Below are 48,598 nucleotides of genomic sequence, written 5' to 3'. Positions count from 1 at the left end.
CAGCCTTCCAAGCTGGTAGCGTGGGTTCGATTCCCATCACCCGCTCCAAACTAAAAATCCCCTGAAACCCTTGATACTCAAGGGTTTTTTATTTTGTTCTAGTTCGACATACGGGAAGCGACTTTGCGTCCATGGGGCAGATCATGGGGCAAATTTTTTGGTTTGTGGATTTAAGTTCTCGAACTGGGCAATAACCGTTCGGTTAACTGCCTCTGATTCATGAGTATAACGGTTCGTGGTTTCAAGTTTGGAGTGCCTTAGGAACATCTGAATGCTGCGCTGATCCGCCCCGTATTCACGCAAGAGGGTGCCGGCTGTATGACGGAGTCCGTGCAATTTGACGTGGGGAAACTGGTGCTTCTTAAGAAACTTTGACCATGTGTTAGTTGCTGTACTTGGGTAGTACATGACCCCGTTCCCCCCGTGAAAAACGTACTGTTTCCCTCCTCCGCGCCAATCACGGCAAAGTAGCTTCTCTTTCTTCCACTGCCGCTCGTATTGTCTAAGTTGTTCTGTGTACCATTTTGGCATTGGTACCCAACCTTCGGATTCGACCGTCTTTACATCACTCTCGATCTTATTTCCCTTTGAGTCGACTGTAATCTGTTTCTCTATGAGGACAGCAGACCGTTCATAGTCCAGGGAAGTCCACTCCACGGCTAGAAATTCGCCTCTACGGAAGCCTCCAAGCATAACCCCAGTAAAGTATAGTCGCCAGTGCTCGGGAAGGTCGTACATGGCGAGTAGAAGCTCAGCAACCTCCGTTTCTGTGTAGCTTTGCTTAACGCTCCTCATTTTCTTCTTCTCACTCTTATGCAGACTTGGCCGCTTTAGGCCCTCCGCAGGATTTGACTTGATTACTCCCCATTCGAAAGCTGATTTAAAAATAGAAACGATAACCTTATAAATATTCAGCTTGGTATTTGTCGCAAGAGGTTGGCCATTCTTTAAATTCCGGAGATCGGCAAACCATTCAACAAGCTCGAGAGTGGATATATCGCTGATCCAGGAATCTCCGAATGTCGGAAGCAACCTTGAATCAACGATGTACATAGTGTTCAGAAGCGTTTCGCCGCTCATATTTTCTTCGTTGGCATAACCTTTTTGCCATGTCGAAATGAAATCAGCAAAGGTAACTTTCTTTGATCTACTCCGATTCTTTCCCTTGTCTTCATACTCACCGTTGATAACGGCCTCGCTCCATTTCTCCTCCTCTTTCGCAAGCCAAAGTTCTTTCTTCTTTGCAACACGAGACCTTACGATATCTTCCGGCATCTCAACCACGATGGACCGTTTCGGTCTGGAGGCTTTCGACGGGTCCCGTTCCACAATCTTATACCTATTCCCTCCAAGGTACTCATTCCATGCCACTGAATACCACTCCCTTTCTGGAACGTATGTTCCCTTAAAAGTGTATAGTAAACCGCCTTGCGGCGGGAAAGCGCCGAAAGTCAATAAAAAGAATGAAGTTCCTCGGGAATACAGTTTCTTCTAAGCATTTCTGGCAAGCCTTCTCCTGGAAGAAGTGAATCCTGTGAGGTTAGGAGGCGAACTGCAAACTGGTTTGCTTGCCGTTCATATTTCCCAACAAAGAAATAGGTGTGCTCGTCGATCCAGAACCTACTAACGCCCGGATGAAGAATGGCATGTCCTAACTCGTGTGCGCAGATGACCCTTTGCCATTCCTCGCTTAAGTCCCTATGAATAACGATATACTTGCGACGCAAAGTCTTCCGGTACATTCCGCGCGTGCACGCTCCGAGGTCCTCAAACCAAACTTCTATATTCTGCCCAGATGCGATTTCAAATGGGCAGTTTGATTTATGCTTTCGAATTAACCTGCGGATTGTTTGGTCCATGTCCATAGATGTTAATCATCCTTTTTCTTCCGGCCGTAGGTTTCCTTATTTTTTGCTTTAGCGTCCCAAAACATGGCTTCCATGACGCGCTTGATCTTCTCTTTGTCCTCCTCCTCAATAGGAATGCCATCAAACATAATCGGCTCGTCCTCTTCAAGCATACGCTTAAAGTCGCGTTTATCTTTCGGTGTAGCCCATGAAGGAACCTCGCTGGTATTGGAGCCTAGTAAGAAATCTACGCTTACTCCGAAAATCGTGGCAATTCGCGTTGCCATTTCAGCGCTCAGTGTCCGGGTTTCTTTTTCAAAACCATAGAGGTACTGAGGCGAAATGTTGAGTCGGGCGGCTAATTCCGGGCCGCTAATCCCCTTTGCTGTGCGTATTTCACGGATTCTATTCATATCGCGATCCCTTCAACTATTTGTTTACATTCATACTATCAACTAATAGTTTAAATCGCAACGAACAAATAGTTTAAAATTGGAGAAAATCCGAGTTAATTTAAACAAATAGTGGTAATTGTTTTGACAAATCGCGAAATTGCTGATATTTGAGCTTATTTGCTCAAAAATGCGAGTTGAGAAAAAGCAACTATTTGTTTAATATTGAGCTATCGACTTGAACAAATAGTTAAAGAAGGTGATACGATGAATATTTCCGAGTCGGTGACAAAGGCAATGATAGAGCAGAAATTAAATCCTTCTGACGTTGCACGGAAAACGGGGTACAGCCCGCAATACCTGCACAGTCTTCTGGATGGGCGTCGCAGATGGAATGAGAGCATTCTTGCAAAGACATGCGACGTACTCGGTCTGGAAATCAAATTGGTTCCGAAGCAGAAGGTGGGAGCAAGATGACTTCTCAAGATTTCATCGAAGCCCTCCGGTCCGATATAAAAGCGGAGCTTCGAGAGGAAATTCTTGCGGAGCTCCAACCCGAGATTAATAAGCGTTTAAACGGGAATGTCATGACATTAGCCGAGGCAGCTCGGTATCTCAAAGTGGCTGAGGGGACTCTTCGGAAGATGGTCAAGGCTCTTGAAGTGCCGTTTTTCATCCAGAGAAAACAGTATTTCTTTTCTCAGCTTGAACTGGATGACCATATTCGGAAAATAACCAATCGACCACTGAAATAACCAAAGGAGCTGACACCATGAACCATCACGACCAGGCCCGCAAAGACCACATCGTCAAAGCACTAGCCGACGCCAAGGAGGCCGCGACCACGGCGGAGCTGTATCTGGACCCGACGATGCACCAGCCGGACGAGATCGAGGCGATCCACACGGCGGCCGACCACATCGACCAGGCGCTCGCCGCTCTCGGCGCGCTGGCACCGGCGGAATTTTAGGAGAGGAGGTGAGCGTATTGTCGAAATCGACACTGCTCCTTGAGGCCGCAAGGGAAATGGAATCAGCCATCAGTTGCCTTCGGCGAGCTAAAAGGCTCCTTATGGATGCTCATAATTCTCAGCATTTGCCGGTCGCCATGGACCTTGTTCGCCTGGAGGAATCCCTTCTGATTCTCCGGGATCCGGAATGCACCCCGGAATACTACGACAGGAGGTGAGAGAGATTGAAAACGAACGGATTGACTTGGTTCGCCCTGACGCCTGGAGAACGTATGGCCGTCCTGGCTTACGCAGCCTGGCAAAATGCAAAACGGCCCCATCGGACCGCCATCCGATAGAGCCGCGCTTTGAAAATCTCTGTGGCCCCATTATAGCACGGAGCCGGAAAGAAGGAAACGGTTTGAATATCTGCTATCGAGAAATCAATTTTCGCCCCGACAGTCTTGCGCTGATCGAACGAGTGAACGCCATTATCGACGAATATCAGGCGAAAGGTTATTCCCTAACGCTGCGGCAGGTCTATTATCAGCTCGTCGCCCGGGACATTATCCCGAACAATGAGCGATCTTACAAAAACCTTGGAAATCTCATATCCGATGGCCGCATGGCCGGGCTGATTGACTGGACAGCCATCGAGGATCGCACCCGGAATCTTCGAAAAAACAGTCACTGGAACTCGCCTGGCGACATCCTTTTCTCTGCAGCCTACTCTTTTGCATATGACAAATGGGCGGATCAGGAAAATTACGTCGAGGTTTGGGTAGAAAAGGATGCCCTTGTTGGTATCGTCGGCCAAGTCTGCGGGGATCTGGACGTTCCGTTCTTTAGCTGTCGTGGCTACGTCAGCCAATCCGAAATGTGGGCAGCAGCTCAGCGGCTTGAAGGCTTCTCAGGGTCCAAACACATTCACATTATCCATTTAGGCGACCATGACCCATCCGGCAAGGACATGAGCCGGGATATCGTAGACCGGCTGTCCCTCTTCGGCGTCGACGTCGAGTTTCAGCGGATCGCCCTCAATTACGACCAGATTGAGGAGTTCAGTCCGCCCCCCAACCCGACAAAGCTTACCGATAGCCGGGCAAGTGGTTATATCGAGGAGTTCGGCCACGAGTGCTGGGAATTGGACGCCCTCCGCCCGGAAGTCATCGATTCCTTGATCCGCGAAGCGGTCACCGATCACCTGGACTTTGATCTATTTGAAGAGGCGGGCCGGCGGGAACAAGCTGGAAAAGATGCGCTGCGCGCCGTTGCCCGAGACTGGGAGAATATCGAAAGCAAATATACGAGGGAGGACTAGCCCTATGAAAGCAACTGGAATTGTCCGCCGAGTGGACGAGCTCGGCCGCGTAGTGATCCCGATGGAGCTGCGCCGCACGCTCGGGATCGGTGAGAAGGACCCGCTTGAAATCTTTGTGGATGGCGAGCGGATCGTCCTGCGGAAGTATGCCCCCGGCTGCATCTTCTGCGGCAGCAGCGAACAGCTCCGCTCGGTTAAAGACAAGCTGGTCTGCCTGTCCTGCGCCCAGGCCATCGCCAAAGAGGCCGCCTATGCGTGACCTCGACACCGATCTGGCGATCTGCGAGGCAGCGACGCCGGGGCCGTGGCTTGAAGGGGCTACGGACGCAATCAGAGTGTCCGAAGGTTGGGTGTGCCAGTTTTACGAAGGCGACGACCTTAATGGAACCGCTCGTCATTTCTTGAACTACGAAAGCAATCTTGCTTTTGTGCTTGCTGCCCGCGAAGGCTGGCCGGAAGCAATCCGGCGGGCGCAGGCAGCTGAGGATGAAGTCGACCGCCTGGAGGCCAAGCTGGACCGCCTACAGGACGAGCTGCGCATGCTGCAGGACACAATTAACCAACGGTATCAACCCTAAAGGAGGACTCATACATGTCTGTACAGATTACCATCGCCGGCGAGGACGCCGGACAAGCCCTGCAAGACCTCGCAACCCTTTCCGCCGCGCTGATTAAAGTTCCGGCGGCGGCCGCTGCAGAGCAGCCGGAAGCCCCGAAGGCAACCCGGGGGCGCAAGGCTGTTGAGAAGCCGGCCGAAACCAAGCCGGCAGAGCCTACTGTCGAGCCGGAGCCGGAAACGACGGACGATGACACAGAGGCCGCTCTGGAAGAGGGCGAAGACATCCCGGACGATGTGAAGCTCCGCGCTGCTGCTTCTGCAGCTGCAGATCGGGCAGGCAGGGCTTTAGTGAAGGAGCTGCTGGGCAAGTACGGTGTCCCCAACGTCACCGCGCTGCCTGATGGCAAGCGCTCGCAGTTCCTCCGGGATCTGGAGGGGCTGAAATGACCGCTCCGGCCCATGCCGAAAGAGCTCATGCCCTGCTCGGGGCGTCCAAGGCAAGCCAGTGGATAAACTGCCCGCCGAGCGCTCGTCTGCAGGAGGGCGTTCCGGACAAACGGAGTGAGTATGCGGACGAGGGCACTGCGGCGCATGAGTTGTCCGAGCTCTTTCTTCGGCGAAGGCTGACGCCTTGCAACCGAGCGACGCGCAGCCAGCTCGACATGGCCGTCGCTGACTTCCAAGCGGGAAACTCCTATTACGGTCCCGAGATGGAGGACTCGGTCGGTTACTATGTCGAGGCCGTGGAGGAACGATTCATGGAGGCCAAGGCGCGCAGCTCCGACGCCGTCATCCTGTTCGAGGAGCGTCTGGATTTTTCCGAATGGGTTCCAGACGGTTACGGGACCGGGGACGTTGTTCTGATCTCCGACGGCATTATGGAAGTAATTGACCTGAAATACGGCAAAGGCGTACCGGTCAACGCAGTCGGAAACCCGCAGCTTCGCTTGTATGCGCTGGGCGCCTGGACTGGATTCAGCTTCCTGTACGACATCCGGGAAGTCCGCATGACCATCGTGCAGCCGCGGCTTGACAGCATCTCCACGGACAGCATGACCGTGGAGGAACTGCTGGCTTGGGCGGAGGAGGTTGTCCGGCCGGCGGCGGCGCTGGCCGATGCCGGAGAAGGGGAATTCCAGGCGGGGGGTCATTGCCGCTTCTGCAAGGTCAAGGCAAGCTGCCGGGCTCGTGCAGATGCCAATCTGGCGGCCCTGGCCTATGAGTTCAAGGATCCGGCGCTGCTCACGCTTGAGGAGATCGGATCAATCCTAATCATCGCCGAGCAGCTTCAAGCCTGGGCTAAGGATGTTCAGGATTTCGCTTACGACCAAGCGACATCTGGGCGAAGCATTCCCGGGTGGAAGCTGGTCGAGGGGCGGAGCAACCGGGCAATTACGAACACGGAAGTTGCGTGGAAGGTGCTGGAAGAGAACAAGCTGGAGCCGGACAAGTTCCTGAAGCCCCGGGAGCTGCTGGGGATCAAGGAATTGGAAAAGCGAATCGGCAAGAAGAAACTGGCCGAACTGATCGGCGATCTGATCATCAAGCCGCAGGGCAAGCCGGTGCTCGCTGTCGAGACGGACCAACGACCGGCGCTGAATAGCGTCGAGAACGATTTCGCCAACGAAGAATTCTAATCAAAAAGGAGATATGCAATCATGGCAAATGACAATCAATCCACCAAGCTGATCACGGGAAAGGTACGCCTGAGCTATGCGAAAGTCTGGGAACCGGAAGCTGACGACTTCGGGAACCTGTGGTACAGCACGGCCATTCTGATCCCCAAGGACGACAAGGCCACGCTCTCCAAGTACAAGCAGATCGTCGAGGCGCTCAAAGAGCAGGCAAAGGCCAAATACGGCGGCAAGCTCCCGAAAGACTTCCACACGCCGCTCCGGGATGGGGATGAAGAGGCGGACGAAAAGGGAGAAGCGTACGTGGGTCACTTCTTCTTCAATGCGAAGAGCAAAAACCGTCCGGGGATCTCGAAGCCGGTCGGCAAAGACGGCAGCGGCAAAACGAGGTTTCAGGAAATCACCGACACCACCGAAGTCTACTCCGGCTGCTATGCCCGCGTGTCCGTGAACTTCTATCTTTTTGACACGAAAGGAAATAAGGGGATTGCTGCCGGTCTGAACAACATCGTCAAGGTGCAGGACGGCGACTTCCTGGGCGGCCGCAGCCGTGTTGAAGATGACTTCGGCAGCGAGGATTTTGACGACATTGAAGACATCAGCGACGACGATTTCATGAACTGATCAGGGCATGGGAGGAAAGGGGATTCGAGAGGGTCCCCTTTTTTGTCCCCGGAGGTGATAACTTTTGGCTGTTTTGCAGATCGACATCGAGACTTTTTCCAGTTTTTTTGACCTCACTGACTGCGGCGTTCACCGCTACGTCGAGGCGCCGGACTTCGAGATCCTGCTGTTCGCCTTCGCCTTCGACGACGACCCGGTGGAGGTCATCGACCTGACCGACTTCCAGGACATCCCGAGGGACGTTCTGGCAGCGCTGCGGGGCGACGTCATCAAGACGGCCTGGAACGCCAGCTTCGAGCGGACGGCCATCGCCCGGCAGTTTGGGATCGACTGCGCGCCGCGGCACTGGCGCTGTTCCATGGCGCACGCCTACACGCTGGGTCTCCCGGGATCACTGGACAAGGCAGCGAAGGCCCTGGGGCTCGGAGAGGAGGCCCAGAAGGACGCCAAGGGCAAGGCATTGATCAAATATTTCAGCGTCCCGTGCAAGCCGACGCAGGTCAATGGCGGCCGGCTGCGCAATTACCCGCACCATGACCCGGAACGCTGGCAGCAGTACATCGACTATAACCGGCAGGACGTGGTGGTGGAGCGCGCGGTGCGCCAGAAGCTGGACCGTCATCCGGTCCCCGAACGGGAGTGGCAAGTCTGGGCGCTTGACCAACGGATCAACGACACCGGCATCGGGGTGGACCGGACGCTTGTCGGACATGCCATTACCTGTTCACAGCAGTACACGGAACGGCTGCTGATCGAAGCCCGGGAGTTGACCGGAGTCGATAACCCGAACAGCCTGCCGCAGTTGAAGGAATGGTTCGCGGACCAGGGGCTGCCGGTGGAATCGCTTAACAAAGACGCTATGCCGGCGCTGCTGGATACGGCGCCGAATGAGGAGACGAAGCGGATGTTGGAGATCCGGCAGGAGTTGGGTAAGACGTCGATCGGCAAATATGACGCCATGCAGCTCGGCACCTGCGAGGATGGCCGGGTGCGTGGGATCCTGCAGTATTGTGGTGCGAGCCGGACCTGGCGCTGGGCCGGTCGCCGGGTGCAGATGCACAATCTCCCGCAGAACCATCTGGAGGATCTGGCCGCGGCGCGCAGCGTCCTGGCATCCGGTGATTATGAGCTGCTCGAAATGCTGTACGGCGCTCCGCCGTTCGTGCTGAGCGAGCTGATCCGCACCGCGCTGGTTCCATCCCACGGGAATCGCTTCATTGTAGCCGACTTCAATGCCATCGAGGCCCGCGTCATCGCCTGGCTGGCAGACGAAGGCTGGGTGCTGGATGTCTTCGCGGGTCACGGCAAGATCTACGAGGCGACCGCTTCACGCATGTTCGGCATTCCGATGGAGACGATCGTCAAGGGGCACGACAACTATAAATATCGGGCATCCGGCAAGGTGGCGACGCTCGCCTGCGGGTTCGGTGGCGGAGCGGCTGCCATGGAGAAGATGGACAAGAAAAAGGAGATCGCGGCCGACCAGTACGACCCGCTGGTCCGCCAGTGGCGGGAAGCGAACCCGAAGATCAAGCGGTTGTGGTATCGAGCAGAAGAGGCTGCCATCGAGGCCGTCCAGACGAAGGGGACTGTGAAGCTGGCCCACGGGGTCCATTACCGATACGCGGGAGGCGTGCTGTTTGCCGACCTTCCGAGTGGGCACAGCCTGGCCTACCCTTCGCCGGAGATCAAACCGGATCCCAAGTTCGGGAAAGACGGCCTAACGTTCAAGGCCCCCGACAATTCCGGGCGGATGGTCGCCCAGCGGACTTGGGGCGGGACGCTCGTGGAGAATCTGGTCCAGGCCATCGCACGGGACTGCCTCGCTGAGAGCCTGCTCAGACTGGACGAGGCTGGCTATCAGATCGTGCTGCACGTTCATGACGAGGCCATCCTGGACGTTCCCATGGGTGTCAGCTCGGTGGAGGAAGTTACCGGGATCATGGGGCAGCCGATTCCCTGGGCGCCGGGCTTGCCGCTCAAGGCTGCGGGCTTCGAGTGCGATTTCTATCAAAAGGACTGAGGTGGCAAATGGCTGCCAGAACAAGCGAGGGGCACAAGTACCCCATCCCACGAAGCGACATTGAACAGACATGCCGCGGGAGCGGCGAAGTCATCCCATACCGGCTCAGTGATGAGGAGCTCGCCAAATATCGGGCGCTCCCGCTTCCGCCGGAAGCACAACGAAAGCAAAAGCGTAGGACGTCGCAACAGCCGGCCACAGACCCAGCGACCCAGCGGCGGCGCGCCAATATGAGATACGGAGGAACGGACATGGGAAAGGAAAAGGATGGCCCCGGGAAGGGATTGACGAAGAAAGCAATGCTCGAGGCCATTGCAAGCGGTGAAACGATCTCCAGCACCGAAAAGGCTTATGGCCTTAAATACAACTCTCTCTATTACTGGATCAAACGCTGGGATCTGCAGGGCGTCAATCCGGGAAAGGCGCGGTGGATGCTGGATCAGATGAATGACGAGCAAGAGGAAACTGTAGAGGCCGAGCCTGTTGATTCGGAAGAAGAGGCGCCGCAGACGCCTGCTGATGAGGTAATAGCGCGCCAGAACGCGGAAATTGCTCTGCTTCGGGGAAGGGTTTCCGAGGTGACTGCGTTATATGAAAATGCAATGCGGCGCTATGGCGAAGCCCTTGCTGAGCTCGAACGCAAATATACAGGGACGGAAGGCGCTCTTGTCGATCTCCGCGAGGAGCTGGAAGAAGAGAAAGCCGCCTCCGCAAAGGTGCTCGACATGCTCAACGAAACCAAGCTCCGGCTGAATGTTGCAGGTGACAAGCTCGCCGCGCTCGAGGCCGAGCGGGCCATGCTCCTGCAGACGATCGAGCAGGCGGCCACTCAGGAAGAGCACACGGCTAGCGATCCGAATAACACCTACGCAGCCCTGGTGGAATTGGGGAGGCTGCCGCTGACAGGCGCCAGGCCGGCGAGCGATCCGGTGAACCACCCTGGTCACTACACGGCCGGCAAGGTGGAGTGCATCGACGCGATCGAGGCGGCCACGACAGGGCTGCAGGGCGCGGAGGCATACAGCACCGGCCAGATCATCAAATACACCTGGCGGTGGAAGTGGAAAAACGGCGTCGAGGATCTGCGGAAAGCCCGCTGGTACCTGGATCGCCTGATCGGGGAGGTTGAAGCAGAATGACCTATTTTGCGATAACTCATTGCGATGAATGCGGCCAGGTAATCGTCGCGGAACGCCCGAATCTTCCGGAAGAGGACCCGCTGCTCGATTTTTGTCAGCATTGTGGCGGGGAAGCAAATCGTATCGAAAATATTGAAGCGCTGGAGACACCAGCCATTCGGGCAGTCATCGCCGAGCGCGCCCGCCAGGACGACAAATGGGGCGAGCAGAATCACGACATGCCCTATTGGCTCGGCATCCTGGGCGAGGAGTTCGGCGAGCTCTGCCAGGCGGTCAAACGAGACCGTATTCAACAACGGCCCGAGCGAGCGGGCAAAGGGTGGCTACAAAAACATGCGAGCCGAGGCGGTGCAAGTGGCCGCGGTAGCCGTCGCCTTCGTGGAGTATTTGGACCGGCGATACGGCGGGTCGTTGAAGCTCTCGGAGCTTCGACAGTACCAACGCTTGAACTACAATGGCGAGATCTACACCAAAGAGCAAGTAAGCGCATTGATAGAGCGCGGGGATTACCATCCTTCCCAGCCGCTGATGACCGTTTCCGACGAATACATCCAACGGGCGCTTAAAGATACCTATGAAAAACACTGTCGTGGTGAGGAAGACAGGGATTTTTGCGAGCCTGATCCCGACGCCCGGCTGGTCGAAGTCGATATTCCGATTCAAGTCAAGGAGGCTGAATAGGGTGGAAAAGTTCTTCATCGTAACTGAGGCGGCGGAAATCCATAAAGACTACTTCGCCTGGAAGGAAAACAACGCGCGGGTTAGGGATTTTGTCCGGTCCTTTTTTGAGGAGTTCGGGATCAAGTCCCAGCAGTATGTTGCCCTTACGGACAGTATTTCCATCAAAGCCGAGGAGCCGGACCTGACCACCCACGCTAAAGTCCTTGTCCAAAGTCCGCACTACCATGACTTCCGGAAATTCCGGGCAAACTCAAAGATCGGCAAGGAATGGTTGCGGAGGCTGAAAGAAAGCAGCTTGCCTATCCACTCAAAGCCTCGCCCATCAATGTACGCGAAACTTTGGCAAGGTCGTTTCCGGGAACGGATTTTCGACCACAACGGAAAACTTTACTGCCAATTGATCGCAGACTTCTCCATCACCTCACCGGAGGGATGGGAGGAAATCAAAGGCAGCGAGTTTATGGCGGCCGTGGAGGACGCAACCCGTGAAACTTAACCCCATGAGCAAGGAGCGCATGGTTACGCCGGACAAGCTCCGCGCCTCCATCCAGGAGACCCGGCGCGTGTATGCCAACATGACCGACGAGCAGTTCATCGCTTGGTACCATAAACGCTATCGCGTCGATCTGGACGTCATCCGGTGGGCGATCGGCGGAAGGGAGGGGAGCAGCCATGCGAAGCCTCACGGCTGATGAAAAGGCGCTCAGTCTGGCCGCCAAGAAGCGGGCCAACGCCGAGCTGGCAAAATGGCGGAAAGGCATGCTGTGGAGTCAGCAGGAAAAGGTTCGCGACGTGAAGGGCCTGCCTGTAACCCTCCGTGGCCGGAACGACGTCATCCTCGACTTCGAGCTGCTGAGCCGGCTGATCCGCACGCTTAAGCGTCGGCCGATCACCCTGCGGATCGAGCCGGGGCGGCTGACAATCGACTTCGGCGGGCAGACGGAGGGGCAGATTCGCCTATTCGACCTCCCCGCCTACCAGCGGGAGCGCTTGAGCGATCTGCCGGTGATCGAAATGGAGGAGCTGCTGTGAGCGGATACATCACCATAACGCAGGCCGACATCGAGCTGGCCGCGGCGAACGGGATCACGGCCGCCCAGCTCCGGGGCCGCGTCTACAATAACGGCTGGTCGCCAGCGGAAGCCGCTACGAGACCCGTCCGCCCGAAGCATGACCGGCGGAAGTGGGTCGAGCTCGCCGCGCAGCACGGCATCAAGGCAAACACCCTCTACCATCGTCTCAGCGAAGGTTGGGAGCCGGAGCGGGCGGCCACGCAGCCGCTCGTCCGTCCGGAGGAGATGCAGGTCCTGGCGCGGGCGGCGGCGCAGGCAAATCGAAGGAGGGAATCGCCTTGATCGACTACTACATCACACCGGAGGAGTACGAACGGGCGGCTTCCTATGGCGTCACGGCCAGACGGCTGGAGGTACGCATTCGCGAATACGCATGGGACAAAGAGGATGCAATCACTTCGCCACCGCGACAAAACAGATACGCACAGTGGGCGGCGGCCGCGAGGGCGAATGGAATCAAGTATTCAACGTTTCGCTCCCGGCTCCGATATGGCTGGGATCTAGAAAAGGCCGCCACGGAACCTGTCATTCCGCATGACGTGGCAGCGCGACGTGGCAGTAAAGCGAACCAAGTCTTATCTGCAGAGATGATTAAACAGGCTCGACAGAATGGCATCTACCCGCAGCTCCTCCACTGGCGCATTAAGCACGGCTGGGATCCGGAGCGAGCTGCAACGGAACCGATTATGTCCGGTCGGGACCGCGGCCGGCGGAGCGCCCGGGTATTGAAGGAGCGATACGGCGACATCAACGCGCCGATTTTCAAGAAATGAAGCTTCATGACGAGGTGACACAGATGTACGAATTGGACATATCACTCGGCAAGCACCGTGCGGAAACGAGTTGGAAGCCGGAATACTGGACCTGGGATGAGGTTGTGGAGCGGCTGCGAAAGGTGCGACGGACGGCGGAGACGATGGGGCAGTATGACAAGATGAACGTGCCTGCGCGCGGCAAGGCAAAGGACGGTCCGGCGTTTGTCGGCGGGCTGATCCGCGGCGGCCGACGGAAGAAGGAGAGTGTCGACACCCGCAGCCTGATCACGCTCGACGCCGACTTTGCAGATGACGGGTTCCTGTTCGCGGTTGAGCTCATCCTGGGCGGCCGAGCGTATGCGATCTATTCGACGCACAGTCACCGGCCAAACAAACCCAAATACCGGCTCATTGCTCCGGCCGACAGAGCCATGAGCCCGGATGAATACGCCGCCGTGAGCCGGAAGCTCGCCGAGCAAATCGGGATCACTTATTTCGACAAAACCACGTTCGACGTTCACCGGCTCATGTATTGGCCCAGTTGCTCCAAGGACGGGGAGCCGATGCTAGAGGTCGCCGAGGGGGAAGCGATCGCGGTTGACGAAGTGCTGGCTCAGTACGAAGACTGGCAAGACGTGGCGGCGTGGCCGCGTCACCCAGAGGAGACCCGAGCGCTACGGAACGTCGCTACGAAGGCGCAGGACCCGAGGGATAAGGTCGGCACCATTGGGCTGTTCTGTCGGGCTTTTAGCATGGAGGAGGGTATTGAATCGTTCCTCTCGGACGTCTACACATCAGGCACGATGCCTCACCGTTACACTTACACCCGCGGCAGCTCGGCGAACGGGCTGGAGGTTTACCCCGAACAGGATCTGGCTTACTCGCACCAGGATAGCGATCCGGTCAGCGATGGGCGGACATATAACCTGTTCGATCTTGTGCGGGTCCACAAGTTCGGGCACCTGGACGAGCAGGTCAAGGAGTTCACGCCGGATGCCAAGAAGCCGAGTCATCTGGCAATGGAGCACTGGGCAATCCGCCTGCCGGAGGTCACCCGGACGGCGGGGGCGGAGCTGCAGGCGGATTTCGCGGACGTGGATTTCAACGATGACGGCGAAGACACGGAGGACGACAGTTGGCTCGAAGAGCTGGAGCGGCACCACAAGACCGGCAAGCTGCTGTCGACAGCGGGAAACGTGGAGCTGATCCTATCCCACGGCATCTGGAAAGACATTCTGGCTTACGACGCATTCGGGAATGCGGAGGTCATCCGGCGCCCGCTCCCGTGGCGCGACAAGGAACGGCCTGGGCGTTCTTACGAGCCTTGGCTGGGAGCGGACGATAAGCGGCTTCAGCACTGGTTCAGCAAGGCTCATGGACTTAATGGGGCCAAGACCATTCAGAATGCATTTACGGAGGTCGTACACCGAAATACCTTTCACCCGATCAAGGCATATTTAGAGTCAACGCCGTGGGACGGGGTCCCACGGGCTGAGCGGCTGTTCACCGTTTATCTGGGGGCAGCAGACACGCACTACGTTCGCCAGGTCACTCGGAAGATGCTACTGGCAGCCGTATTCCGGCTCTACAGGCCCGGCTGCAAGTTCGACCAGATGCTGGTGCTGGTCGGCCCGCAGGGGGCCGGCAAGAGTTCCATATTGGCTAAGCTAGGCCGGGAGTGGTTCAGCGACTCCTTGCGCACGTTCGAGAACAAGGAAGCGGGGGAGCACCTGCAGAGCGGTTGGATCTTTGAGATCGGCGAGCTGTCGGCCATGAAGCGGACAGAGGTTGAAGAGGTCAAAGCTTTCTTGTCCAAGACCGAAGATCGCTACCGGGTGGCATACGATCGGCAGGTGACGGAGTTTCCGCGGAAATGCGTCTTCTTCGGGACAACCAATACAAAAGGGTTTTTGCGGGACATGACCGGGAACCGGCGATTTTGGCCGGTGGAGGTATTCCCGGAACGTGCGGAGCGAAGCCATTGGGATGATTTAACGGAATCAGAGGTGAGCCAAATCTGGGCTGAGGTGTTGTGCTGGTTCAAGGCGGGGGAATCTCTGCAGCTTGATGACGACGCCCGCTTGGAGGCGGAGCGCCGGCAGGCCGCGCACATGGAAAGCGACCCGCGGGAGGGGCTTATCCAGGAATGGCTCGAAAGCGAGGAGCCGGACGAACTTGACCGGCCTTCGGGCCAGTTGCGGCAGCGGGTGTGTGCGGCCCAGATATGGGTGGAGTGCCTCGGTAAGAAGAAGGGGGACATGAAGCCATGGGAGGCTAAGGAGATTTGCGACATCATGCGAAATATGCCGCAGTGGACGGAGAGCAAAGCCCGTTTGCGGGTTCCCGGGTACGGACAGCAGACCGTTTTTGAGCGAAGCAGTGAACCCTGAATTTACTGCTTCAGGCACTGCTTCACTGCTTCACCTACTGAAGCAGTTGACGCAGTAAATGAAGCAGTAAAATTCCGCTTACTGCTTCACGATAAATGCAGACGTATCAAGGCTTTCGGGCTTTGTGAAGCAGTTGAAGCAGTAAATTCTCTATTTATTAAATAAATTAAATTAACCTTTACGTAACCCTATGTAATATAGGTTAAACGCGAAAAACACACATACGCGTATGTGAAGGCTTCAACTGCACAGGAGGTCAAAATGCAAAATGAGAGAGAGTCAGCATTGGAACGCCGGCTGGTTCGTGAAGTCAAGGCGATTGGCGGGGTAGCGCCCAAGTGGACGAGCCCCGGGAACCGCGGTGTACCGGATCGGTTGGTGATCCTTCCAGGCGGCAGAACCGTTTACGTGGAGATGAAGGCACCCGGTGAGCCGCTGAAGCCTCTGCAGCGAAAGTGGGCCAAGACTCTGGGTGGCTTGGGGCACCGTCATTTCAAGATTGATTCGGTGGCAGATATAGAGTTATTCATACGGGAGATGAGCAAGGGTGAGATATAAGCCACATCCCTATCAAGCCTACGCCACCCAGCGGATACTGGACACGCTGTTCATTGGCCTGTTCCTGGAGATGGGTTTGGGCAAGACGGTGTCCACACTGACCGCCGTCGACCGGCTGCTGAATGATTATTTTGACGCGGATCGGGTACTAGTCATCGCACCGCTTCGGGTGGCCGAGGACACCTGGGCCCGAGAAATCGATAAATGGGACCACCTGGGGCACCTGCGGATCAGCAAGGTCTTAGGCAGCGCGGACCAGCGCCGCAGGGCACTGAAGGCTGAAGCTGACCTGTGGGTTGTCAACCGCGAAAACGTGGAATGGCTGGTCGGCGAGTACGGCAGCAAATGGCCATTCGACACGGTCGTGATCGACGAGCTATCGAGCTTCAAGAACCACCAGTCCAAGCGCTTCAAGGCGCTGCGTCGAGTCCGGCCGCTTATCAAACGGCTGGTCGGGCTGACCGGTACCCCCGCACCGAACGGCCTGATGGACCTCTGGGCGCCGGTTTATCTACTGGACCAGGGCGAGCGTCTGGGCAAGACCATTACGGGATTCCGTGACCGCTATTTCCTTCCCGGCGAGCGGTCGGGGCATGTGGTGTACAACTGGAAGCAGAAGCAGGAAGCGGAGTCGCGGATTTACGAAGCGATCGGCGACATCGCCGTCAGCATGAAGGCCGAGGACTGGCTAGAGCTGCCGGAGCGGATTGACCGGGCGGTTCCCGTTAGGCTGACTGGTAAAGCAGCAGAGCTGTACAAGAAGCTGGAGAAGGAGCTGCTGATCGAATACGCCGACGCCGATGTCGTGGCGCAGACAGCCGCCGTTTTGAGTAACAAGCTGTTGCAGATGGCGAGCGGCGCCGTTTATGACGACGACCGCGGCGTCAAGCTGATTCACGATGCGAAACTGGACGCACTAGAGGATATCATCGAGGCTGCCAACGGCAAGCCCATCATGGTGTTTTATAATTTCCAGCACAGCCTGAGCCGGATTCAAGTCCGTTTCCCGCAAGCTCGGGTGCTGCGCAAGGGCACAGAGGGCACCGAGGATATTGCGGCCTGGAACAACGACGAAATCCCGCTTCTGCTTTTGCACCCGAAGAGTGCCGGCCATGGACTCAATCTGCAGGAGTCGAGCTGCCGGACGGTTGTCTGGTTCGACCAGATCTGGAGCCTGGAAGAGGACCAACAGGCGAACGCCCGGGTGCATAGGCAGGGCGTCCGTCACAACATCGTCGTGATCCGGCTGGTGGCTGAAGGCACGATGGACGAAGAGGCGGTCGAGGCTCTGGAGCGAAAAGCGGCCGGGCAGGAAGCCCTGATGCAAGCGGTAAAAGCAAGAATCGAGAGGGTGAGAGGATGAACCGGGAACAACGCCGGAAAGAATTCCAGGCTGTAAAGAAGCTGACCAATCAGGAGTTTTGGAAGCAGATGAACGAGGTCCATACCCGAGCCTATGAGCTCGCCGCCAAGCACTATCAAGAGGCCATGGCAATCCTTTTGACGCCCAAACAGGCCGCGGCCGTCGCGGCTAAGGCCCGGGAGATATGTGAGCTGTGGGATGGGCTCACCTGGCGGGAGATCAAAGTCGAGGACACGGAGGGACACCGATGACCGAACAGGACGTGATTGAAAAGCTGCAGGACTATAAGCGCATCGTCGGCCGGATTAGGGTGCTGGAGCGGCATCACGTCGGCATGGGCTATACGGTCAAGGCCATCACCCAGGACGACCAACTGCAGGAGCTGCACCGGCAGCTCCGCGGGCTACCGAGCTATATGTACCTAACAGCACGCGAGCAGGAGCTGGAGACGACGGCCAACGCGTACCTGAGCCGGTACCCGGCCGGCATCCGGAGCCAATACCGCGAGGTGGCCGGGCTGCACAGCGAGGACGCTGAGGACGGGCAGCGGCTGCAGGAGCTGACCGGCAAGATTCGCAAGGTGTTGGAGGCCAGGATCGGGGCCATCCCCGAGGATGCGATCGAGGCGCTGCTGGCCCGGATGTGCGAGTTGCAGGAGCTCGAAGCGGAACGGGCGTACATTGATACCGCGCTGGATGTGCTGGAAGAGATGCACCCGGGCTATGGCCGTCTGCTGCGGTTGCGGTACGTGGAGGACAAGCTGCCCGATGAAGTTGCCGAAGAATTGAAGGTCGTTCGTCGTACGTTTGAACGCCGGAGGCCCAAAGCACTTGAAGAATACGGGCGGTTAACTGGAATGTCGTAAATGAGTCGTTTCAGAGTCGTAAAAGAGTCGCAAAAAGCCCCGATTTGACATGGTAAAATGCTATTGTGAGATTCGTGTAAGTAAGTCCTGACCATGGATTTTCTCTTCCTTTTGGCCGCCCTGGTATTCCGGGGCGGCCCTTTAATTGCCACAGAAGCGGGAAGGAAATTATTAGATTATGTCGAAATAAAAGGGAAAACAATACGGAGGTCTTCCCATGGATTCTGATCAAATCGGTCAATCTTTCCAAACGATGGGCATGTCGGTTGTGACGTATCTCGGGATATATTTGATTATCCCAGTGTTCGCGGTGTGGATACTCGCCTTTTTCATCCGACCCATCAGGCCATTTACCAAGCCGCTGACATTTGTCGTTGGCATCGTTGGATTACTGCTTTTCGCAAAATACGGAATGCAAGACATGGCTAACCACATCCAGAATGCGCTGAAAAAGTAAACAGTGCTTCAGCTTGGCCGTCCTGGTCTACAGGGCGGTTTTGTATTTGCAGGAAACACCTCCCTTATTGTCGAATGGTTGGATTAATTCGAAAAAGCGGGGGATACACATGGAAATTGATTTTGACTTTGGTAAATACAACCTTTGGGATCTGACTGGCCCAATAATGATTCCGGCGGTCATCGTTTTGATTGTCGGCTTGGTTCTTCTGATGTTTATGTCAAGGATCAAGAACGATTTGGTTCGTCAATTGGTCGCGACCCTCGCGATATTCTTAATCTTGATCATTTTCCTCTACGCTACGATTGCAGTCAGTGGGATATGGAGTCAAAGATAGATTGGGTTAGTTTCAGCCGTCCTTCGGGGCGGCTTTTCTATTGCCGTAAGGAGGCGACGAGCTTGAGTCATAACGCATGGAAGTACAAGCCACGGCGGATGATTCCTGTCGATGACCACGAGGAGCGGATCCGCTGGAAGGTATGGGGATGGATCGGGGCTGTGCTGGTGAGCTCGGCGATGTGGGTCGGGATCATTGCGGGCATTATGGCGGCGGTGAGTTGAGAATCGAATCGCTTATTTGCCTAACACCGGCGACAGGTGGAGGATTTTACCTTTTCTTGTCGAAGTGATTAGTAAGGAGGCGATGCAATGGAAGCATTCAAAGAGTTCAAAAGCTCTATTGGTTTTAACTCGTTCTTCAATGTTTTACAGAACCATGTTCCCGATGAGTCAATAGTTGCCTTTTATCCAGGGAACGGATTTTTTAATCGTTCGTATCCGTTAGACATGTATGTACTGACGGAAAAAACCATCTGCAAGTTTAGTGCCGATAAGGAACATTATGCAATACAAATCATCAAAAATATCAAGATTAGGGAAGTCAAATATACCTATTCGAGCATAAATCGGTTTGAAGGCTCCATAATTGAGCTTAGCGTGGATGGTGCGGAACCGTTCATTTTTGATGCACGAAACGATATACCCGAAGCTTGGATCGAGGTCGTTAATTCTTACATTCAAAAAATATACGAGATAGCCATTCAAGCGCCCTAAAGGGTGCTTTTTTAGTTTTCATGGAGGGAGGCTGCTTGCGATGGCGCTGACCGAGAAGCAGCAAAAATTTGCAGAAGAGTACCTGATTGACCTCAATGCCACGCAGGCAGCCATCCGGGCAGGCTACAGTTCAAAATCGGCTGAGCAGCAAGGCAGTACACTGTTGAGAAATCCGAAGGTCCGCGCGCACATTGACGAGCGGATGGCTGTGCTGGCCAGGCGAACCGGCGTCAACCAGGAGCGCATCATGCGTGAGCTTGCTCGAATCGCATTCCTGGATCCGACGCAACTGGTAGACATGGACAGCGCGACATTGCGTCCGGAAGCTACCGCCGACGACCGGGCTGCGATCGCGAGCGTCAAGGTCAAGGAGATGTCCGGCGATGTCGAGATGACAGAACGGGAGGTCAAGTTCGCCGACAAGCTCAAGGCACTGGAGCTGCTTGGTAAACGCTTCGGCATGTTCACCGATAACGTCAACCTGGCCGGCGCGGTCGCTGTCCAGATCATCGACGATATCGGCGATGGCGGTGCATAAACGCTGCATAAAACCGGCGAGTTGAAGTAACTCTGCAGATAACCGGTTTTCGATAAAACCCAGTGTTGGCGCGGCTTATCTGTATTTCTGCATAAATTGTGAATAAAGCGCCCTGACCATGCAGGAAAGAAAAACCCAAACGGGGCCCAGAAAATCAGGCGTTCCGCCAAATAAAACATCTGTATCAAATCTGTATTTTGCAAACATGTTGTGAATAAACTGTGCATAAGGAGGCGCACGGGATGCTTGCAGCACCGCCGGTTCAGGTCAAGCTTTCCGAGATCGTCACGCCGGCCTTTTTGCCGTTCTGGCAAGCGTCCAACTCGCACCGGTTTCTCCGGCACGTCCTCAAAGGCGGCCGCGGGAGTGCCAAATCAACGCACATCGGGCTGAAGGTCGTCAAGGACGTGATGAAGTTCCCGGTAACCGCGCTGGTCATCCGTAAAGTCGCCCGAACGCTGGAGGAATCGGTGTTTGAGCAGCTCAAAGAGGCGATCGAGATCCTCGGTGTATCCGCCTATTGGCGGGTCATGAAGTCGCCGCTGCAGCTTATCTATCTGCCCCGAGGCAACAAGATAATCTTCCGGGGCGCCGATGATCCGCTGAAGCTTAAGTCGATCAAGGTGAGCAAGTTCCCGATCGCGATCATGTGGGTCGAGGAGCTGGCCGAATTCAAAACCGAAGAAGAGATCACGACCATCGAGAACTCCGTTCTGCGTGCGGAACTTCCGGATGGTCTTTTTTATGCGTTTTATTACAGCTACAACCCGCCGAAGCGGAAGCAGAGCTGGGTGAACAAAAAATACGAGTCGCAGTTCCTGCCAGCAAACACGCACGTCCACCATTCAACGTATCTGAACAATCCTCACCTGTCTAAGGCCTTCCTCGCTGAGGCCGAGGAGGCCAAGACGAAAGGCAAGATCGACAAAGAGGGCCTGTCCTTGCGATACAAATGGGAATACCTCGGCGAGGCAATCGGCAGCGGCGTCGTGCCGTTCGACAATCTGACCTTCCGCCGGATCACGGACGAGGAGGTCAAGGCCTTCGACAACATCCGGCAGGGCATTGACTGGGGCTACGGCGTGGACCCGGTTTCTTTCGGCCGCTGGCATTATGACAAGACTCGGCGGATCCTCTACGCCATCGACGAGAGGTATGGGGTCAAGATCAGCAACCGGGAGCTGGCCGAGTGGATCAAGGAGCGGAAATACCACGACGTCATGACGACGGCCGACTCCGCCGAGCCGAAGTCCATCGACGAAATGAAAGCCCACGGCGTGCGGATCCGCGGTGCCAAGAAGGGCCCCGGCAGCGTCGAGTTCGGCGAGAAATGGCTGGACGACCTGGAGGAGATCGTGATCGACCCGGAGCGGACGCCACACACGGCTAGGGAGTTCGAAAATATCGATTATAAAGTCGATAAGGACGGCAATCCTCTCGCCAAGCTTGAGGAGACGGACAACCACAGCATCGACCAATGCCGGTACGCGCTGGAGGACGACATGCCGCGCGGTGGCGTGTCTTTCAAAAAGTAGGAGGGGCCCATGAACGCATTACAGGAAATCCTGGACAATCTGGACGCCAATGCGCCGATGACGCTAGAGGAGATCATCCGGACCGAAGTCTCGGAATGGCTGGCATCCGAAGAGCGGAAGCTCATGCAGGTCGGTAAACGGTACTACCGGGTGAAGAACGGCGTGCTGGACCGCCGGCGGCAGACGATCGGTGATGAAGGCCGGTTGGTTGAAGCCAGTAACCTCGCTGACAATCGCATCCCGCACGGCTTCGTGCGCAAGCTCGTGGACCAGAAGACCGGCTATCTGCTTTCCCGGCCGTTCGTGGCCAAGACTGAGGATAAGGCCTATCAGGAGCTGCTGGACGGTTATTTCGACAAGGCCTTTCGGCGCATGCTCCAGAACCTGGGCAAGGACGCGATCAACTGCGGCAAAGCCTGGCTGCAAGTCTACTACAACGAGACCGGGAAGCTGTCCTTCATGCGTCTTCCGCCGGAGGAGTGCCTGCCGCTGTGGCGCGATTCGGCTCATACGGAGTTGGCCGCGTTCATCCGGGTCTACGACGTCGAGACCTACATAGCCAAGACCAAGCGGATGGTCCGCCGGGTCCAGTTCTGGGACGAGAGCGGAGTGAAATTGTTCGAGGATGACGGTGTGCTGAAGCTGATCGACGAGACCAGCCACTTCTCGTATATCGACGGGGAGGCCGTCAAACCGATGAATTGGGAGCGGCTGCCGTTCATCTGCTTCAAGTACAACGATGAGGAGCAGCCGTTGATCGACCTGATCAAGCAGCAGGTCGACGACTACGACCGGCGGAAATCGGACAACGCCAACAACCTGGAGGACCTGCCGAACTCGATTTATGTCGTGAAGAATTACAGCGGCACTGGCGGGGGCGAGTTTCGCAAGAACATTTCCCGCTACCGGGTGGCTTTCGTCGACGGGGATGGCGGCGTCGATACGATTACCCTGGAGATCGACACGGACGCCTACAAGAACCACATGGACGAGACGCGGAAGAACATCTACGAGTTCGGCCGCGGTGTCGATACGCAGCGGCAGGAGGTCGGTACGGCTTCTGGCGTTGCGCTAAAATTTCTCTACGCGGATCTCGACATGGACATGTCCGGCATGGAGTCGGAGTTCCAAGCGGCGCTTGAACAGTTGCTGTGGTTTGTCGATACGCACATCGCCAACACGGCCGGCACCGACTACAGCAACCAGGACGTCGAATTCATCTTCAACCGCGACATCATCATCAGCGAAACCGAGGCGGTCACGAACGCGAAAAACAGCGTCGGGGTGATCTCCAGTCGGACCATCGTCGCCAACCATCCCTGGGTCGCTGACACCGACGAGGAGCTCAAGCAGATGGACGAGGAAAAGTCTGAAGCGGAAGTCTACGGCGGGCTGCCAGAGGAAGGCGAGAGGACTGGTGGTGAGGCATGAGGTCGGCGGACTACTGGGCTAAGCGGATGGAACAGCTCCAGGAGTCGCTGCTGGGCCGTGGAGACGCGTTTGCCGCCGACGCCCTCCGAGAATACGACCGGGCGCTAGCTCGAATCTCGGCGAACGTGGAACGCTGGTATGGCCGGCTCGCCGCCAACAACGAGGTGAGCCTGGCCGACGCCAAGAAGCTGCTGACCAGGGGCGAGCTGAAGGAGTTCCGCTGGACCGTCGAAGAGTACATCAAGCGCGGTCGTGAGAACGCCATCGACCAGCGCTGGGCGAAGGAGCTGGAGAACGCAAGCGCCCGCGTCCACATCACCCGGCTCGAGCAGATCCGGATGCAAATCCGCAACGAGGTCGAACAGCTCGCCGGCCGCCAGCAACAAGGCGTCACGAAGCACTTGGGGGAGACATTTAAGGACGGCTATTACAAATCGGTCTATGAGTTGCAGAAGGGTGTAGGCATCGGAACGACATTCGCCAAGCTCGACCCGCGGCAGATCGAAGCCACATTGGTCAAGCCGTGGGCGCCGGATGGTCGGAACTTCAGCTCCCGGATCTGGTCGGACCGGGACAAGCTGGTGAACGAGCTGCAAACGACGCTGACGCAGAATCTGATTAACGGCTCTGCCTCCGATAAGGTCATATCCGATTTCGCCAAGCGGATGGGCGTCTCGAAGAGCCATGCCGAGCGGCTGATCTTGACCGAGTCGGCCTATTTCGCGGGCAGCAGCCGGCTAGATGCCTACAAGGAAATGGGCCTTAGCGAGTACGAGTACACCGCTACGTTGGATAGCCGGACCAGCGACATCTGCCGTGGCATGGACAACAAGCGGTTCAAGCTGGCAGATGCCCAGGCGGGCACCAATTACCCACCGCTGCATGCCCGCTGCCGCTCCACGACCGTCCCCGTTATCGAGGAGATGGCTCCCGGCGAGCGATCCGCCCGCGACGACGACGGCAGCTACTATACTGTGCCTGCGGATATAAGCTACAAGGATTGGACAGACCAGCATGCTCCGGAGGCGGTAAAGTCGGCGGAACCAGAGACACCGAAGGCGGTTGATCCCGCTGCTGTGAAGACCTTTTCCCCGACCGCACAGGAACCGACGGCTGAGGACTTTGGAGGTGCTGTTGAAGAGCCGAATCGGGGAACCAACAAGAGGTTTAACCCGAAGGCCAGCTTCCACGTCGACTTGCCTGGAGTTAGCGACGACGCGCTTGATAAACTGGCGGGGATCAATCGAGAGGTTGCAAGGACTGGATACAAAGAGGCGAAGGAGTCGGTCGTGCTCGTGGACCGGTCTTCAGGGGAAGAACTCCACCGCAATTCCGGATCCATCAACAAGGTGGTCTTTACCCCAGAGATGGACGCCGCGCTGAGGCGCGCGAAAGAACGGTCCATCACCTTGACCCACAATCACCCACGCGGAACCCGCGTCAACATCAAGGACGCCTTGAACCTGGCGAGATATCCGTCCCTTCGCGATATAGTGGCGGTCGGCCACAATGGTGCAATCAGCTATGTCAGCGCGACCGTGGGTTCGGATGAGCTAATGTTCTTTCAAACTTTAGACAGAGTTTGGCGTGAGGTGGAAGAGACCTTACAAAAAGACAAGAAATATGCTACACTGTCTGCATCGGCACAACAAGAATACAAGGATTACATGGCGATACAACAACTTGCGAAGGAATTGGGGTGGCTGTATGGAGAAGACTTCTCGGCAACAAAGCGTGATCCGCGAATATGAGGACGCACCGTTGAATGTCGACCCGAGAAAAACTGGCGATGCATTCATCAAGGATGTCATGAAGCAATGCGGATACAAGCCAGACGAAATTGACCAGCTGATAAACGAATTGAACCAGAAATAAGAGCACTCACGCAACCAGCGAGGGTGCTTTTTGTTTGGGCTGCGGCTGAGACTGCCGGAGCCCTATTCGCCGTTGTCCTCGGCGCAAAACAAGGACCATCACCGGACGCGACCGGGTTACCAAGCGAAGATGAAACGGAGGAATCGATATGAACAAGGAACAGTTTATTGCGCTGGGACTCACCGACGAACTGGCTACGAAAGCCGCGGCAGCGTCCACCGACGAGCTGAAGAGCTACGTCCCGAAGGCACGCTTCGACGAGGTCAACACGGCCAAGAAGAGCGCCGAGGACACCCTCAAAGACCGGGACAAGCAGCTGGATGACTTGAAGAAATCTGCTGGAGACAACGATGCGCTGAAGAAGCAAATCGAGACGCTTCAGGCCGAGAACACGACGGCGAAGGAGCAGTACGAAGCCAAAGTCAAGGATCTGCAGCTCACGACGGTGATCAAGCTGGCGCTGGCTGGCCAAGTTCACGACCCGGATATCGTTGCCGGGCTCCTGGACAAAACCAAGATCGAACTGGACGACAGTGGCGCCGTGAAAGACGGCCTCGACGACCAGGTGAAGGCCCTGCGCGAGAGCAAGGGCTTTTTGTTTGCTCAGAAAGAGGACGCCAAACCGCAATTCAAAGGCGCTAAGCCGCCGGAAGGTGGCGCGGGAGCCGGAGGCGGCGGTGAAGCAAACGTCGGTGCAAGTTTTGCCAAAGCGGCCAATGACAGCGGAAAAGCCCCCGCGGCCGCGCTCAATCCGTGGGCTACGAAAGGAGAATAACACATGCCTTACATCAAAAGGGAAAGTGTATCGCAACCGAACTTCTTGGCAAGCTCGGACTACACGAGCTTCACGTACCAGATCAGCGACGCTGGTGTAGCGGCCAATGCCAAGGGCCGCAAGATCGTCCCGGCGGGGACGGTGTGGCCGGCCAATGACGGCACGGCGGTCGGCATCCTGCTCAATGACATCGACGTGACGGCAGGCCCGCAGCCTGGCGCAGTGCTGGTCGAAGCGTGGATCCTCGAAGCGCGTCTGCCGGTTGCTCCGGCCGCCGCAGCTAAGACGGCGCTTGCCGGCAAGATCAAATTCAAGACGGTCGTGTAATCGACCAGAGGAGGATAAACGAATATGGCAACTGTACTCGACCTTTTCCCGCAGAAGGAGATCCTGAATTATCTGGGCAATCGGCAGTACCCGGCTCTGCTAGGGGAAACGCTGTTCCCGGAAGTCAAACGCCAGTCGCTGGAGTTTGATGCGATCGTTGGCGCGAGTAAAATCCCGGTTATCGCGTCGGTCCATGGCTTTGATACGGAATCGGAGATCGGCACCCGTGAAGCGAGCCGAATGGCGCTGGAATTGGCGCTCATCAAGCGGAAGATGCGGATGGGCGAGAAGGAGATCATCGCCCTGGAATCTCCGCGTAATGACGCCGAGCAGCAGTACCTGATGGGCCAGGTCTATAACGACATCGATGTGCTGGTAGCCGGCGTCCGCGCCCGTGTGGAAGCGATGCGGATGGAGGTGCTGGCGAACGGAACCGTAACGCTCGCCGAGAACAATCTGTCGGCGACGATCGACTACCTGGTACCGTCGGATCACAAGGTTGTGCTGTCCGGCACGAGCCTCTGGTCCGATCCTACGGCCGATCCCATCGCAGCTCTTGCGGATTGGGTGAGCCGTCTCGATGAGAAGCCCACGCGTGCGCTTACGTCTTCCAAAGTGCTCGGCATGCTGGTTAAGCATCCGAAGGTGGTCGGCGCCCTGTACGGCGTCAACGGCAGCAGTCGTATGGCGAGCCGGACGGAGCTCAACTCCTACCTGCAGCAGCTTGAGCTGCCGCAGATCGCCGTCTACGATGCTAAGTACAAAAAGCAGCTGGCGAATGGCTCGTTTATCACGGCACGCTACTTCCCGGAAAACAAGATTTCGCTGTTCGGCGATGGCACGCTGGGCGAAACGATCTATGGTCCGACGGCGGAAGAAATCCGTCTGACCCGCGATCCGCAAATCCGCACGCAAACGATTGGCAACGTGCTGGCCATGGTCTACGAGGAAGGCACCGATCCGGTCAGCACATGGACCAAGGCCGTCGCCACCGCACTGCCCAGCTTCCCGGAAGCCGATAACGTCTTCCAGGCCCAAGTCCTGTAAGGAGGGATACCGATGAAGGTCCAAGTGAACGAAATTCCGATCGAGCATGACGGGACGCTCTACGAAAAGGGAGCGTCCTTTTCTTTGACCGCCGATCAGTATGACCGGCTGAAGGATCATGTCACCGTGCTGGATGAAGCAGACGAAACGCCTGCAGCTGACAAGGCTGTGGACGACATGACGGTGGCTGAGCTCAAGGCCTATGCCAAAGCCCAGGGCATCGACTTGGGCGACGCAACCAAGAAAGAGGAAATCCTGGCCGCGGTTAAGGCTGCCAGCCAGTAAGGAGGCCGCCCATGACGCTGGAGGATGAAGTGCTCGACCTGGTCAAAGCGCGGATGCGGCTGACGGGCACGCTGATGGACGGCCTGATCCGATCCTATCGAGACGAGATCCGGCAGCGCATCCTCAACTATACCCGGCAGCCGGCGGTTCCCGAGGGACTCAAGTTCACCTGGGCCAACATGGTGATCGATCTCCTGAAGGTCCGGGAGTACCGGTTTCCGGAAGTGGCGGCGCTGCTCGGCGAAAACCCGGTCGACGTGAATATTGGTGATACGTCGGTTAAGCTGGGCGCGTCCCCATCCTTCACGGCGGATGCCATCGTCACCGGCTACGCGGCAGACCTCCGCCGGTACCGCCGAATGGGGTGGGACGGATGATCGACTACGACCGGTATCGGGCCGCTCTTGAACGGACCTACGAGGACATAGCGACCGTCTACCGCTATGAAGCCGTCAAGGACCCGGTGAGCAAGGTGACCAAGCAGCTGCCGGTTGGGCTGCATGCGGGCATCCCTTGCCGGATCTCGCAGACCACTTTGCCCAAGAACGGGCAGACGGCAGCCCAGAATGACGTCCGCTACGACGCGAAGCTGTTTCTCTCGCCGGACATTCCCGTTCTGCAGGGCGATCTGATCGAGGTCGTCCGGGCCGGGCAGACGCGCCGTTACGAGACCGGGGAGCCGTTTCTGTATCCGACTCACCAGGAAATTGGCTTGACCCGGAAGGAGTGGGCCTGATGCCGAGGATGGGGGACTTCGACTTTGGCGAGCTGGAACGGTTTGCCGGGGACCTCAAGGGGCTTCAGCAGGCGATGCCCTCATTTCTTGAAGCCTGCGTCCGCGAGTTGGCGCTTATCCTGCTGACCAAGGCCGTAAAGCGGACGCCCGTTGACACGGGGCAGCTCCGGCGGAACTGGACAATCGGACCGGTGCACCGGGTGGGCGACAGCTATGAGGTCGAAGTCTATAACCCGACCGATTACGCCATGTACGTTGAGTTCGGCCACCGTCTTCGAACGAAAAGCGGCTGGGGGTGGACAGAGGGCCGGTTTATGCTGACGATCTCGGAACAGGAGCTCGAGCGGGAGCTACCGGCAATCCTCGACCGCAAGCTGCAGGCGATGCTGGACCGCCATTTGGGAGGGCGATAAGGTGCAACCCATAACCTTTTTGGATGTGCGGAACGCGGTGAGCCGTGCGCTCGACGCTGCGTTTCCGGATATCCCGGTGAGCGGGGAGGAGATCAAGCAGGACTTGAACCCTCCCCGTTTCTTTGTGCGCTTCCTGGAGCCATCACACACACAGGAACTCGGCCGGCGGGCACGGCGGGATCATCCGCTCGTGGTCCATTATTTCCCGGCGGGTAAGGACGCGAACGAAGACATGTACGAGATGGCCGATAAGCTGACCGAAGCGCTTCAAAGCGTGACGGTCGCGGGAATGCCGGCATCGGGCCACGGCATGCGCTTCCAGGTGGTCGACGGCGTACTACTGTTTTTTGTCACATACACATTCCTGGTCCAGGCCGCGGCGCCGGTGATTCCGGTCATGCAGACGCTGGACCAGACGGGGGGGATCAAGCATGGCTAAACAAGAGGGCGAGACCCGCGCGGAAACGCTTCAAGCGCCGACGTTTTCCGTCGAGCAGTTACTCGCGTCGAAGCAGTTTAGTGGCGTCGAGAAGGACGTGCTGCGCGGTGTATTGGAGCCTGATAGGAGTTACAGCCTGGACGAGGCCCGCGTGGCCATGAAGGTATACGCAGAAAGCGAGGTGCAGTAAATGGCGGGAGGTATCTGGAGTACGCAGAACAAGGTGCGCCCGGGGGTATATATCAATTTTAAATCGACGGGCCAGGCGCTCGGCGCGCTCGGTGATCGCGGTATCGTCAGCTTGCCGCTCACGCTGCCGTGGGGTCCGAGCAAGCAGATCGTCACGATCGAGGCGGGGAATGACGTCAGCGTAACGCTGGGCTACCCGATCACGGACGCGGCCCTTCTGCTGGTGCGCGAGGCGCTGAAGCGGGCGAAGACGCTGCTCTTGTACCGCCTGAATGTCGGCACGAAGGCGGCTGTCACCGCCGGCAACTTGACAGCAACCGCTAAATACGGCGGCACCCGGGGGAATGCACTCAGCGTGCAGATCGCGGTTAACGTGGACACCCCGTCCCTGTTTGACGTTCGCACACTGCTCTCGGGCGCTGTCGTGGACAGCCAGACCGTGGCCAACATCACGGCGCTCAAGGCGAATGACTGGATTGTCTGGAGCGGCACCGGGGCGCTTGCGGCGAACGCCGGGGCTCCGCTGGTTGGCGGCGCTGACGGCACGACGACTGCTCAGGACTATCTGGATTATTTGGCAGCCGTCGAGGTGCTGGAGGTCAACACGATCGGCCTGCCCTCTTCGGACTCGGCGACCAAGGCAGTGTTTGTTTCCTTCGCGAAGCGGCTCCGCGACGATGAGGGGAAGAAGCTGCAGGTGGTGCTGGAGAATTACCCGGCGGCCGATTTTGAGGGCGTGATCAGCGTCAAGAACGGGGTTGTCTTGGCGGACGGCACGACGCTCTCGGCAGCGCAGGCTGTTGCTTGGGTAGCCGGCGCGACGGCGGGGGCTGCGCCGAACCAGTCGCTGACCTATCAAGCCTACGACGACGCCGTCGACGTAACCCCTAAGTACACCAATAGCCAGACGATTGCAGCCCTGCAAGCGGGCGAGTTCCTGTTTACTGGTTCCCGCGGTGCGGCTGTCGTGGAGCAGGACATCAACACCCTTCACAGCTTCACGCCGGACAAGGGTCGAGCGTTTTCCAAAAACCGCGTGATCCGCGTGCTCGATGCGATCGCGGTCGACCTGAAGCTGGTTTTCGAACGCTACTACCTGGGCAAGGTTGGCAACGATGACGACGGGCGTGCGTTGCTGAAGAATGAATTCGTCAAATACATCGAGACGCTCCAGGGCATTGGCGCGATTCAGAATTTCGACAGTCAGACGGATATCGCGATTTCGCAGGGAGCCGATTCTGCATCCGTTTATGTGGAACTAAACATCCAGCCGACGGACGCGATTGAGAAGATCTATACGAAAGTGCAGGTGAAGTAGGATGGGCTTTTTCCGAGCAGGTGACACCGTGTCGGGCCAAGAAGGTCGGGCCTATGCGACGATTGGCGGCCGGGTGGAGGAAATGTTCTACGTCAAAAAGATCGAGGCGACTGCAGAGAAGCAGAAAACCGAGGTGAAGGTGCTCGGGCGCCGCGGCGCGCAGAACAAGGCCACAGGCTGGAAGGGCACCGGGTCCATGACGATTTATTACGCGACCAGCCGCTTCCGCCAGCTCATGGTCGATTACATCAACACTGGAGTCGATACGTATTTCGACATCCTGGTCACCAACCAAGACCCGAACTCTGGCACGGGCAGCCAAACCGTCATTCTGAAAGGCGTCAACCTGGATAAGGTTGTACTGACCAAGATTGATACGGACAGTGAGATCCTTGACGAGGATATCGACTTTACTTTCGATGGCGTCGAACTGGCCGGAGCATTCACTACGCCCACGCTGGGCTGAGGAGGATAATCAATGGAACTGAGTGTATTTTTCGCACAGAACGCGAACCCGATCGCGGAAGAAGATTTCATCGTCTCCGAGCGTTACCAGAAAGACGGTGTGCCGGTACCGTGGAAGCTCCGTAGCATGACGGAGGCCGAGAATGAAGAATGCCGCAAGGCGGCGACCCGGCGGACGAAGGGAAGGAGCGGTCAGCAGGTTGTCGAGACCAGCCCCGAGCAATACCTGGCCAACCTGGCCGTGGCGAGCGTCGTCTTCCCCGATCTGAAGAACGCAGAACTGCAACGCTCCTATGGCGTACTGGGTGCGGAGGATCTGCTGCGAACCATGCTTTTGCCGGGCGAATATGCCGCGCTGATCCAAAAGGTGCAGGACATGAACGGCTTCGACAAGGCCATGGACGAGCTCGTCGACGAGGTAAAAAACTGATCGAGGAGGGCGATGGTTTGGCGAATTACGCCTACTACGCCCTCCATGAGCTCCACATCCTGCCGCACGACCTCGTCCGCATGGGGCGACGCGAACAAGCGGCGATCTATGCGATGATTGACATCCGGATCGAAGCGGAGAGAAAAGCCGCGAATAAGGCAAAAAAATGAGCCTCCTCGAACGACGTCCCATATGGTACAATGTGGTAAAATCGTCATTTGGGAGGCTCGTCATGAAAAAGTTTATCGCGGGCGTTATCGTCGGGGCTGTCGTCGCGACGGCAGGCTCGGCGGTGGCTGCACCGGTCAAGCAGTATGTGCTCACAATGGCCAATTATCCGATCTTTGTCAACGGAAAAGAATTCAAGGATGCGTCCAAGCCCATCCTGCAGTATAACGGCAGTACCTATGTGCCGCTGGCCAAACTGGCCGATCTGACCGGCGTCCAATACACCTGGAACGTGGCCGCGAAACGCGTGGAGATTGGCGGGACGCTGAATCCGAAACTGGAAGCGGCGCTTGCGGAGCAAGAAGCAATCGAGAAGTTCACCGAGAATACGCCGACCGTCGTGGAGAAGAACGTGGGACTCGTCGGAGGCACGCTGTACGCCTATGACAAGTTTGGGAACTTCGCTGGAGCCTTTACGGATAACGACAACGCCAGTTATGTGATGGCGCAGATTGACCGGGATCCGCTACCCCCATCCATCAAGGACGGATGGCTTGGTCTCGGCTTTCTCGATAGGATATACGGAGACACTGTTCGCGATGGTAATGATATCGTGGTAAAAACCAACCCCTTCGTCACGAAGCCGGTCGAATTCTATCGCTTTCACATGCCTGAGGGCTATCAGGACATCTCGAACGGCGATATCGTCGCGAATGGTGTTCGAATCAAAATCTTCGATAAAGCCCTATACCTGAATATCGCCGATCTGCAAAAAATCGGACTCATCAAATAACGCCCCTCACCGGGCGTTTTTTCATGCCCGGAAGGAGGCACCCCGTGGCGACTGTAAGCACGACGTTGAAATTATTCGATCAGTTTTCCAGCACGCTGACCCACGCCAACCAGGCCATGGACACTGTGATTCAAACGGCCGGCCGGGTTAAGCAGGCCCTCCAAGGCCAAATTTCCATCAACATCGACGTTAACCACGCGATCGCGCAGCTGGACCAGATCCGTATGCGGATGAGCACCATGGGGACACAGGCGCTACGGATCGTCGTTGATGCTAACGACATAACTCGTCAGCTCGCACAGATCCGCGCGCGAGCGGGCACGACTGCCATTCGAATTGTGCTTAACCCGGGCAGCGTCATTGCGCAAGCGGCTGCCATCCGTAATCAGGTTAAGGCAGAGCTTCGCGACATCACGGTCCGGATCAACATTCGTCCTCCTCAGCAGGTCATGGCCTTCTTCACCCATTTGCACACGGCCATCCAGCAGTTGACCACCGCAGTGATGCAACTCACCGCTTCGATGGGGAGCTTGCTCCAGGGGGCTCAACATGCCAATCAACTGCTGATCGCTCAGCTTAACCAAATCCTTCAGCAGATCCGCCAGATAGGTCCGGCTCAGCGCGGTGCGGGCAACGCGGGAAGAAGTGGCTTGGAAGGGATGCTTGGCACGGTCAAGCAGCTTGCCGGGGCCTATATCGGACTAAACGCGGCTAAAAGGCTATTTGAGTCCTCCGTCGGAGAAGGGATGAAGCAACAACAGATCATCGACACTCTCAGCGCTAGATCGGGGTCAGAAGGACTCGGCAATGCCATTTTTGATCAGGTTAGTAAACAAGCGCTGAAATATGGCCAATCCGTCAGCGATGCCCTTAGCGGGACCATGAGTTTCATGAGCAATACCATGGACCCTCAGAAACTCGCCCAGCTCAATACACTGGCTTCGCGGCTGTCCAAGCTTAATCCAGAAGAGGGGATCAAGGGCGCTGCCTTTTCCCTTAAAGAGCTTATGAGCGGCGACTATACATCCATCGCCGAGCGTTTTAACATGTCTCGCACCATGCTGCAAAACAGCGCCGCCCGCAAAGCTGGCCAAGCTGGCGACGTGGACGGCTTCATTAAGGGCATGGATGAGCTCTTAAACAAGCAGAACATGACGCAGCAAGCGTTCGAAAAAATGCTGGACAGCCCGGCTGCCAAATGGCAACGGATCATTAACCAGTTCAAATTCTCGATGGCTTCAGCCGGGCGTAAAGCGATCGCGGCTCTTTCCCCGCTCATTGACACGTGGGGCAAGATTTTCGATTCCGGCAAGTTCGATTCGTTCTTCAATGGCCTGGCTGGCGGGCTACGGGGGATCGCCAACGTATCTTCGCAGGTTACGAAATGGATGTCCGATCACTGGAATGTTGTGCAGAATGTCCTGCTCGCGGTTGGTCTGACAGCAGCCGGCGCGGCCGCCATGTTCCTCATCGATTGGCTTGTGGCGGCTTGGCCTATCTTCCTGATCATCGGGGCCATTGCGGGCCTCCTGACGATTTTGAATCACTTCGGGATCTCCACCGGCGAGGTAGTTGCTTCAGTCGTCGGTTATTTCGGGTTTCTAAAGGTGTATTTTGAAAATATGGTCATAACCTTGCAAAACACATGGGCGGCATGGGGCGACTTCTTTCACAACTTTTTCATCGATCCCGTTTTCGCGGTGAAGAAACTTTTCTACGACCTTGCTTTCGGCGCACTGGAAAACTTTTATCAAATGAGCCGCGGAGTGGAGGAATTCGCCTCCGGGTTTACAAAACGGATCGGCGGTGCGGTTAATCATGTACTCAGTAATTTCCAAGGGCTCGTTCACGCTCTCGGTAAGATCCCTGGGTTTGGTGACCTGAAGGATGTGAGCATCCAGCTCGTAGACACGACGGATCAGCACGGTATCAGTAACTGGATCAAAGGGATTCAATCCCAGCTGGAGATGCCGACATCTCAAGCGGACGGAATCCGGAACACGCCGCGCAAAGCGAACAAGACCGCGGAAGACTATGTTAGTGCATTCGACAAAGCATATCAGGGAACAAAGGATACTCTAGCCGGAGTGGGGGAAGGTTTGAAAAACGCCTCGGCGATGTACAAAAACGGAATTCCGAGCGTCGGCACGGTCGGTACGGTCAACAAGATCAAGGATACGGTGGACATCAGCAGCGAGGATCTGAAAGTGATGCGGGACCTCGCCGAAATGAAAAGCATTCAGAACTTCATCTCGCTCACACCCACGGTTCAAATCACGACCGGCGACATCCGGCACGAGGTCGACGTGAACGAGATGCTGCGAAAAATTGAAGACACAATGCAGCGCGAAATCGCCACGTCCGCGAGGGGAGCATATGGGCTATGACGGCGTTTCAAAGAGAACAATTTGATAAGTATGAGCTGAGCATTGGGTTCAATAACAATGCTGAGGGCTTTAAATTCCCTGTTAACCCCGAAGCCATCTCGGTAGAGGGCGGCAGCAACGGGAAGACTTATGAGATCGTTGGCAGGGTGACCGGCGAGGAAAGAAAGTCCGGGGAAGTCAACGTCATCAAGGGACCTAAGCTTCGAACCGTCAGTTTCAGCGGCGTGTTCCCTGCGCAAAACAGTCCGTATGTTGTGGCGTCGGTTCTTTTTGAACCCATGTGGTATGTCGGGATGATTGAGAAATGGATGGCAGCCCGCTTCCCGGTTCGGTTCATCTTCGCAGGCCATTATAAGGTCTTCAAATTTGCCCAGACTGGAAAAGCGGATTACACCGACATCAACATCGCCGCGAGCATTGAGTCCTTTACATGGAAGGAGTCCGGCGGCACCCCGGGGGACATCGAATACTCCATCACCCTGAAGGAATACGTATTCTACAGCGCCCAAAAAGTCAAAGTGACTGTGCATCCCGTGACGGGCCAAAAGACGGTCACCAAAGCGGCGCCGAAACGTGCGGACGAGCGCATCCGACCGCAAACCTATAAGCTTCAGCCAGGCGACACGCTTATTGAGGTGGCCCATAAAGTCCTCGGCGACAGCTCGCGCTGGCGGGAGATTCAACTCCTTAACGGCCTGTCCGATGCCGATTTGCGGAAGATGCCCGTCGGCCTGGTCCTCAAGATCCCGCAGGGGGCCAAGCCCGACAAACCGATCATCACGCCCAAGAGTAAAAATAGCTCCAAGGGCGGCGAGTACTGGCGCAAGGCGGCGCAATCCTCTGGCGGAGCCAACTGGCACGAGGCTGGCGGCCTGAAGAATCGCGCCGGCGGCTTCAGCGGACCGGTAGAAATGGACGACGAGATCGGCAGTGGCGGAGGACACTCCGGGTCGGGCGGGAGCTTCGGCGGAGGTGGCACCACTTCTGGCGGTTATACGCACTCGGGTTCATCAGGGGGGTGGTGACCGTGGCCGCGATTGAAGTGGATCTCGACAACCGGAACGGGGTAATGTGGAAGATTGGGCAACTGGTGAGCGAGGCGCAGATCAAGACGGCACGGATCGGTAAAGCCGGCTCGCTGGAACTGTCCTTCCTCCGTCCTTCCGCGACCGGTTTTACGGTTGAACCCGGGAATGTCGTGCGCCTGAGCTATGACGGGCAAGTGGTCTTTTTCGGCTATGTCTTCAGCGTGACGAGCGGATCGGATCAAGAGATCAAGTTGACCGCCTACGACCAGCTCCGGTATTTGGTGGCCAACGATACGTTGGTGATCCAGGGCATGACGGCCACCGACGTCATCCGCCGCCAGGCTACCAAAATGGATCTCACCGTCGGCAGCCTGGCGGATACGGGATACCGCATCCCCAAGCTCGCCGAGGACAACAAGCGCATGATGGATATGATCTGCGACGCGCTCGACGAGACGACGCGGGCGACCGGCTCCACCTTTGTTCTGTTCGACGCCGCCGGCGAGCTCACGCTGAAATCGCTGGCGGACATGGAGCTGCCGCTCTTAATCGGTGACGGTAGCCTCGTCTACGAGTACAGCCAAACCCGATCCATCGATAACGACACCTATAACCAGATCGTGCTCGCCCAGGACAACAAAACCACCGGCAAGCGCGATCTGTATGTGCTCAAGGACAGCGGCAATATCGCCAAGTGGGGTTTGCTTCAACTGTACGAGGTTGTGGACGAGCGGCTAAATGCCGCACAGATCAACCAGTCGCTGACCAACTTGATTGTGCTCAAAAACCGCGAATCTCGAACGTTCCGAGTTAGTGCAATCGGCGATATCCGCGTCCGCGCCGGCAGCAGTCTGCATATCAGCATAGCCGATGTCGGTAAGCCGCTCACGTATCTCGTGGACGAGTGCACCCATACGATTTCAGGAGGCGAACACACGATGGATCTTTCGCTGAAGGTGTACGGCACATGAGCATGGTGGATCTGATTAAGCAGATCGGCGTCGGCGCCGTTGAGGCCGGACAGCCGGTAGCCGTCGTATATGGGACCGTCACGAAGACGTCTCCGCTTGAAGTGACCGTGGAACAGCGGCTCGCTTTACCGGAGGCTTTTTTGTTGGTCCCGGAGAGCTTGACACGCTACGAGCAAACCGTCGGCAGCACGACAATCGTCATCCGGCCTGGGCTTAAGCAGGGGGACCGCGTTGTGCTGCTTCGCATGCAGGGCGGACAGCAGTATCTCATTCTGGACAAGGTGGTGACCGGCGGTGGCTGATATCTTAAATGATCTGGAGCTGCAACAGCCGTCCCGAACATACCGGCTCGATCCGATCGCCGGCCGCATTGCCGGCTGGATCGCCAACCTGACAGCGGTCAAGCAAGCCGTTTACAAAATTCTTTCGACGGAGCGCTACGCACATAGCATCTACGACGCCGATTACGGCGTGGAGCTGGCCGACCTGATCGGCCAAGAGGGCGGGGCGGTGCAGTCAGAGTTAGCGAGGCGAATCAAGGACGCCCTAATGCAGGATGATCGCATTCAGGACGTGACTGACTTCCGGCTCTCGATTACGGGGGAATCGCTGCTGACCGAGTTTTCTGTCGTAACGATCTATGGCATTTTTAGCGCTGCTGCAGCAAGGGGGAATGCGAATGTTTGAAGACCAGACGTATGACGCGATCCTGGAACGGATGCTTGCCCGCGTACCAGACGATGTCGATAAGCGCCAGGGCAGCATCATCTTCGATGCCCTCGCCCCGGCCGCCAAAGAGGTGGAGCAGCTCTTCCGAGCACTGGACGATGCGTTTGGCATGTCCTCAGTCCTCACGGCCAGCGGTGATTATCTCGACCTGCTGATCGCAGAGCATGGCACCTATCGGCAGGATGCAACGAGGGCCCAGCGCGAAGGCATCTTCTACGGCGCGAATGACGTGCTAATTGATGTGCCGATCGGCAGCCGATTCGGCATCGGATTACTCTCCTATGTCGCCATAACCAAACTCCAGACTGGTCATTACATCTTGGAGTGCGAGCAAGAAGGCGAGGCCGGCAATGAGCTTTATGGAGCTCTCCTCCCGCTGGCGTTCGTTCCTGATCTCGCCCGGGCGGAGCTCACGACAGTGCTGATCCCCGGTGAGGACATGGAGTCCGATGATGCTCTCCGGCGGCGTTACCTAGACGCCCGCCAGAATCCGGGCACGAGTGGCAATAAGGCCGATTACCGTAGATGGGCGCTCGACATGCCGGGTGTTGGAGCGGTTCAGATCTTTCCGCTTTGGGCAGGCGCAGGCACGGTAAAGGTTGTAATCGTCGACGCTGATATGCTTCCCGCCTCCCCCGCCCTCGTCGCAGAGGTGCAGACCTATATCGACCCCGCGCCGGGCCAGGGCGAGGGACAAGCTCCGGTCGGGGCGACGGTAACGGTGGCGGCCGCCAAGTCCAAGACGATCAACGTATCGGCTAAGGTGTTGCTTGCATCCGGCTATTCGCTGCAAGGGATTACCGATGCGTTCCGCGCCCGCCTGGCGGCCTGGCGCAAGGGCGTATCCTTCCGCTCGTCGTACGTCAGTGCGGCGGCGATCGGGGCACTGCTGCTCGGCACGGAGGGGGTACTGGATCATACCGGCTTGCAGCTAAATGGCGGAACGGCCAACGTCGCGCTGGCGGTCGATGAGGTGCCGGTAATCGGCACGTTCGCGTTGGGGGTGTAGGGTTTGTATCCAAATAGCATTGACACGTTTACGGACAAGCTGGACAAACGGTCATCCAATTATGTGATCGAGGAGAAACTGCCAATCACCGCTGGCCAGTATGACGGGCCGCTCGCCCATGACAACATCAACAACGACACGGTGCAGGTGTATAGCGGGTCACGGTTAACTGGAGTCAAGCTCACCAACTGGGTGCTATCCACGCCAGACGCCATGCCCTGGCGGCGATCGATCAAGATCTTCGCAAGCGGCTATGCAGAGGTTTTTGTCTCCTACGAGACGCCTGGAGACACGGTCGAGGCAGACGATATCAACGCCGTGCAAGCGGCGATTACGGCGACGCAGACGGAGCTCGATCGGTTCAAGTCTCGCGGCCTGATCGACGGTGGAAATTTTTCGAGAGAGGTGTAAGGATGGCGCAAACGATCAGAATCAAACGCGGTACCAAAGCGGAATTGCTAACCTACGGGGCGCTTCAGGCTGGGGAGTTGGGGTTCTGCACGGATACCAAAGAGGTGTTCATCGGTGACGGGACATCCAACTCGATGGTTGGTAGGGCTCTATCCGGCACACTGGCGTCTCGGCCGGTAGCTGCCTCGGTTGGCCGTCTGTACTACGTCACAAGCGGCGCTTCGGTCGGCTACCTGTATTTTGACGATGGAACGACCTGGCAGCGGGCTAACGCGCTCGCACTGAGCGATCTGACCGGCTCGCTTGATAACGTAGCGGACGGCACGACCTACGCGCGGGTGGTCAAAGCGGACATAACCAGCGGGCATATCAACAAAGTGTCGGACGGTACAAACATCAAGACGGCCGCCGAGATCAAGACGCATATCGACGATGCGGCCAAGCACCGGGTAATCAACGATTCCGGCGCGGCAATCACGGACCTTTGGTCAGCGCAGAAGATCAGGAATGAGATCGAGCTGGCCAAGCACAACATTGAGCCCCAGGCATCGGTCAAGGACCAAAACCTAACCGCCCCACCGGCGTCACCGGTTGAAGGCGACCGGTATATTATCCCGACAGGTGCAACCGGGGCCTGGGCAGGCAAGAGCAGTCAAGTCGCCGAGTATCAGTCGGGGGCTTGGGTCTTTTATGTTCCGGCGATCGGTTGGACGGCCTACGTGGATGACGAACAGAAGATTTACAGCTGGAACGGCACCGCGTGGGTGCGGACGGGCGGGGCTTTGCAGACCGTCACGGCCGGAAACGGCCTCACCGGCGGCGGACAGGCTGATGTCGTAACACTCACAGTTGGGCAGGGCAACGGAATCACAGTAGGAGCGACAACGGTCAGCGCCAAGTCCGGCCGGGGTATCGTCGTCAATTCGACGGGGATCGAAGCCGACGTTGATGGGGCGAGCATCGTGTACGACACCGCCAACGGCAACAAGCTGGCTGTGGCTGCTATTGACGGTGGCACGTTCTAGGGGGTGGCAGTTTGGCCAGAAAAGTTTTAATCCAAATCCGGCGCGGCCTTGAAACCGCAATCGGCACGCTGGCCGTCGGGGAACTCGGGTACTGTACGGATACGAGCAAACTTTACATCGGGACCGCATCCGGCAATGTCCTGCTGGTGGCAGCGCAGACGGCAGGCGACATGCTCAAATCGATCTACGACACCAACAACGACGGCAAGGTGGATTTTGCGTCGGCAGCGGATTCTGTGCCCTGGTCTGGTGTGAGTGGCAAGCCAACTGCCCTGCCGGCTGCTGGAGGTGCTGCTGATGGGATCAATTTTTTGGATACACGGACGGTCGCGGACAAACCCAAGGATCTTGTCGGTAAGCGACTATCCGCTGCCTTCAAGTCTCCCGCTGCCATGGGCAATCCACCGGTTCAATCCGGGAGTTTTGTCTACGTTCTACGTGTTATCGGATGGTCATCTAACGAGAGTTCTGGAGGTTGGCCGATTGAACTTGCGTTCGGGAGCAATGGGTTAGCTTTTAGGCCGGCAATTGACGCGGACACTTGGGGAGCTTGGACGAAACTCGCCAATAATGGCGCGATGACATGGGGCCAGCTCAAGGGGGTGTGATGGGTGTACGGACAATCGCAATACGGAGTATTCGCCTATTCAACCAACGGAGCAGCAGACGATGATTCACCGATATTAAAGCCGGACCTGATGCAATACCTGCCTGCGTTCTACGCGGACAATCAGACGATGAGCGCGCTCCAGGACTCGGACGCTGAGGAGATAGGATTACTTCGGGCAGCTATTGCGGACGCCCTAAAGCAGTCCTTTCTTTCATCCGCGACCTGGGGATTGAACCTCAAAGAAGCCGAATATGGACTGCCGACAGATCCATCGCAGTCTTATGAGCGCCGTCGGGAAATGATCCGTGCCAAGCTGCGCGGGATCGGTACGACAACACCCGAAATGATCGAGCGGGTGGCTTCCTCCTTTGCAGGTGGCGAGGCGCGGGTCGAACAGGCGCCTGGCGAATACCGGTTCATAGTGCGCTTCGTGGGATTGATGGGCATCCCGCCGAATATGGCAGGTCTCATCCAGATGATCGAAGAGATCAAGCCGGCCCATCTGGCATACGAGTTTGCTTATACCTATACAACCTGGGGCATGGTCAAGGTGCTCACCGGAGCCCAGGCTAAAAACATGACCTGGCGTCAGCTTAAAACATGGGGAGGTAATCAGGGTTGAAGACCACTAGCAATCTCAATTTGAAAAAGCCGGAACAAACGGATGTTGTCGACATTGACAACTTCAACGACAATGCGGATGCGATCGATGGTAAATTCGGCGCAGCATCGGGGCACACTCATGACGGCACCGCCGGAAACGGCCCAAAGCTCGGCAGCTCCGGGATCGCGGACGGAGCTGTGGGTACGGTAGCATTAGGAGCAAAGAGCGTCACGCAGGCGAAGATCGGAGATAAGGCGGTCGCCGCTGCGCAGTTGGCAGATGGCGCTGCGACCGACACGGTAATCGGCAGCCGGACCATCTCCGACACGACAGCACCGTCGGCCAACGCTGGGACGCCGACGACGCTGTTCGGCTGGCTGGCGAATATGATCAAGCAGATCACGGGCAAGACGAGCTGGCGCACGGCTCCGGCGACGACGTTGGAGGCAGCCAAGACGCATATGGACGCGACTTCGGCGCATGGAGCTTCGGTGAACTCCGACGCGAATACTATTGCCATGCGTGATGACTCCTGCACCCTTTGGGCCGATGAATTTCGATCAGGAGATCTTCGCTTGTATGGCTACCACCTCGAACAGACGGACGGCGGTAACCTCAGCATTACTACGGGAAGTGCGGGGCTGTTTTTACGAGGGGATTCCGGGAAGATTCAAACGCGCGGCGGAAGCATGCTCGATGACGAGTACGGCAATGCGAGCATTGCAAATTCCCTATCGGTAAACGGCAATATCTATTCAGAGGTAGGCGTGCAGACGAACGGACCGATCAGTGGGGTCAACTTCACCGCCAATGGTACCAACGTGATACCGTTCAATACGGCGTCGCAGGTAATGTGCCCTAACCTTAACGTCGAGTTCTTGGGAGGATATCGGGCCAAGGGAACTTTCCAGGATGCCGCCTACATCCCGGTAGTAAGCTCAAACGGGGGAACCCTTGAAATCGGCCAGCACATCGACTTCCACAAGAGTGGGTCGACGGCCGATTTCGATTCCAGGCTGACCGCTGGCGTCGACGGACAATGGACCTTGTCCTCCACCCGGGGCAACCTGGGCCTTCGCTTGAACAGCGGCAGGACTCAATATAGCACCGATGGTACCAATTGGAACACCCTTCAGAACGTTGGCGACACGTTCGGGGATGTCGCCCTGACCGGGGCTATCTTTCAAAAAACCCTCAACGGTGGCGCCTTCCGGTGGGCAACAACTACGGATTCGAGTGCCCTCGTTCTGCAAGATATGGCGGCAGGTACCGGGGCGTGGGTGAAAGATATCCTGTCCATCAATAAGGCGTCTGGTCAGCTTAAGGCTGGCTACAACATGCAGGTGGTTGGGAAGTTCTGGGTCAACCCACAAGTGGCCTACGGAGCCGACTTCGGAGGTTTGGATATTGCCATTGGCGACAATGATACCGGCTTCAAGTGGACAGGTGACGGGGTGATAGAGACTTACACGAATGCCTCCCTCGCCGCAACTATCACTGGTGGCGGAATCACGGTTGCGGCTAATACATCGTACGGCTCCCGCTTTTTACGAAACATCATGATGTCGACTTCCAACCCGTCGGGCGGCCAGAACGGAGATATCTGGCTGGTGTTCGCATAACGAAGGAGGGCTAACATGGCAACGGGGACCGTAATTACAAGCGGCAACTATTCAGTAAACGGCGCGGTGTTCAACATTAACCTTGCCCCGGGTACCTACTACCTGTACTTCTACGGGACAGGAAAAGGTACGTATGGGGGAGTCACGACAGGCTACCTTCTTCAGGGGTCAACGGAACTAGCATCCGCGAGTGGGAGCACGAATGCATACTACGGCACTTTCTACGCCTCGACGCCGACCATTACTCTTCCATACGCGACGACAATCACCGTCCAGCTAGACGCGAGACTCATGGGCTTGACCTCCCAGTCTGAAGGCACCTTCACGCTCTACCAGACGCTCCCATCTTTTTCGGTCAAGGTCGGCGGGGAGTGGAAAACGGTTACGCGGATATACGCGAACATCGGGGGCACCTGGCGACCCGTAAACCTCGGCTATGTTAACGTCGGGGGCACTTGGAGGAGCATACGGAACGTATAGAGCACATTTGGAAAAGGCTTTAAAACAAAAAAATGGAGGTTAATTTAATGTTACGTCAACAAGCCGAAAACCGCCTGCAAGCTATCCAAGCACAAATGTTCCAGCTCGGAGAAGAGGCTAAGGTTCTAACTGCGTTTCTTAACTTGTCCGCGCAGGAGGAGCAGGAACGATACCAGCAAGAGCAAATGCAGCGCGTACAAGATGAGCAAAACGAGCAAAAGACGGAGCCTCAAGAACCCGCCGAATAAGCGCCTATGAGCGCTATTTTTTATGCCCTCGGAGCAATCCGGGGGCTATCTTTTTAACTGTGAAAGGGTGGGGGGAAATGACCCGAGAGGAATGCCCGCTTGTTGTGCCTTGTGACGATCTTAAAAAGGTGTCGGAAATGCTGACCGACGTCCGGCTTCAACTCCGCGAAGTGGTCACAGAAATGCGTGGGATTAACGAAATGAGCAAGCGGATTGAAACGGTAGAGCGACAGGCCACAGCCGCCGCCGCAGCAGCAGAGGGGGCGAACCGCAAGGTTACCGAGCTGCAGGCGTCAATCCGTTGGGTGGTCGGCGTGTCCCTGACGGCCGCCGGGGTCATATCTGGGATTGTGAGTTTGATCGTAAAGGTGGTGTCGTGATGCAGATCATCCAGAAAGGCAACGCTCATACCATCAGCAGCAGCCGCGACGGCCGTATCCCATGTGTCATTGTGGACCACATCAGCGCGGGAACCATGGCCAGCATGGACGCTTGGTTTACGTCGCCCGGCAACGAGGTGAGCAGCGCCCACTTCGGCGTGAGCAAGACCGGGGAGATCCATCAATACGTTCCGCTTGACCGCATGGCCTGGGCGAACGGTCTGACCGTGGAAGCGATGGCAAAGGCCGCCGCGCCGATCGTCCGCCAAAACGCACCGATCAACCCGAACAAATACAGCGTGAGCATCGAACACGAAGGCACAGACGGCGAACTGACGGAGGCGCAATTCGCGGCCAGTGTTTGGTTGCATCGGTTTATCCGGGATGAGATAAAGCGGCTCTACGGCCAGACGATCCCGCTGGACGAGCAGCATGTCATCGGGCATTACCAGGTGGACCCGGTCCGGAAGCCGTTTTGCCCGGGGCCGAAGTTTCCGTGGAAGCAGCTCTACGAAGCCTTGAAGGAGGAAGCCAAAGTGAAGAAGGAAGAGACGGTGGAAGTCATGGTCAACGGCAAGTCAATCGGCACCGGTTACGTGGACAGCGGTATCACCTACGTGCCGGTGCGGGCTGTGGCACAAGCGCTCGGCGCCAGTGTCGATTATGACGGCAAGACGAAAACGGTCACGATTAAGGGGAGGGGTTAATCATGAAATGGAAGAGTAAGCTCGCAAGTCGGAAGTTCTGGGCACTCGTTGCCGGCGTGGCAACGAGCATCTGCGTTTTGGTCGGAGCGGATGGCGACGTGACGACCAAGATCACCGGGCTGATCGGCACGGTTGGGACTGTGGTGGTTTACATGCTCGCTGAAGCGCATGTGGATGGCAAGTCCGCTGCGGGAGAACAAAAGCGTAAACAATAAACAACAAAACCCCGCTGGCCGATTGGCTGGCGGGGTTTCATTTGGATTTAGCTTTCTCACCAAAGCAACTTTCTGACAATGTTTTCATGCTTCTTTTCAAGCTTCCGTCTATTGCGATCCCCTTCTTTGCTATTGAGTATTTTCTTGGCGTAGTCATCGATGCTGATCAATCCCATAAGATAACTGTCACGAAGAGAGTTATTGTTCCCCGCTTGCGATTTGTTCATGAGGCTCACCTGCCTTTCCCGTGACTAAGTGTTCAATTAACATGAAGGAAGCTAGAGCATTAGCAAAATAGACGAGGTAGTCTTTGTCATCGTCAGAAAAAGTATCGTTTTCCTGACTGTCCACACTGAGCACCCCTAACTTCATCATATCACATTTTATCGGAACGCATATGAGGGATTTCACATTCCTAGACGATTTTGGATTCTTTTTATATGAATTTCCCGGAGTTTCAACATTTCCTGAGTGATAAATCTCACCGGTCCTAAAAACATAACCAGCCGATGAATTGTTGAGGGATAGCCTAAGTTTCTCTTTTCCCTCAGTTGAGTACCCACATCCCTCATGGATATAAAGTTCATCATTAGCATCTATCCTAAAGACGGCTACGCGGGGCATATCCCAGTTCTTTTTCATGACCATAGCGATCATGTGGAGAATACAGGCATACACAGCTTTTGCGTTGTTAACACTCAAACCAGAACAGAGGTATTTTGTGTTCTCAACTGAAAGTTGGTTAAGAATTTTAATTATCTGAAGCCGTTGTTTTGTCAATTCGTTAAGCTTATCAAAGGCTTGTCTTTGCTTTTCTATTGTTTCGTTATGTGATAGCTTGAATTTCATAAAAGAGAAATCGTCGCCTTTTTTTATTCGCTTAACTGCAAAATACATTATGAAGGCGATGCCAATAATCAAAACAACTCCGATGGAATTCAAAATCCAAGTCTTCTCAATCGTCTTCTCGATAGCCTTCCCAATTTCGTCAAGAATCTTGTTCATAAACCAAAGGACCAACTCTCCGAATTATCTTCTATTTACGTATTAAACCATATGTTACCAAATGCATCAAGATTAATTTTTCTTTTATATTATAAGGTTACTAATAACTTGTTTTATACCCATCTACCTATTCGGTGGATGGGGTGTTTTTGCGTTTATAGGCTTCTCGCCATCTTCGGTTTTTGTGCTGTTTGGCGCACTCTTCGGAGCACGTGGCCCTGCGTGTGCCTTCCGGATTGAAGTCCTTTCCGCACCAAGCGCACGACCGCATACCGACCCGGCGCCGCTCATTCCTGATCGGGTTAATTTCGTCCTTTCGTTCTGCATAGAAGGCCGCGGCCGTCTCGGCGTCATGCTCCAACCGGTGGGCAAGCTGGCAATCGTTGCAATACCGTTGAGCGGACGCATTTACGACATAGTCAGCTCCGCACCGTTCGCAGGCGTCGGTGCTTCCGAGCGGTCGAACACCACCGACCTTGCGACGTGCTCTGTACAATCGCTCCGCTTCCCTAGATGCTGTCGGCTTGCACGAGGGACAATATAAAGCACTAGGGCCACCGCGAAACGGCAGCCCGCACATTGTGCATGTCCGATCTATAATCATTTCTGGTTCTTCCAGGTTTCATAGTCGTTTATGGATTCAAACGCCAGGTATCCGCCGGTTACCTTGACCACTTTCGCGGCCCAAGGAGCCTTTTTCCTGGCTTCAGCCGCCGTCTTTGCATCAATATGAGTTTGTCGCATGTGTATCCCTCCAAATGGAATTATGATGAATTTCGCCGAAAAATCGGATTTTCCTGCATTAACAGTATCTATGTTAAGGCCAACCCGGCCGGGCCAGCTCGTGGCGGATATCCGCGACCATCGCCGCCGGAGCGGCTAGGTTTCGGCCCGATCCGCGTCGGGCCTCTTCAGGCGGTTGTGATTGCATATAGAATCATTGTTTTTGCGTTGTCTTCATCGAAGGCAAGACCAACCTCTTTTTCAAGGGGGAGTAATCTCCCCCAAGCGGAAACCACTATTTTAAATTCTCCCGTTGCATCATCCATGGCCTTCCTCAGATCCTCATTCGTTAGCAAACCCATCCACCCTTTCTAAGCTTGTCCGCCATTTATCGGACAACAGCGATCAATAGAGCGACGACGGAAATCACCAATGCGGCGACGGAGATGATGCGGGTAGCCTTCTTCATAAAGTGTCCCTCCATGTGATATAATCAAGGCAGAGAAAGCAAGAGCGCCCTTGTATTTCACCATCCACCTTCCGGCAAGGGCTCCTTTCGGAGCCCCGCCTTCCGGTGTGACCTAGCGGGTCAGCGTGACGATGAGGGTGACGATGGAGTTTATCAAGATCACGATTGCCGTCGTGAGCTTGAGCCATTCGTCGTTCCGCTCTTGCTTTCTCTTTTTCTTCACTTTGTCTCACCTCCTTATGTCTTTATTATATACGAATATCGTACATATGTCAACGAAAATCGTATAATATTATTCGAATATCGTTGTTATTTTTACGATATCCGTATATACTAATAATGGAGGTGGTGGACTTGCTTCGGCTTAAATTGGAAGAACTTCTGTACGAAAAAAGGATCAGCAAGCTGCAAATATCCAAAATCACTGGAATCCGATACCCCACGATTTTGGACATGGCAGATAATAAGTCGAAGGCTTGGTCGCCCGAGAACTTGGAAAAGCTTATGAATGCTCTGGAATTGGAAAGTGTGGCGGACCTGATCGAATACAAAAAGGAGCAGGAGGGATGACCTCGCTGCTCCTTTTTACTTGGGGGTTATCGTTGTTCCTGGATACCCAGGGCTTCCTTAAGGGCGTTCTGCAGCAGCAGGGAGTAATTCAGGCCGGCGGCGTCTCCTGCATCCCGCAGCCATTTCGGAATCGTGCAGTTTTTGGTGACGGCCTTGTTGGCCATCGCATCCCGGTAAGGGGGCATATAGACTTCAACGAAGACAATTCGGTCGCTTACATCGAAAAGCTCAATCTGATCCGGCTCAGAAGGTGACGGCAACGGCTGGCCGGATTCCTCCAGCTCCTGGGCACGGAATGCGAGCAGCTCCTTTGCACGAGACAGCCCTTCGGTAAGCTCGACAGCGGTAATAGCGGTTCCGGGGAAGTCAGGGAAGTACATGCTCAAATTGGCTTCCGCACGTTCGACAACGACTGGATAGACATAGTGAGATTTCAAGGATATCACGCTCCTTTGTGCAAGGATGGCCATAGGTGGCGAAACAGCCGGGGTTAGAATTTAACCCCGGACTGGCGTTCGATACTGCTTAGTGTTCCCTTCGCAAGTGTGTCGCCCATACTGTGGATTGCTATGTCGGCGTACTTGGTTGGGTCTTTCGGGTTTATGTATCGTCGATGGCTTGTTCCCTTGCCGTGGTTCGGCGATTCGATGAACCCTGCTTTCTTTAAGGCTTGAATCACTTCGCGTATCGTCCGCTGTTTCCCCATCCCATGACCTCCTTTCCATACTTTTATTATACACGCATAAATAACGCGTGTCAATAGCTTTATGCGTGTAAAATATGCGCATAACTGATATTATAGAAAAAGAGCAACGTGTCGATCCGCTGCTCTTGGAACTGACCCCCTAGCGTGAGACAAATCAAAACACCTTCAAGAAACCTCATCCATGTCGTAAGCTGTGGAGGACAAACTTGGAGGTGTTTTACGTTGGGAACAAGAGTGAGTTACCCGGTGGAG

General features: G+C 56.2%; 68 protein-coding genes. 60 read left to right on the top strand and 8 right to left on the bottom strand.

The features are described from left to right. Positions 1–141 precede the first annotated feature (141 nt). From ACSEXS_RS22290 to ACSEXS_RS22280, 3 genes are all read right to left on the bottom strand, one after another. Positions 142–1,371, bottom strand: a complete 1,230-nt coding sequence (locus ACSEXS_RS22290; protein WP_438435447.1) for a tyrosine-type recombinase/integrase — start codon at positions 1,369–1,371, stop codon at positions 142–144. 80 nt (positions 1,372–1,451) lie between these two features. Next, complete coding sequence (locus ACSEXS_RS22285; protein ID WP_438435446.1) at positions 1,452–1,865, bottom strand: ImmA/IrrE family metallo-endopeptidase; 414 nt, start codon at positions 1,863–1,865, stop codon at positions 1,452–1,454. Between the two features lie 5 nt (positions 1,866–1,870). Continuing rightward, a complete protein-coding gene (locus ACSEXS_RS22280) occupies positions 1,871–2,260 on the bottom strand; it encodes a helix-turn-helix domain-containing protein (protein WP_438435445.1) in 390 nt (129 codons plus the stop codon). 246 nt (positions 2,261–2,506) lie between these two features. Between ACSEXS_RS22280 and ACSEXS_RS22275 the strand changes: the two genes are divergently transcribed. The 59 genes from ACSEXS_RS22275 to ACSEXS_RS21985 all read left to right on the top strand — a co-directional run bounded on the left by ACSEXS_RS22275 (position 2,507) and on the right by ACSEXS_RS21985 (position 44,873). Further along, on the top strand, positions 2,507–2,716 hold the full coding sequence (locus tag ACSEXS_RS22275) for a helix-turn-helix domain-containing protein (RefSeq protein ID WP_438435444.1): 210 nt from the start codon (positions 2,507–2,509) through the stop codon (positions 2,714–2,716). Then, complete coding sequence (locus tag ACSEXS_RS22270; RefSeq protein WP_438435443.1) at positions 2,713–2,994, top strand: helix-turn-helix domain-containing protein; 282 nt, start codon at positions 2,713–2,715, stop codon at positions 2,992–2,994. Before ACSEXS_RS22275 ends, ACSEXS_RS22270 begins: the two co-directional genes overlap by 4 nt. Before the next feature lie 17 nt (positions 2,995–3,011). After that, a complete protein-coding gene (locus ACSEXS_RS22265) occupies positions 3,012–3,209 on the top strand; it encodes a hypothetical protein (protein ID WP_438435442.1) in 198 nt (65 codons plus the stop codon). Between the two features lie 400 nt (positions 3,210–3,609). Next, on the top strand, positions 3,610–4,509 hold the full coding sequence (locus ACSEXS_RS22260) for a hypothetical protein (RefSeq protein ID WP_438435441.1): 900 nt from the start codon (positions 3,610–3,612) through the stop codon (positions 4,507–4,509). A gap of 4 nt (positions 4,510–4,513) precedes the next feature. Continuing rightward, entirely contained in the window at positions 4,514–4,768 is a 255-nt protein-coding gene (locus ACSEXS_RS22255; RefSeq protein ID WP_438435440.1) for an AbrB/MazE/SpoVT family DNA-binding domain-containing protein, read from the top strand. After that, entirely contained in the window at positions 4,761–5,087 is a 327-nt protein-coding gene (locus tag ACSEXS_RS22250; RefSeq protein WP_438435439.1) for a hypothetical protein, read from the top strand. Before ACSEXS_RS22255 ends, ACSEXS_RS22250 begins: the two co-directional genes overlap by 8 nt. A 14-nt stretch (positions 5,088–5,101) precedes the next feature. After that, the gene (locus ACSEXS_RS22245) at positions 5,102–5,515 is read left to right on the top strand and encodes a hypothetical protein (RefSeq protein WP_438435438.1); all 414 of its coding nucleotides are present in this window, start codon (positions 5,102–5,104) and stop codon (positions 5,513–5,515) included. Continuing rightward, entirely contained in the window at positions 5,512–6,705 is a 1,194-nt protein-coding gene (locus tag ACSEXS_RS22240) for a DUF2800 domain-containing protein (RefSeq protein WP_438435437.1), read from the top strand. The genes ACSEXS_RS22245 and ACSEXS_RS22240 overlap by 4 nt, the downstream gene beginning before the upstream one ends. Positions 6,706–6,726: 21 nt before the next feature. Further along, entirely contained in the window at positions 6,727–7,326 is a 600-nt protein-coding gene (locus ACSEXS_RS22235) for a DUF2815 family protein (protein ID WP_438435436.1), read from the top strand. 64 nt (positions 7,327–7,390) lie between these two features. Further along, entirely contained in the window at positions 7,391–9,349 is a 1,959-nt protein-coding gene (locus ACSEXS_RS22230) for a DNA polymerase (protein WP_438435435.1), read from the top strand. A 251-nt stretch (positions 9,350–9,600) separates the two neighbouring features. Continuing rightward, positions 9,601–10,488 carry a DUF3310 domain-containing protein gene (locus ACSEXS_RS22225; protein WP_438435434.1) on the top strand — a complete coding sequence of 296 codons (888 nt, stop codon included), beginning with the start codon at positions 9,601–9,603 and terminating at the stop codon, positions 10,486–10,488. Between the two features lie 333 nt (positions 10,489–10,821). Then, entirely contained in the window at positions 10,822–11,169 is a 348-nt protein-coding gene (locus ACSEXS_RS22220) for a hypothetical protein (protein ID WP_438435433.1), read from the top strand. A 1-nt stretch (position 11,170) separates the two neighbouring features. Then, the gene (locus ACSEXS_RS22215; RefSeq protein ID WP_438435432.1) at positions 11,171–11,665 is read left to right on the top strand and encodes a hypothetical protein; all 495 of its coding nucleotides are present in this window, start codon (positions 11,171–11,173) and stop codon (positions 11,663–11,665) included. After that, positions 11,655–11,861 (top strand): hypothetical protein, encoded by a 207-nt coding sequence (locus ACSEXS_RS22210; protein WP_438435431.1) that lies wholly within the window; start codon positions 11,655–11,657, stop codon positions 11,859–11,861. Before ACSEXS_RS22215 ends, ACSEXS_RS22210 begins: the two co-directional genes overlap by 11 nt. Further along, positions 11,842–12,201 carry a hypothetical protein gene (locus tag ACSEXS_RS22205; RefSeq protein ID WP_438435430.1) on the top strand — a complete coding sequence of 120 codons (360 nt, stop codon included), beginning with the start codon at positions 11,842–11,844 and terminating at the stop codon, positions 12,199–12,201. Before ACSEXS_RS22210 ends, ACSEXS_RS22205 begins: the two co-directional genes overlap by 20 nt. Further along, positions 12,198–12,524: a hypothetical protein gene (locus ACSEXS_RS22200; protein WP_438435429.1), complete on the top strand. Its 327-nt coding sequence runs from the start codon at positions 12,198–12,200 to the stop codon at positions 12,522–12,524. The genes ACSEXS_RS22205 and ACSEXS_RS22200 overlap by 4 nt, the downstream gene beginning before the upstream one ends. Beyond that, complete coding sequence (locus ACSEXS_RS22195) at positions 12,521–13,015, top strand: hypothetical protein (RefSeq protein WP_438435428.1); 495 nt, start codon at positions 12,521–12,523, stop codon at positions 13,013–13,015. Before ACSEXS_RS22200 ends, ACSEXS_RS22195 begins: the two co-directional genes overlap by 4 nt. Further along, complete coding sequence (locus tag ACSEXS_RS22190) at positions 13,012–15,387, top strand: virulence-associated E family protein (protein ID WP_500796485.1); 2,376 nt, start codon at positions 13,012–13,014, stop codon at positions 15,385–15,387. Before ACSEXS_RS22195 ends, ACSEXS_RS22190 begins: the two co-directional genes overlap by 4 nt. A 261-nt stretch (positions 15,388–15,648) precedes the next feature. Beyond that, entirely contained in the window at positions 15,649–15,945 is a 297-nt protein-coding gene (locus ACSEXS_RS22185; protein WP_438435426.1) for a VRR-NUC domain-containing protein, read from the top strand. Then, entirely contained in the window at positions 15,935–17,308 is a 1,374-nt protein-coding gene (locus ACSEXS_RS22180; RefSeq protein ID WP_438435425.1) for an SNF2-related protein, read from the top strand. Before ACSEXS_RS22185 ends, ACSEXS_RS22180 begins: the two co-directional genes overlap by 11 nt. Beyond that, positions 17,305–17,559: a hypothetical protein gene (locus ACSEXS_RS22175; protein ID WP_438435424.1), complete on the top strand. Its 255-nt coding sequence runs from the start codon at positions 17,305–17,307 to the stop codon at positions 17,557–17,559. Before ACSEXS_RS22180 ends, ACSEXS_RS22175 begins: the two co-directional genes overlap by 4 nt. Beyond that, a complete protein-coding gene (locus ACSEXS_RS22170; RefSeq protein ID WP_438435423.1) occupies positions 17,556–18,173 on the top strand; it encodes an RNA polymerase subunit sigma-24 in 618 nt (205 codons plus the stop codon). The genes ACSEXS_RS22175 and ACSEXS_RS22170 overlap by 4 nt, the downstream gene beginning before the upstream one ends. Before the next feature lie 217 nt (positions 18,174–18,390). Next, positions 18,391–18,630 (top strand): hypothetical protein, encoded by a 240-nt coding sequence (locus tag ACSEXS_RS22165; protein ID WP_438435422.1) that lies wholly within the window; start codon positions 18,391–18,393, stop codon positions 18,628–18,630. A gap of 399 nt (positions 18,631–19,029) precedes the next feature. Next, positions 19,030–19,191: a hypothetical protein gene (locus tag ACSEXS_RS22160; RefSeq protein ID WP_438435421.1), complete on the top strand. Its 162-nt coding sequence runs from the start codon at positions 19,030–19,032 to the stop codon at positions 19,189–19,191. A gap of 87 nt (positions 19,192–19,278) precedes the next feature. Further along, a complete protein-coding gene (locus ACSEXS_RS22155) occupies positions 19,279–19,683 on the top strand; it encodes a hypothetical protein (RefSeq protein ID WP_438435420.1) in 405 nt (134 codons plus the stop codon). Positions 19,684–19,723: 40 nt separating this feature from the next. Further along, a complete protein-coding gene (locus ACSEXS_RS22150; RefSeq protein WP_438435419.1) occupies positions 19,724–20,221 on the top strand; it encodes a terminase small subunit in 498 nt (165 codons plus the stop codon). A 242-nt stretch (positions 20,222–20,463) separates the two neighbouring features. Continuing rightward, the gene (locus tag ACSEXS_RS22145; protein ID WP_438435418.1) at positions 20,464–21,756 is read left to right on the top strand and encodes a PBSX family phage terminase large subunit; all 1,293 of its coding nucleotides are present in this window, start codon (positions 20,464–20,466) and stop codon (positions 21,754–21,756) included. Between the two features lie 9 nt (positions 21,757–21,765). After that, positions 21,766–23,187, top strand: a complete 1,422-nt coding sequence (locus ACSEXS_RS22140) for a phage portal protein (RefSeq protein WP_438435417.1) — start codon at positions 21,766–21,768, stop codon at positions 23,185–23,187. Continuing rightward, positions 23,184–24,938, top strand: coding sequence for a minor capsid protein (locus ACSEXS_RS22135; protein ID WP_438435416.1), 1,755 nt, complete (start codon positions 23,184–23,186; stop codon positions 24,936–24,938). Before ACSEXS_RS22140 ends, ACSEXS_RS22135 begins: the two co-directional genes overlap by 4 nt. 272 nt (positions 24,939–25,210) lie before the next feature. Continuing rightward, positions 25,211–25,837: a phage scaffolding protein gene (locus ACSEXS_RS22130; RefSeq protein ID WP_438435415.1), complete on the top strand. Its 627-nt coding sequence runs from the start codon at positions 25,211–25,213 to the stop codon at positions 25,835–25,837. Between the two features lie 3 nt (positions 25,838–25,840). Then, entirely contained in the window at positions 25,841–26,164 is a 324-nt protein-coding gene (locus ACSEXS_RS22125; protein WP_438435414.1) for a hypothetical protein, read from the top strand. A gap of 24 nt (positions 26,165–26,188) precedes the next feature. Continuing rightward, complete coding sequence (locus tag ACSEXS_RS22120; protein WP_438435413.1) at positions 26,189–27,211, top strand: major capsid protein; 1,023 nt, start codon at positions 26,189–26,191, stop codon at positions 27,209–27,211. Positions 27,212–27,223: 12 nt separating this feature from the next. Then, positions 27,224–27,496 carry a DUF7210 family protein gene (locus ACSEXS_RS22115; protein WP_438435412.1) on the top strand — a complete coding sequence of 91 codons (273 nt, stop codon included), beginning with the start codon at positions 27,224–27,226 and terminating at the stop codon, positions 27,494–27,496. A gap of 11 nt (positions 27,497–27,507) precedes the next feature. Continuing rightward, the gene (locus ACSEXS_RS22110) at positions 27,508–27,873 is read left to right on the top strand and encodes a DNA-packaging protein (protein ID WP_438435411.1); all 366 of its coding nucleotides are present in this window, start codon (positions 27,508–27,510) and stop codon (positions 27,871–27,873) included. Then, the gene (locus ACSEXS_RS22105) at positions 27,870–28,232 is read left to right on the top strand and encodes an ABC transporter ATP-binding protein (RefSeq protein WP_438435410.1); all 363 of its coding nucleotides are present in this window, start codon (positions 27,870–27,872) and stop codon (positions 28,230–28,232) included. Before ACSEXS_RS22110 ends, ACSEXS_RS22105 begins: the two co-directional genes overlap by 4 nt. Further along, on the top strand, positions 28,232–28,645 hold the full coding sequence (locus ACSEXS_RS22100; RefSeq protein WP_438435409.1) for an HK97 gp10 family phage protein: 414 nt from the start codon (positions 28,232–28,234) through the stop codon (positions 28,643–28,645). The genes ACSEXS_RS22105 and ACSEXS_RS22100 overlap by 1 nt, the downstream gene beginning before the upstream one ends. Before the next feature lies 1 nt (position 28,646). Beyond that, on the top strand, positions 28,647–29,084 hold the full coding sequence (locus ACSEXS_RS22095; protein ID WP_438435408.1) for a phage tail terminator family protein: 438 nt from the start codon (positions 28,647–28,649) through the stop codon (positions 29,082–29,084). Further along, positions 29,077–29,274 (top strand): hypothetical protein, encoded by a 198-nt coding sequence (locus ACSEXS_RS22090; RefSeq protein WP_438435407.1) that lies wholly within the window; start codon positions 29,077–29,079, stop codon positions 29,272–29,274. The genes ACSEXS_RS22095 and ACSEXS_RS22090 overlap by 8 nt, the downstream gene beginning before the upstream one ends. Further along, on the top strand, positions 29,275–30,591 hold the full coding sequence (locus ACSEXS_RS22085; RefSeq protein ID WP_438435406.1) for a phage tail sheath family protein: 1,317 nt from the start codon (positions 29,275–29,277) through the stop codon (positions 30,589–30,591). A 1-nt stretch (position 30,592) separates the two neighbouring features. After that, on the top strand, positions 30,593–31,057 hold the full coding sequence (locus ACSEXS_RS22080) for a phage tail tube protein (protein WP_438435405.1): 465 nt from the start codon (positions 30,593–30,595) through the stop codon (positions 31,055–31,057). A 12-nt stretch (positions 31,058–31,069) separates the two neighbouring features. Further along, a complete protein-coding gene (locus ACSEXS_RS22075) occupies positions 31,070–31,486 on the top strand; it encodes a phage tail assembly chaperone (RefSeq protein ID WP_438435404.1) in 417 nt (138 codons plus the stop codon). A 17-nt stretch (positions 31,487–31,503) separates the two neighbouring features. Then, positions 31,504–31,656: a hypothetical protein gene (locus tag ACSEXS_RS22070; protein WP_438435403.1), complete on the top strand. Its 153-nt coding sequence runs from the start codon at positions 31,504–31,506 to the stop codon at positions 31,654–31,656. A gap of 62 nt (positions 31,657–31,718) precedes the next feature. Further along, complete coding sequence (locus ACSEXS_RS22065; protein ID WP_438435402.1) at positions 31,719–32,447, top strand: stalk domain-containing protein; 729 nt, start codon at positions 31,719–31,721, stop codon at positions 32,445–32,447. 44 nt (positions 32,448–32,491) lie between these two features. Beyond that, positions 32,492–34,834: a phage tail family protein gene (locus tag ACSEXS_RS22060; RefSeq protein ID WP_438435401.1), complete on the top strand. Its 2,343-nt coding sequence runs from the start codon at positions 32,492–32,494 to the stop codon at positions 34,832–34,834. Next, entirely contained in the window at positions 34,831–35,859 is a 1,029-nt protein-coding gene (locus ACSEXS_RS22055; protein ID WP_438435400.1) for a LysM peptidoglycan-binding domain-containing protein, read from the top strand. The genes ACSEXS_RS22060 and ACSEXS_RS22055 overlap by 4 nt, the downstream gene beginning before the upstream one ends. 2 nt (positions 35,860–35,861) lie before the next feature. Further along, the gene (locus ACSEXS_RS22050) at positions 35,862–36,833 is read left to right on the top strand and encodes an XkdQ/YqbQ family protein (protein ID WP_438435399.1); all 972 of its coding nucleotides are present in this window, start codon (positions 35,862–35,864) and stop codon (positions 36,831–36,833) included. Further along, on the top strand, positions 36,830–37,135 hold the full coding sequence (locus ACSEXS_RS22045) for a DUF2577 domain-containing protein (protein WP_438435398.1): 306 nt from the start codon (positions 36,830–36,832) through the stop codon (positions 37,133–37,135). The genes ACSEXS_RS22050 and ACSEXS_RS22045 overlap by 4 nt, the downstream gene beginning before the upstream one ends. Beyond that, a complete protein-coding gene (locus tag ACSEXS_RS22040; RefSeq protein ID WP_438435397.1) occupies positions 37,128–37,520 on the top strand; it encodes a DUF2634 domain-containing protein in 393 nt (130 codons plus the stop codon). The genes ACSEXS_RS22045 and ACSEXS_RS22040 overlap by 8 nt, the downstream gene beginning before the upstream one ends. Beyond that, the gene (locus ACSEXS_RS22035) at positions 37,513–38,571 is read left to right on the top strand and encodes a baseplate J/gp47 family protein (protein ID WP_438435396.1); all 1,059 of its coding nucleotides are present in this window, start codon (positions 37,513–37,515) and stop codon (positions 38,569–38,571) included. Before ACSEXS_RS22040 ends, ACSEXS_RS22035 begins: the two co-directional genes overlap by 8 nt. 3 nt (positions 38,572–38,574) lie before the next feature. Continuing rightward, the gene (locus tag ACSEXS_RS22030) at positions 38,575–38,982 is read left to right on the top strand and encodes a phosphoglucomutase (RefSeq protein WP_438435395.1); all 408 of its coding nucleotides are present in this window, start codon (positions 38,575–38,577) and stop codon (positions 38,980–38,982) included. 2 nt (positions 38,983–38,984) lie between these two features. Next, positions 38,985–40,007 (top strand): DUF2793 domain-containing protein, encoded by a 1,023-nt coding sequence (locus ACSEXS_RS22025; RefSeq protein ID WP_438435394.1) that lies wholly within the window; start codon positions 38,985–38,987, stop codon positions 40,005–40,007. A gap of 11 nt (positions 40,008–40,018) precedes the next feature. Beyond that, the gene (locus tag ACSEXS_RS22020; protein WP_438435393.1) at positions 40,019–40,615 is read left to right on the top strand and encodes a hyaluronate lyase N-terminal domain-containing protein; all 597 of its coding nucleotides are present in this window, start codon (positions 40,019–40,021) and stop codon (positions 40,613–40,615) included. Positions 40,616–40,618: 3 nt separating this feature from the next. Next, on the top strand, positions 40,619–41,239 hold the full coding sequence (locus ACSEXS_RS22015) for a putative phage tail protein (RefSeq protein ID WP_438435392.1): 621 nt from the start codon (positions 40,619–40,621) through the stop codon (positions 41,237–41,239). Then, positions 41,236–42,843, top strand: coding sequence for a hypothetical protein (locus ACSEXS_RS22010; RefSeq protein ID WP_438435391.1), 1,608 nt, complete (start codon positions 41,236–41,238; stop codon positions 42,841–42,843). The genes ACSEXS_RS22015 and ACSEXS_RS22010 overlap by 4 nt, the downstream gene beginning before the upstream one ends. A gap of 15 nt (positions 42,844–42,858) precedes the next feature. Then, the gene (locus ACSEXS_RS22005) at positions 42,859–43,323 is read left to right on the top strand and encodes a hypothetical protein (protein WP_438435390.1); all 465 of its coding nucleotides are present in this window, start codon (positions 42,859–42,861) and stop codon (positions 43,321–43,323) included. A 47-nt stretch (positions 43,324–43,370) separates the two neighbouring features. After that, entirely contained in the window at positions 43,371–43,571 is a 201-nt protein-coding gene (locus ACSEXS_RS22000; protein WP_438435389.1) for a hypothetical protein, read from the top strand. A 77-nt stretch (positions 43,572–43,648) separates the two neighbouring features. Further along, positions 43,649–43,951, top strand: coding sequence for a hypothetical protein (locus ACSEXS_RS21995; RefSeq protein WP_438435388.1), 303 nt, complete (start codon positions 43,649–43,651; stop codon positions 43,949–43,951). Further along, complete coding sequence (locus ACSEXS_RS21990) at positions 43,951–44,658, top strand: N-acetylmuramoyl-L-alanine amidase (protein WP_438435387.1); 708 nt, start codon at positions 43,951–43,953, stop codon at positions 44,656–44,658. The genes ACSEXS_RS21995 and ACSEXS_RS21990 overlap by 1 nt, the downstream gene beginning before the upstream one ends. Before the next feature lie 2 nt (positions 44,659–44,660). Then, positions 44,661–44,873, top strand: coding sequence for a hypothetical protein (locus ACSEXS_RS21985; protein WP_438435386.1), 213 nt, complete (start codon positions 44,661–44,663; stop codon positions 44,871–44,873). A gap of 198 nt (positions 44,874–45,071) precedes the next feature. Here ACSEXS_RS21985 and ACSEXS_RS21980 read toward each other — a convergent pair whose 3' ends face one another. From ACSEXS_RS21980 to ACSEXS_RS21970, 3 genes are all read right to left on the bottom strand, one after another. Next, positions 45,072–45,878 (bottom strand): GAF domain-containing protein, encoded by an 807-nt coding sequence (locus tag ACSEXS_RS21980; protein ID WP_438435385.1) that lies wholly within the window; start codon positions 45,876–45,878, stop codon positions 45,072–45,074. A 600-nt stretch (positions 45,879–46,478) separates the two neighbouring features. Then, on the bottom strand, positions 46,479–46,622 hold the full coding sequence (locus ACSEXS_RS21975) for a hypothetical protein (protein WP_438435384.1): 144 nt from the start codon (positions 46,620–46,622) through the stop codon (positions 46,479–46,481). 167 nt (positions 46,623–46,789) lie between these two features. Then, positions 46,790–46,927 carry a hypothetical protein gene (locus ACSEXS_RS21970; RefSeq protein WP_438435383.1) on the bottom strand — a complete coding sequence of 46 codons (138 nt, stop codon included), beginning with the start codon at positions 46,925–46,927 and terminating at the stop codon, positions 46,790–46,792. A gap of 482 nt (positions 46,928–47,409) precedes the next feature. On the opposite strand from ACSEXS_RS21970, the gene ACSEXS_RS21965 reads away from it, so the two are divergent. Next, entirely contained in the window at positions 47,410–47,640 is a 231-nt protein-coding gene (locus ACSEXS_RS21965; protein WP_438435382.1) for a helix-turn-helix domain-containing protein, read from the top strand. Between the two features lie 26 nt (positions 47,641–47,666). On the opposite strand, the gene ACSEXS_RS21960 is transcribed toward ACSEXS_RS21965, so the two are convergent. Further along, entirely contained in the window at positions 47,667–48,086 is a 420-nt protein-coding gene (locus ACSEXS_RS21960; protein WP_438435448.1) for a type II toxin-antitoxin system HicB family antitoxin, read from the bottom strand. A gap of 44 nt (positions 48,087–48,130) precedes the next feature. Continuing rightward, entirely contained in the window at positions 48,131–48,346 is a 216-nt protein-coding gene (locus ACSEXS_RS21955; RefSeq protein ID WP_438435381.1) for a type II toxin-antitoxin system HicA family toxin, read from the bottom strand. Positions 48,347–48,598: the final 252 nt, after the last annotated feature.

The organism is Gorillibacterium terrae (assembly GCF_051594785.1).
Taxonomy (GTDB): Bacteria; Bacillota; Bacilli; order Paenibacillales; family NBRC-103111; genus Gorillibacterium.
Note: the sequence above shows the minus strand (reverse complement) of the source record. Positions and strands in the feature narration are given on the sequence as shown.

Bases quoted from the DNA above. Each gene is read 5' to 3' on its own strand.
- ACSEXS_RS22005 (WP_438435390.1), top strand. From the start codon at position 42,859: ATGGCAACGGGGACCGTAATTACAAGCGGCAACTATTCAGTAAACGGC.
- ACSEXS_RS22185 (WP_438435426.1), top strand. From the start codon at position 15,649: ATGCAAAATGAGAGAGAGTCAGCATTGGAACGCCGGCTGGTTCGTGAA.
- ACSEXS_RS22035 (WP_438435396.1), top strand. From the start codon at position 37,513: ATGTTTGAAGACCAGACGTATGACGCGATCCTGGAACGGATGCTTGCC.
- ACSEXS_RS21965 (WP_438435382.1), top strand. From the start codon at position 47,410: ATGGAGGTGGTGGACTTGCTTCGGCTTAAATTGGAAGAACTTCTGTAC.
- ACSEXS_RS22080 (WP_438435405.1), top strand. From the start codon at position 30,593: ATGGGCTTTTTCCGAGCAGGTGACACCGTGTCGGGCCAAGAAGGTCGG.
- ACSEXS_RS22285 (WP_438435446.1), bottom strand. From the start codon at position 1,865: ATGGACATGGACCAAACAATCCGCAGGTTAATTCGAAAGCATAAATCA.
- ACSEXS_RS22090 (WP_438435407.1), top strand. From the start codon at position 29,077: ATGGCTAAACAAGAGGGCGAGACCCGCGCGGAAACGCTTCAAGCGCCG.
- ACSEXS_RS22265 (WP_438435442.1), top strand. From the start codon at position 3,012: ATGAACCATCACGACCAGGCCCGCAAAGACCACATCGTCAAAGCACTA.
- ACSEXS_RS22150 (WP_438435419.1), top strand. From the start codon at position 19,724: ATGGCGCTGACCGAGAAGCAGCAAAAATTTGCAGAAGAGTACCTGATT.
- ACSEXS_RS22155 (WP_438435420.1), top strand. From the start codon at position 19,279: ATGGAAGCATTCAAAGAGTTCAAAAGCTCTATTGGTTTTAACTCGTTC.
- ACSEXS_RS22115 (WP_438435412.1), top strand. From the start codon at position 27,224: ATGAAGGTCCAAGTGAACGAAATTCCGATCGAGCATGACGGGACGCTC.
- ACSEXS_RS22055 (WP_438435400.1), top strand. From the start codon at position 34,831: ATGACGGCGTTTCAAAGAGAACAATTTGATAAGTATGAGCTGAGCATT.
- ACSEXS_RS22135 (WP_438435416.1), top strand. From the start codon at position 23,184: ATGAGGTCGGCGGACTACTGGGCTAAGCGGATGGAACAGCTCCAGGAG.
- ACSEXS_RS22220 (WP_438435433.1), top strand. From the start codon at position 10,822: ATGCGAGCCGAGGCGGTGCAAGTGGCCGCGGTAGCCGTCGCCTTCGTG.
- ACSEXS_RS21975 (WP_438435384.1), bottom strand. From the start codon at position 46,622: ATGCGACAAACTCATATTGATGCAAAGACGGCGGCTGAAGCCAGGAAA.
- ACSEXS_RS22205 (WP_438435430.1), top strand. From the start codon at position 11,842: ATGCGAAGCCTCACGGCTGATGAAAAGGCGCTCAGTCTGGCCGCCAAG.
- ACSEXS_RS22235 (WP_438435436.1), top strand. From the start codon at position 6,727: ATGGCAAATGACAATCAATCCACCAAGCTGATCACGGGAAAGGTACGC.
- ACSEXS_RS22255 (WP_438435440.1), top strand. From the start codon at position 4,514: ATGAAAGCAACTGGAATTGTCCGCCGAGTGGACGAGCTCGGCCGCGTA.
- ACSEXS_RS22280 (WP_438435445.1), bottom strand. From the start codon at position 2,260: ATGAATAGAATCCGTGAAATACGCACAGCAAAGGGGATTAGCGGCCCG.
- ACSEXS_RS22225 (WP_438435434.1), top strand. From the start codon at position 9,601: ATGGGAAAGGAAAAGGATGGCCCCGGGAAGGGATTGACGAAGAAAGCA.
- ACSEXS_RS22110 (WP_438435411.1), top strand. From the start codon at position 27,508: ATGACGCTGGAGGATGAAGTGCTCGACCTGGTCAAAGCGCGGATGCGG.
- ACSEXS_RS21995 (WP_438435388.1), top strand. From the start codon at position 43,649: ATGACCCGAGAGGAATGCCCGCTTGTTGTGCCTTGTGACGATCTTAAA.
- ACSEXS_RS22045 (WP_438435398.1), top strand. From the start codon at position 36,830: ATGAGCATGGTGGATCTGATTAAGCAGATCGGCGTCGGCGCCGTTGAG.
- ACSEXS_RS22170 (WP_438435423.1), top strand. From the start codon at position 17,556: ATGACCGAACAGGACGTGATTGAAAAGCTGCAGGACTATAAGCGCATC.
- ACSEXS_RS22165 (WP_438435422.1), top strand. From the start codon at position 18,391: ATGGATTCTGATCAAATCGGTCAATCTTTCCAAACGATGGGCATGTCG.
- ACSEXS_RS22275 (WP_438435444.1), top strand. From the start codon at position 2,507: ATGAATATTTCCGAGTCGGTGACAAAGGCAATGATAGAGCAGAAATTA.
- ACSEXS_RS21955 (WP_438435381.1), bottom strand. From the start codon at position 48,346: ATGGGGAAACAGCGGACGATACGCGAAGTGATTCAAGCCTTAAAGAAA.
- ACSEXS_RS22075 (WP_438435404.1), top strand. From the start codon at position 31,070: ATGGAACTGAGTGTATTTTTCGCACAGAACGCGAACCCGATCGCGGAA.
- ACSEXS_RS22125 (WP_438435414.1), top strand. From the start codon at position 25,841: ATGCCTTACATCAAAAGGGAAAGTGTATCGCAACCGAACTTCTTGGCA.
- ACSEXS_RS22000 (WP_438435389.1), top strand. From the start codon at position 43,371: ATGTTACGTCAACAAGCCGAAAACCGCCTGCAAGCTATCCAAGCACAA.
- ACSEXS_RS22145 (WP_438435418.1), top strand. From the start codon at position 20,464: ATGCTTGCAGCACCGCCGGTTCAGGTCAAGCTTTCCGAGATCGTCACG.
- ACSEXS_RS22130 (WP_438435415.1), top strand. From the start codon at position 25,211: ATGAACAAGGAACAGTTTATTGCGCTGGGACTCACCGACGAACTGGCT.
- ACSEXS_RS21990 (WP_438435387.1), top strand. From the start codon at position 43,951: ATGCAGATCATCCAGAAAGGCAACGCTCATACCATCAGCAGCAGCCGC.
- ACSEXS_RS21985 (WP_438435386.1), top strand. From the start codon at position 44,661: ATGAAATGGAAGAGTAAGCTCGCAAGTCGGAAGTTCTGGGCACTCGTT.
- ACSEXS_RS22175 (WP_438435424.1), top strand. From the start codon at position 17,305: ATGAACCGGGAACAACGCCGGAAAGAATTCCAGGCTGTAAAGAAGCTG.
- ACSEXS_RS22190 (WP_500796485.1), top strand. From the start codon at position 13,012: ATGAAGCTTCATGACGAGGTGACACAGATGTACGAATTGGACATATCA.
- ACSEXS_RS22270 (WP_438435443.1), top strand. From the start codon at position 2,713: ATGACTTCTCAAGATTTCATCGAAGCCCTCCGGTCCGATATAAAAGCG.
- ACSEXS_RS22100 (WP_438435409.1), top strand. From the start codon at position 28,232: ATGCCGAGGATGGGGGACTTCGACTTTGGCGAGCTGGAACGGTTTGCC.
- ACSEXS_RS22025 (WP_438435394.1), top strand. From the start codon at position 38,985: ATGGCGCAAACGATCAGAATCAAACGCGGTACCAAAGCGGAATTGCTA.
- ACSEXS_RS22250 (WP_438435439.1), top strand. From the start codon at position 4,761: ATGCGTGACCTCGACACCGATCTGGCGATCTGCGAGGCAGCGACGCCG.
- ACSEXS_RS22245 (WP_438435438.1), top strand. From the start codon at position 5,102: ATGTCTGTACAGATTACCATCGCCGGCGAGGACGCCGGACAAGCCCTG.
- ACSEXS_RS22065 (WP_438435402.1), top strand. From the start codon at position 31,719: ATGAAAAAGTTTATCGCGGGCGTTATCGTCGGGGCTGTCGTCGCGACG.
- ACSEXS_RS21980 (WP_438435385.1), bottom strand. From the start codon at position 45,878: ATGAACAAGATTCTTGACGAAATTGGGAAGGCTATCGAGAAGACGATT.
- ACSEXS_RS22240 (WP_438435437.1), top strand. From the start codon at position 5,512: ATGACCGCTCCGGCCCATGCCGAAAGAGCTCATGCCCTGCTCGGGGCG.
- ACSEXS_RS22105 (WP_438435410.1), top strand. From the start codon at position 27,870: ATGATCGACTACGACCGGTATCGGGCCGCTCTTGAACGGACCTACGAG.
- ACSEXS_RS22085 (WP_438435406.1), top strand. From the start codon at position 29,275: ATGGCGGGAGGTATCTGGAGTACGCAGAACAAGGTGCGCCCGGGGGTA.
- ACSEXS_RS22140 (WP_438435417.1), top strand. From the start codon at position 21,766: ATGAACGCATTACAGGAAATCCTGGACAATCTGGACGCCAATGCGCCG.
- ACSEXS_RS22120 (WP_438435413.1), top strand. From the start codon at position 26,189: ATGGCAACTGTACTCGACCTTTTCCCGCAGAAGGAGATCCTGAATTAT.
- ACSEXS_RS21970 (WP_438435383.1), bottom strand. From the start codon at position 46,927: ATGGATGATGCAACGGGAGAATTTAAAATAGTGGTTTCCGCTTGGGGG.